This is a genomic window from Desulforegulaceae bacterium (assembly GCA_034006035.1).
Lineage (GTDB): Bacteria > Desulfobacterota > Desulfobacteria > Desulfobacterales > JACKCP01 > JACKCP01.
This window is the reverse complement of the sequence record JAVETN010000005.1, coordinates 115343-173013: the sequence shown is the minus strand read 5'-3', so window position 1 is coordinate 173013 and position 57671 is coordinate 115343. Positions and strand designations below refer to the sequence as shown.

The window sequence follows — 57671 nt, the reverse complement described above, 5'->3', positions numbered from 1 at the left end:
ATTTTGATGTGGACGCACTTACTAAAAAATGTGCAGAAGAGATCAAAGCTAATTTACAGGTTGGTAAAGCCAGGTTTATTTATCGTAAGTCAAAGATTGATATTGATCGTGGTAGTGTTCATGTTGAAAATAATTCTGGAGTTGCAAGTGTTTATGACTCTAAGTCTTTTGAACTCCCTGACCTTATTACCTATCTCCAAAATGAAACTAACCTGACCCGCCGAACGATTGTTAAGATCATTAATGACAGTGGCCGTTTAGAGTCATTCAAAAACAACCCGCAAAAATTCATCGAACAGGTTTCAACCATTATCCAGCGGCAAATGCGTCTTTTTATTGTCGATGGCATCAAATATCACAAGATTGGCGACAATCAGTTTTATGGCCAGGAACTTTTCAGTGATAACGAGCTGTTTGGTTATCTACAAAAAAACATGGTCGAAAGCCAGAAGTCGGTCTTTGACCATGTGGTGTACGATTCCGATATAGAGCTGAAGTTTGCCACCGCCTTTGAACGAAGCAACGACATAAAGCTATATGCCAAGCTTCCGGACTGGTTCAAAATTGACACTCCCCTGGGAACCTATAATCCGGACTGGGCCGTTTTGATTAAGATAGATGGCAAAGAAAAACTCTATTTTGTAGTAGAAACCAAAAGTACCTTATTCACCGATGCTCTTCGTCCCTCTGAAAAAGCCAAAATCGCATGCGGTAAAGAACACTTCAAAGCACTAGGCAATGAGGTTGAGTTCGCTGTCACAAATAAATTTCAGGATTTTTCAGGGAAATACCTTCATGCTCTATCAGTGAAGTTGCCGGGGTGAACAAACTAGCTTTAAACCACTGGATTTAGGTTTTGTAACTATATTTGTAGCGAAACAATAATTTTGTAAGGTTTGTTAATGGATACAAACCTTGAAGATGGGGTTTATTGAGAGCTGACCCATAGAATACTATTCTTTATTTACTTTCCGCCCTCTTACTTTAAAATATTAGTTTTTATCCTGTGACAACTAAGTTGTCACTGGGAGCTTTGCCGAACAAAACTAAAATTGATACTTACTTTGTACTCCAGCAGGCTGCTATAACTTTTTTCGTCCTCCGATAAGATTAATTACTAAAACGATAACTGCAATTATCAACAGAATATGGATGAAACCTCCCAAAGTGTAACTGCTTACAAGTCCCAACAACCATAAAACTAAAAGTATCACAAAAATTGTCCACAGCATGATGTTCTCCTTTTTGTTATTTAATTACCAGCTAAACTAAAACTGTCTTTGCATGAATCTTTGAGCCAGATTTAAAACTCAACCCTTAAAATTTTTTATCCGCATTGAACTAAACAAAAAGTTCCAGTTTCCAGACAATCACTGTTTGTATTTTACTTTAACCACCATATAATTTGAGGTGATTATAAACATCCGGTCATATTTGATAATATTTGGCCTTTTCTTTCGGTTTCTAATAATAAAGTGAAATCCTCTGCAAGCATGGGATGATTAAAATGGAAGCCTTGTCCTTCATCGCAGTCCATCGCCTGAAGGAAACTTAGCTGTTCCGGTGTTTCTACACCTTCGGCAATGACTCTCTGATTAAGATTTTTACCTATTCCTATCACAGCACTGACAATGGCTGCGTTATCTTTATTTGAATTAATCTCATCAACAAAAGATCGATCTATCTTCAGGGTGTCTATTGGAAATTGTCTTATATAGGACAAACTGGAAAACCCAACACCAAAGTCATCAATGGCAAGTTTTATTCCCATATCTTTTACTGCTTTCAGCGTCAACACAGAGGATTCTGCGTTGTCCATGAGTATGCTTTCGGTGAGTTCTAATTCAAGGTAGTCAGGAGGTAGCCCGGTTTTTTCAAGGATTAAAATAATGTTTTCCAAAAAATGCTTATTTCTGAAATTGACTGCAGAAACATTTACTGCTACGGGTAAGGCCGACAGACCAGAGTCCAGCCATTTTTTTACTTGTTTACAAGCTTCAAGCATTACCCATCTATCAATAGACAAGATTAGGTGACTTTCTTCAGCTATCTGTATAAATTCATCGGGATAGACAATTCCAAGCTCAGGATTCACCCAGCGAATCAATGCCTCACTGCCTGTTATTTTACCTGAAACAAGATTTATTTTCGGTTGGTAATACAAGACAAACTCTTTTTGGATCAGGGCACGGCGAAGGCCGGTTTCAACAAACATTCGACGAACCGCTTTCTCATTCATCTCAACTTTAAAAAATTGGAAATGGTTTCGTCCGGTTTCTTTGGCATTATACATGGCTGTATCTGCATTTTGTATCAGAACATCAGGATCAACGCTGTCATCTGGATAGATGCTGATCCCTATACTTAAATTAACATACAGTTCATTCTTATCAATAATAAACGGCTCGGTAAAAGCAGTGTGTATTTTATTTGAGACCTGAACCGCAGCTTGCGGACTGCTGATTTCGGTAAGCAAAATTATAAACTCATCTCCACCGAAACGGCATATAGTATCTGTTGAACGAACACAAGTTGTCAAACGCCTTCCTACTAATTGAAGCAGCTCATCTCCTATTGAATGTCCTAAGGAATCATTAATATGTTTAAAATGATCTAGGTCCAAAAACATAAGAACAATTTGTTTACCATGCCGACGGGCTAGACCTATAGCCTGAGAAAGCTGTTCTTTTAGCATCGACCGATTGGGTAAGCCAGTAAGAAAGTCATGCTGTGCCATATGAGCCATCTCCAGAGTGGCAAGCTCCGCAGCTTCCTGCATTTTTTGAGCATTAACGGCTGAAATAAGCAGACGTTGGTTTGCTTCCTGTAAATGCACTCTTTCAGATTCTAGTAATGCCATTTTAACATGGGCTAACTCTTTTTGAGTCTTTTTAAGCTTTTTTTTAAGAATATAATTTTCATCTCGCAGAGCGACTTTCTTATTCCGAAAACCTGCAAGATTTTCTCTATTTTTCACTACGTCTTTCCCATCAGAAACACCCTGTTCATCTAAAATAACCCTTGCTTCTCGAATAACTAGAGAATCCTTTAATACTAAGGCTTGCGAGGAATTATTGCCCTTTTTTGTTCTAAAAATCTGGCTGGTAATGTTAGTTTTTAACTCCCTATTCTGCCCTTTTTTTTTGGTCATGATCTTTTTTCTTTATCATTTTTATGGCTTATTTTTGATTGTGCTGGTTGGCCGCCCAGAATTCCTTCGTAGTTGATTATCCGTTTGCCAATAACGATCCCCTTGTCTGTGATTTTATATTGACGAATTTCATTGCTGTGATTGCTAGCCCGAACTTTTACAACCGCCATGACTCTTTGCAAGCAGCTCTCCATTTCAATGTAGCGTTGAACAATAATCGCATCTGTGAGAAAAGCAGAGCCATAAGGACTGAAACGCAAATCCGTATAGCGATCTTCCAGCTCAGAGGTTAACATTAAAGTTACGCCTAGGCTGGACAAAACAGCTATCATTCGAAATAGAGACTCGCGAAAATCTTCACGAAAGCCCGGTGCTATAGCCAGCTCAAATCCGGATAGGGAGTCGATTACCACCCGGGTTGCTTTCATTTTGTGAATAAGAGCTATCAAGTTTTGGACTATTTCATCAATAGATAAATCCAGAGAACGGGTGTTGATTAAACCAATTTGCCCTGCACGAACCATATTGTCAAGGGTTTGAACCCAAGATTGACTCGGGGTTTGCTCAAAAGCAACAATAATTCCTGGTTCCTTTAGGCGAACGCCTTCTGTAAGAAAAGCGGTTGCAAGGATGGTTTTTCCAGATCCAGAAGGGCCTGCAACCAGAAGAGAATAACCCGAAGGCAATCCGCCCCCTAACATTTCGTCCAGACCCGGCACACCCATGGCTAATCTTCTCTTTATGGGTGTTTTTGAAATGGCAGTTCTATTTTCCTCGGTATCGCCTTTAACTGTCGCTGCTGGAAAGACTTCAATCCCTTTGCTGGTGATTCGGAATGTGTGCATTCCCGGAATCGTAGCCTGTCCCCGCATTTTGAGCACTTGCATCTTGCGTACCATTGAATTTCGATTGACGCTCTGACTCATGGACAATAGCCCGTCAGCAACAGTAAATATGGGATGCGGTTTTGTCTGCGAAAAATATTCCCCAATAAGAAAGGTTGTTGCCTGAAAGGCACTCAATTTTACTCCAAGTTGCTGGACAAAGAACTGTAGACTCATCGAACCGGACGGTTTAACGGTTTCCTCTATAATTGATCTGAATGAATCAACAATTATAAGCCCCGGAGAAGTGTTTTCGACTTCTTTCGAGATAGATTCCAATAAAGCTTCAAAGTTACCAGACAGATAAATCCCAACTAATTTGTTTTCACAAACAAATTTTCGCAAACAAACTAATATTCACAGCAAAGAAAAATGCTCCAATCTCTTTTTTAAACATATTGTTGATAATTATAAACGTTAGCTTTAAACAAGCAAATTGTCAACTTTTATAAATTAAATAATACTTTTATCCAGTTTTTCTGCATATTTTTTACAACAAAATAATGATAAAAAATACATACAAGAAATATATTCTGCTCTTTCCTTTCAAAAGCTACTGCTTTGAAATTTGATGTATATCCTCATGTGTCAGGCTAGTTGTCACATAAACTAAAAAAATAATATTTAGTACAGAGGGCAGAAAGCAAGTAAAAAATGAGAGTGTATGGTAAGTACTCAGATGAGTTCAAAAAAGCTATAATAAAAAAGTGTCTTTCAAACCCTGACAAATCTGTTAATTTTATAGCACGGGAAATCTGGGGGGATCCAGAGGAAGAAAAGTAATTTGGTCGAATCCATGCTCTATCAGTGAAGTTGCCGAAGTGAACAAACTGTTAAACCACTTGATTTAAGTAAAAACAATATTGCTGTTGTTTACGGACAAAATGGCTCTGGAAACAGGTGTTAAGATTAATGGGAGAAGCCACTGATAATTTTATGAAAGATGTCTATGAAGAACTGAACTTGCTGAAAGAGTGTTGCAACCATACCGAGTTCAATTGTCTGGACAGCGGAGATCCGATCACCGAAGGACTTATTTGGGAAATACATCGCAAGCTGGTTAAAGGCGTAAGAGGCGTCAAAACTGACCATTCAAAACTTTGAAGACATCTGCCCTAATGTCAATAGGCGGAGCCTGCAACGAGATCTCAAAGGAATGCTGGACAAGGAGTTGCTATCAACGGAAGGCGCTACAAACCAGCTGATCTATATTCTTCGGGTTTGAACTTGCGGCAGCTTATTACAACAACTTGCGACAAAATCACGACAGAACTTGTGACACAAAGATAATATGAGAAGGCAAAGATGTTTGCGTATATAATTTATTGCCTGATTCAGCATAGCCTGTTTTTTTAATTCCGCCTTTGAATTTACCTGCAGCTTTTATTGTTTCACAAAACTTACGGCGTGAATGTGTAAAAAAGCCTGTATATTTAATATATTTAAGTTTATCTAAAAAATTATAGTCGCCATGTCCATCTGTCTGCGCAACTCATTTGTAATTTAGGCTCGTTCCCAAGCTCCAACTTGGGAATGTAAGTATCTGAAAGAATAGAGCTTATTGGCATAGATTCATAAAGCGAGCTGATTAACCAGCAGGAACTGAAAAATTTATCACATCACCAGGACTTGCCAAAAAAGAAGACTTTTGTGAAAAAAAAGGCTGAAAAAGCCTCAGAACCGAATGGTTTAAAAAAATCTGCCCACAGAATAAAATATAAAAATCATCAATACGACTTGACCAATATTTAAGAATTTTGCAACATAAACGGATAGAGAAAACTTAGAAAGCAAATATCTTAAAGTTAGCAATTATTCATAAAGATCTCTGGTAAGGCATCTAGAACTCAATAAAATACCAAAAGGTTTAATTACTGATATAAATTAATTAAATGAATTTATAGATGACACAAAATAAGGATAAAATAATGACTAAACAAAACAAAAAATGGCTTACCATTGCTGTAATTGCTCTGGTTGCCGGTATTCTGGCTTTCATCATCTGGAAAAACTTTCTAGGAAAAGATGAACTTGAAGGTTTAATCAGTGCCAATGGCCGAATTGAGGCAGTGGAAATCGATATAGCAACCAAAACACCTGGACGGGTAATGGAAATTTTAGTTCGTGAAGGTGAGTTTGTTACAGCAGGAACGATCCTTGCCATGATGGATACAGAAATCCTTGAAGCTCAACAACGGCAGGTAAAAGCAGAGTTAGAGCAGGCAAAAATAGGAATTGAGACTGCAAGAAGTCGACTTAAGCAGCGTGAAAGTGAAAGAGCTGCTGCAATGGCCGTTGTAAGGCAGCGTGAGGCAGAGTTAGGTATTGCCAAAAAGCATGCAAACCGCTCATCAACCCTGGCCTCTAAAGGCGCAGCTTCCCAGCAGAAAGCCGATGATGACAAAGCCCGTGTTCAGGGTGCCATTGCAACAGTCTGTGCAGCCCAGGCCCGGGTTGCTTCTTCAGAAGCAGCCATCTCAACTGCCCGTTCAGAAATTGCCCAAGCCCAGTCTGCTGTTGAAGCTGTAGGAGCCGCAGTTGAAAGAATCACTGCAGATATTAAAGACTGTGCACTTAAATCTCCCCGGGATGGTCGGATTCAGTATCTCATAGCCCAGCCCGGAGAAGTTATCGGAGCCGGCGGCCGGGTGGTTAACCTGGTTGATCTCAGTGATGTTTATATGACTTTTTTTCTTCCTACAGCCATGGCAGGAAGAATTGCCCTGGGTACTGAAGTAAGACTTGTCCTTGATGCAGCCCCCCAGTATGTGGTTCCTGCAAAAATATCTTTTGTTGCTGATGTAGCTCAGTTTACTCCTAAAACTGTAGAAACCTCCAGAGAGAGAGCAAAATTAATGTTTCGTGTAAGAGCCCAGATTCCCAAAGAGCTCCTTCAAAAATATATTCTCCATGTTAAAACAGGCTTGCCAGGAATGGCTTATATACGTCTAGATCCAACTAAAGACTGGCCGGATCATCTTAAAGTCAAAGGTTCATATTAATGGATACACACAGCTTTGCAAACAACACTGAAAATTTTGATCCATTGCCTGTGGTTCGCCTGAAAAAAGTCAGCCTTTACTATGGAAAGACCCTGGCACTTGATGAACTAAGCCTTGATATTCCTGCAAGATCCATGGTTGGTCTCATTGGTCCTGACGGAGTTGGAAAATCCAGTTTAATGTCTTTGGTAGCAGGTTCCCGAGCTATACAAAAAGGCAGGGTTGAAGTGCTTGGAGGCAATATCGCCGAGGTAAAACATCGAAACAAAGTTTGTCCCATGATTGCTTATATGCCCCAGGGGCTCGGTAAAAATCTCTACCCCACCCTGTCTATTGAAGAAAACCTTCAATTTTTTGGAAGACTCTTTGGTCATAGTTCAGCTGAAAGACGCCGACGTATTGATGACCTGACAAAGGCAACCGGACTTAATCCTTTTCTTGAGCGCCCTGCTGGAAAACTTTCTGGAGGAATGAAGCAAAAACTTGGTTTATGCTGTGCTTTAATCCATGATCCTGATCTTCTTATTCTTGATGAGCCTACCACTGGAGTTGATCCTCTGGCACGAAGTCAATTTTGGGATCTAATAGAAAACATTCGTAATCAACGCAATGAAATGAGTGTAATTGTAGCTACTGCATATATGGATGAAGCTGAAAAATTTGACTGGCTGGTGGCCATGGATGACGGTAAAATTCTGGCAACAGGCTCACCACAGGAACTGCATGAAAAGACCCAGACCAAATCTCTTGAAGAAGCCTTTATTGAACTACTTCCAAAAGAAAAAAAACAAGGCCATCAAACTGTTGTGGTGCCTCCACTTGTCACTGAAAAAAATGACGAAATAGCCATTGAAGCTAAAGATCTTACCAAAAACTTTGGTAACTTCACTGCAGTTGAACATGTAAGTTTTAAAATCCGCCGTGGTGAAATTTTTGGTTTTCTAGGCTCCAACGGCTGCGGTAAATCCACCACAATGAAGATGCTTACAGGTCTTCTTCCTGCTAGCAAAGGAAGGGCCTGGCTTTTCGGTAATGAAGTAAATCCCCATGATATGAATACACGCAGGCGGGTGGGCTATATGTCTCAATCATTTTCTTTATACAGCGAACTTACTGTTCACCAAAACCTTGTACTTCATGCCCGTCTTTTTTCTTTACCTGAAAAAGATATCCCGAAACGATTAGAATATATAGCTTCCCGTTTTAATCTTAATGATGTGCTCAACACCCTGCCAAATAATCTTCCCCTGGGAATAAGACAAAGGCTTTCACTTGCTGTAGCCATGGTGCATGGGCCTGAACTTTTAATTCTTGATGAGCCAACTTCAGGAGTTGATCCCATAGCCCGGGATAAATTCTGGCAGCTTATGATTGATCTGGCTCGAAAAGATCGGGTAACAATTTTTATTTCAACTCATTTTATGAATGAGGCTGAACGATGTGATCGGATTTCCCTGATGCACGCCGGAAAAGTACTGGTCAGTGCCTCACCTGAAGAACTTTTAAAAAAACGTAATACAAAAACTTTGGAAGAAGCCTTTATCATCTATCTTAAAGAAGCAGGTGCTCAAGACGAAGAAATAAAAACAACTGTAAATGAGCCAGAAAATAAACCTGTAAATATTTCAAATACAGAGCCTAAATCTTCAAAAAAAGTAAAACACCAAAGTTTCAGCCTGACTCGAGCTTTCAGTTATGCCCTGCGTGAAACCCTTGAGCTTCAGCGTGACCCTGTACGCGGAACTTTGGCACTTCTTGGAAGCGTTATACTTATGTTTATCATAGGATACGGGATCAGTATGGATGTGGAGGACTTAAGATTTGCAGTGCTTGATCGCGATCAAACAACACTTAGCCGAAATTATACCCTGGATATTTCAGGTTCACGATATTTTATTGAACACCCTCCTCTTAAAAGCTACGACGAACTTGACAAACGAATGAGCAGTGGAGAACTTTCTCTTGCCATTGAAATCCCGCCCAATTTCGCTCGTGATCTAAAACGCGGTGTACCTGTTGAAATAGGGGTTTGGATAGACGGTGCCATGCCAACTCGTGCCGAAACAATTCAGGCCTATGTAAAAGGAATGCATTTAAGCTGGCTGACTCATAATGCTAAACAAAATCTTGGACAAGACATTTTAACTTCAGCAGGAATTGAAACCCGGTTCCGTTATAATCCCGACGTAAGAAGTCTGCCTGCCATAGTTCCGGCCGTAATTCCCCTTCTTTTACTAATGATTCCTTCTATGCTGACTGCCCTGTCAGTGGTGCGTGAAAAAGAACTGGGTTCTATTATCAATCTTTATGTCACCCCGGTTACTAAAAGTGAATTTCTGCTGGGTAAGCAACTGCCTTATGTGGTTCTGGCTATGGGAAATTTTTTCCTGATGACTTTACTTGCGGTCACTCTTTTTGATGTGCCCATAAAAGGAAGCTTTGCTACTCTGACACTGGCAGCATTTATTTTTATCTTATTTTCCACTGGTTTTGGTCTTTTGGCTTCAACTTTTACCAAAAGCCAGATTGCTGCAATGTTTGTGGCTATTATAGGAACCATGCTTCCTGCAATCCAGTTTTCAGGACTTCTCAACCCTGTTTCTTCACTTGAAGGCGCAGGAAAACTAATCGGACAAATTTATCCGGCTACTTATTTTTTTACTATAAGCCGGGGAGTGTTTAATAAGGCCTTAGCCCTGCCAGATCTTTACGGGTTGTTTGGTTATATGTTGATGTCAGTTCCGGTAATCATAGGATTGTCAATTATTTTACTTAAAAAACAGGACTCTTGATCATGAGCCGTGCAACCAATATTTATCGTTTAGGAGTTAAAGAATTATGGAGCCTTATACGTGAGCCTATGCTGCTTGTGCTGATTGTTTACAGCCTTACTGCAGCTGTTTACATTGCTGCTACTGCTATGCCTGATTCTTTGCACAAAGCTGTGATAGCAATTGTAGATGAGGATCAATCTCCACTTTCCCAAAGAATTATTTCTGCTTTTTATCCTCCACACTTTATGCCCCCTCAAGTAATAACTCTAAATGAGGTTGATCCAGGTATGGATGCCGGCGGATTCACCTTTGCCCTTAATATACCTCCGGAGTTTCAACGTGATGTACTAGGAGGACAAAGCCCTTTGATTCAGCTTAATGTGGACGCCACTCGAATGAGCCAGGCTTTTACAGGAAGCAGTTATATTCAGCAAATTATTCTTGATGAAATAAATGAATTCGTTCAAAGCTATCGTGGCACTGCAACTCCTCCAGTTAATCTGGCAATCAGAGCACGCTTTAATCCTGCCCTTACTCAATCATGGTTTGGTTCTTTAATGGAACTTATCAACTCGGTTACCATGCTCTCAGTGATCCTGGCTGGTGCCTCGCTTCTTCGGGAACGTGAGCACGGTACAATTGAACATCTGCTTGTAATGCCTGTAACTCCGGGTGAAATCATGATTTCTAAAATCTGGTCCATGGGATTGGTGGTTATACTGGCAACAATTTTTTCATTAATTTTCATAGTCCAGGGAGCTCTTAATGTACCAATTCAAGGCTCAGTGGCATTATTTTCAGTTTGTGCTGCACTTCATTTGTTTGCAACAACTTCCATGGGAATTTTCATGGCAACCTTAACCCGTTCCATGCCTCAATTTGGTTTATTAATGGTATTGATTCTTCTCCCGCTTCAGATGCTTTCAGGAGGAGCTACGCCCTACGAAAGTATGCCGGTATTCATTCAAAATATAATGCTGGCTGCTCCGACTACTCATTTTGTATCCTCAGGTCAGGCAATTCTTTTCCGTGGAGCTGGAATTGAAGTTGTATGGCCTCAGCTGATTACTCTTACAACAATTGGAGCAGTGTTTTTTTCAATTTCCCTGGCTCGTTTTCGTAAAACCATAGGAACTATGGCATAATGAAATTTTATCAGCCTGTAAAAAAATCCAATGAAAAAAGCAATGAATAAACCTAATGAACATTAACAGCTTTAATAACGGCATTCAGTCAGTTAAATTACTAATGAACCAGAAAATTATGAGAAAAATATTTCTAATTTTTTTTATTCTGTGTCCGTCTTTATCTTTTGGAATAGAAAAAGCTGATTCAGTACTGGTAATAAAATCAGAATTAAAATTATACTTAATAAAAAATGAAAATATATATAAAAGCTATCATATTTCACTTGGCAACAACCCAAAAGGACACAAAATTAAAGAAGGTGATGGAAGAACACCTGAAGGCAGATATATTCTTTATTATAAAAATATAAACAGTGCTTTTTATAAATCAATCCATATTTCATTCCCCAACAAAGAAGATAAAAAAAAAGCAAAAGAAAAAGGTTTTAATCCTGGTGGTGCAATAATGATTCACGGACAAAAAAACAGACTTGGCTGGCTGTATTTTGTTTCAAAATATTTTAATTGGACCCAGGGATGCATTGGATTATCAAATAAAAATATGGATGAAATATGGACCCTGGTTGATGTTGGCACAGCTATACTAATAAAACCATGAATAAAGAATCTGGTTGAAATGTAAAATCATGCCTTCAGAAATTTATAAATTTCTGAATTTACCTCATCAGGTTTTTCCATAGGAGATAAATGCCCAGCTCCTTCAATTACTTTAAATTGAGAGTTTTTTATATGGTCATTTAAATATTTTCCATATTTTAAAGGGGTTGAAACATCTTCAGTTGCACCAAGAATTAAGACTTTTTTATCAATTTTATCAAGGCGTCCCATTAAATCAAAATCATTGCAGGCATTAAAATCTGAAATTGCAGTATAAGGATTGTCAATGGTCGCCTTATAAGCTTCAGCTTCTATTTTAGCGACATCAAAGTTTTCAGATACTCCAAAGTTTATCATTCCTTTTCTAAAATCATCAAAAGCATTTTGGACAGAGGTAAAAACCATATCCAAAACTTTTAGTCTTGCCCCTGAATTGATTATTATTGCTGAATCAATATTTTCATATTCCCTTACAAGAAGATCCAAAACAATTGCTCCACCCATTGAAATCCCGCAGATATGAGGTTTTTCAAGTTTCATTTCCTCTATAAAATCTATGATAAAATCTGCGTATCCAGAAATATTTTTAGATGGAATTTCATCGCCAACATTACGTCCTGGAAGATCAGGAGCAAAAACATTAAATTCATTGGAAAAAAAATTAAGCTGATTAACAAAAAAATTGGAATTAATAGAAGCACCATGAATAAAAATTATAGATTTTTTATTTTCATCAAATTCTTTAGGATTTTGTAAGAAATTAAATTTTTTTATTTTTTGTTTTTCCACTAAAAGCACTCCTTTATCTTGTAAAAACAAGGTTGTTGTTATTAGAAAATTTTTTGTTAAAAGTATATCCAAGTCCCTGAAAATCTTTAAGATCATCTTTTTCTTCTATTCTATTTTTTATTATAAAATCAGCCATGGCTCCCCTGGCTTTTTTTGCATAAGTTGCAATTATTCTAAACTTATTGTCTTTTTCATCTTTAAACTCAATATTAGTAAGCTTTAATTTTAATTTTTTCTTATCAATTGAATCAGTAAACTCCTTTGAAGCAAGATCTATGATATAGTTATGATTTTCCAGGTCAATGATTGAATTTAAATAGTTTGTAATTTTGTTTTTCCAAAAATCACTTATTTTTTTAAAACCCTTAATTCCCGGGACATATCCCATTTCAAGTCTATAAGGCTCAATTTGGTCAAGTGGTTTTAAAATTCCATACATTCCTGAAAGAATAAATAAATTTTTTTGAGCAAATAAAAAATCTTCTTTTTTATAATTTTCAATATCAATAGATTTAAAAACATCCCCTGAAAATGCATAAATTGCAGGGGTTAAGTTTTTTTTGTTTTTACCATTTGAAAAGTTGTTAAACATTGAAACAGTATTTTTTGAAAGTTTTTCGCTTGTTTTCATAATTTTGGAAATTTCTCCCAAAGAAAGGGAATTCATAAATTCAAAAAGAAATTTTGTTTCTTCATTAAATAAAGGCTTGGTCAGTTCTTTTTCTAATTCTTTATTTTTTGAATTCCTCATTGTTTTTGATGTACCAATCAAGGTTAACATAAAAATCTCCTAAAACATTTCCCATTGTATATTTTTACTAAATCCTGGTCAGAATTTGTTTTTTCAATTAAAAGATAACCAGCTTAATTTCTTATATAAATTAAAACTGTTAAAATAAAAAAAACCAAACACAGGTTTAAATAAAAAGTTTTATTATATTTGATAAAGGTGTTATATAGCGTTTTGCTTTTTTTTACTTTTAATTACAGAAAGACTTTAATGACACAAAACTTTGATTTAAACATCAGGAACATAGCAATTATTGCCCATGTTGACCATGGTAAAACAACACTTGTAGACGCAATGTTCAAACAAAGCGGAATTTTTAGAGAAAACCAGGAAGTTGACGACCGGATAATGGATAGTATGGATATTGAAAGAGAAAGAGGAATTACAATATCTGCTAAAAACTGTTCTGTCCAAAGGGGAAATACAAAAATAAATATACTAGACACTCCAGGCCATGCTGATTTCGGAGGAGAAGTTGAAAGAGCACTTTCAATGGTTGACGGAGCAGTCCTTTTGGTTGATTCATCAGAAGGTCCACTTCCCCAGACAAGATTTGTATTAAAAAAAACCCTTGATGCAGGACTCAAGATAATAGTTGTAATAAATAAAATTGACAGAGACGATTCAAGGCCTGCTGAAGTTTTAGATGAAATCTACGATCTTTTCATAGATCTTGAAGCTTCAGATGATCAGCTTGATTTTCCATATTTATATGCAATAGGAAGAAACGGGGTTGCCATGACTTCCCTTGAAGAAAAAAGGATAAACCTTGACCCTCTTTTTGAGCTTATTTTAAAAGAAATACCAAAACCAAGCTACCCCAAAGACCAACCGTTTCAAATGCTTGTTTCAGATCTTGGGTATTCTGATTATCTTGGAAGACTTGCCATAGGCAGAGTTTTCAACCAAAAAATCACTGCAAAGGATCAATTCATCTGTATTAATTCCTCAAATGAAAACATTTCTTTTAATTTGTCAAAACTTCAAAGCTACAATGGAATGACTCTTGATGAAACAAAAGAGGTTGAGCCAGGTGATATAGCAGTTATTTCAGGAAGTGATTGTTTCAGGATTGGAGATACAATCTGCTTTTCATCTTCACCCAAACCTTTACCAAGAATTCATGTTGATGAACCAACAGTTTCAATGAGGTTTACAATTAATAATTCTCCCTTTGCAGGACTTGAAGGAAAAATTCTTCAATCAAGAAAAATTTATGAAAGACTTGAAAAGGAAACCTTGATTAATGTTGCTATAAAACTTGAAAGAACAAATGAAAGGGATTCCTTTACAGTAAAGGGAAGGGGCGAATTTCAGCTGGCAATTCTTATTGAAACAATGAGAAGAGAAGGATTTGAAATCTGTGTTGGAAGACCTGAAGTAATTTATAGGTATGAAAATGGAAAAAGACTAGAACCTTGTGAAAATGCCTATATTGACTGTGATGAAAACTTTACAGGAGTAGTAACTGAAAAACTCACCATCAGAAAAGGGAAACTTCTAAACCTTGTAAACAACGGCAAAGGCCGTGTAAACATGGAGTTTCTCCTTCCTTCCAGAACTCTTATCGGTTATAGGGATGAATTTTTAACTGACACCAAGGGTACTGGTATTTTAAACACCCTTTTTGCAGGTTATCAGGAATATAAAGGGGATTTTCCGACAAGATTTACAGGTTCAATTGTTTCTGATAGAAGAGGAAATGCTGTACCTTACGCACTTTATAATCTTGAGCCCAGAGGAAGACTTTTTGTTGAGCCAGGCACCCCACTTTACGAAGGAATGATAATTGGAGAGCATAATAAAGAAGGTGATATAAATGTAAACGGCTGCAAGGAAAAAAAGCTCAGCAATATGAGGGCTTCGGGAAAAGACGAAAGCACAACCTGCTCCCCTATTAAAAAAATGACCTTAGAACATTCGCTTAATTTCATTAGAGATGATGAAATGGTTGAAATCACGCCAAAAAACATTAGACTAAGAAAAACTATACTGTCTGCTCAGCAAAGACAGCTCAATAGAAATAAAAAATTCAAAGAAGAAAACCTTTGATTTTGATTTGATTTTGGAGTTAAGATTAACAAATAAAACGATAAAAATTTAAGTAAAATACAGGTTTTCAGCCTTTTACCAATTAGTGATTGGCTGAAAACTTTAATTTTATTTACACAAGTTTCAGGAGAATATTTTGGTATTAGGTAAAAAATATATTAAACGAGATAAATTTGACTTTGAAGTTGGATATATTTTAAAAAGCCCATGTATTGATTGTAATAAAAAGGACACTCTTCCCCATTGTCAAAAAGGATGTTTGGTTATAAGCAGGCTTCAAGAAAAAATTGCAGAAGGGATTTCATGTTCACAAAAATCATAGATATGATTAAGTTTTTTCATCAAACTTTGTTACTTCATTTTGGATAAAAGCAAAGGCAGTGATCCTGGCAAGCTTTTTCATATGAATTTCTATAGTTTTTTTATCTTTTCCCGGAAAATTTCTAAATGCCATCACAATCCCTGAAAGTGAAGCATAAAATCCATGGATTAGATTTCTGCTGACCACCTCTATACCTGACTTTTTAAAAACTTCTTCAATATTTGATAAAAAATTTCTCATAATCATATTGAACTTATCAAGAAGTTCAGGTGAAATTTCTGCCTTTATCATCATATAGCTCATCATTTGAAAACTAGCTTCATTTTTTATGAGAGTATCTACAAATTCAATGGCAAACTTTTCAACAGAATCAATTTGGTTTGTTGAAAGTTTTTCATTAAATTTATGAGCATGATTTTGCAGATCATAAATAAAGCTTTCCGTTAAAAGTTCTGTCTGTCCTGGAAAATATCTATACAAAGACGCAGGGGAAATGCCTGCTTCAGCTGCAATATCCCTCATTCCCAGTTGATCAAATGTTTTTTTTTCAAGCAGGCTTAGGGTTGCCTCTATTATCAACTCTCTTCTTACTTCTCTTTCTTCTTCCCTTAGCTTGTTGAATGCAGAAACACGTGTCATGGCAACCTCCTTTTATATTTAGGAACACTACATCTATACAATAACAAAGTTTTTTTGTAAAAACATTTTAAACTTTATTTTAATCAGTTTAATTTACACCTTTAGAACTTCCAAAATTTGCACAATTTAAATATCTGAAAATTTATTGATTGCCTTTTAGTTCACAAATTTTTAAAACCAGGTTTGAATATTATATCAATAAGATCTATATTGTTCTTTTTGTTAAAGTTGAACTGAAAAAAAACATGGTTATAATTTATAGATGACAGATAAATCAAAGAACCCAAATCCGGGTAAAATAGAAAAAGAAATAGGTGAGTTCTTGGACAAGAAATTTAAAGGAAGAGTACAATTGATCCCTCAATACGGAGACCCAGAAGCTATTATAAGAGGTAAAAAAGAAGGAACTAAGTCAAAAAAAACCGAGAAACCCCCTGTATTCAACCTTTTACCCATAGAAATGAAGGCATATCTTGACCAGTTTATAATAAAGCAGGATGATGCAAAGGCTGTGCTTTCAACAAAAATTTGCACACATTTTAACAGGCTATCAAAATTAAATAAAAATCCCCAAAGTTCTGAAGCCTCCCTTGGAAGAATAAAAAACAACATTCTTATGATAGGTCCCACAGGAGTTGGTAAAACATATTTGATAAAACTTATTGCAAATAAAATTGGAGTTCCTTTTGTAAAAGGAGATGCAACAAAATTTTCAGAAACAGGATATGTGGGTGGAGATGTTGAAGATCTTGTAAGAGACCTTGTAAGGGAAGCTGATGATGACATCAGTTTGGCTGAATTCGGGATTATATATATTGATGAAATAGATAAAATTGCTTCTGCAAAAAGTTTTTCAGGTGCAGATATTTCAAGAACCGGAGTTCAAAGAGCTCTTTTAAAACCAATGGAAGAAACTGAAGTTGAATTACAACCTCCCCACGATCCAGTTTCCATGATGGAAGCCCTGGCTGAATTTCAGAAAACAGGAACAAGGGAAAAAAAAGTTATTAACACAAAAAACATTCTTTTTATTGTAAGCGGAGCTTTCGGCCAGATGGAAGAAATAATCGGCAAAAGGCTTAAAAAAGACGCTATAGGTTTTAATGCAAATCCAGGCTCTGATAAATCAGACAAATATATAATGCATGAAATTATGAGCGAAGATCTTATAAACTACGGCTTTGAGTCTGAATTTGTGGGCAGACTTCCTGTGAGAACAATTCTTGAGCCCCTTTCAGAAAACGATCTTTACAATATTCTAAACAACCCCAATAATCCTGTAGTTTTAGGCAAAAAATCAGATTTTATGGCCTATGGAATAAAAATAAACTTTACTGACAATGCCCTTAAGTTGATCGCAAAAAATGCAGCAAAAGAAAAAACCGGGGCAAGAGGACTGGTAAATTCAATTGAAAACAAGCTGATGAAGTTTGAAACTAATCTTCCTTCTACAAAAATTAAAAAATTTCTTTTTAATGCTGAAATCATTAAAAATCCAGAAAAATTTCTTGAGCAGGTGAATAAACCCGATTCAATTGAATATTTTTATAACCTATACAATGAAAATATAAAAAAAGAATTAATAAAAATTGAAGATTATATTTTAAAAAATAAAAACCACCTTGAAGCTTCAGTGGGATTTTTACTTTCCGAATCCATGATTAAAACTTCAGCAAAACATTATTGCATGAATGTTGAAACTGTGGAAAATTCAATTTCCAGGATTAAAAAAGCTTTTTACGAGATAAAATCCATTGAGAACGAAAGTTTTACAGACAAAGAGCTTTATGTTGAACTTGAAGAGGAAGCGGCAGACTTTTTAATAAACGAATACCTTTTTAATCATCATAATTATCTTGATATAAAAAAATCATTTCTTGAAAATTTTTCCCTGGGACTTATCCTTGCCAGTGAAAAAACAAATAAAAAAAGTTTTATTGTAACAAAAAAAGGATTAACAGATCCTGAAGGTTATATTTCAGATATTTTAAAAAACGACTGAGAATCATACCGGCTGAAAAAATAAACAGCTCTGGTTTTTGAACAATTTATCTGCGGAGATAAAAAACTTTATCCTGCTGAAATAAAAGGAAAAAAAATGATTGGTATTTCAAAACTTTATTGCGGTTCCGTTGAACCATCAGACGCCTTAAGATACGAAAGGGATTCAAGAATACTTCCTTCACATCTTTTACAATTTTCAAAAGACAAAAAACCTGTGGTGGTTTGGAATGTAACAAGAAGATGCAATTTAAATTGTGTTCATTGTTATGCACAGGCAAAAAATGAAGAATTTAAAGATGAACTTACAACAGAACAAGGATTTAAACTTCTTGACGATTTTGCCCAATTCGGGGTTCCTGTTGTCCTTTTTTCAGGTGGTGAGCCTCTTATGAGAAAAGACCTTACAACTCTTGCTGAATATGCAATTTCCAAGGGAATGAGAGCTGTTATTTCAACAAATGGAACTCTTATAACTGAAGAAAAGGCAAAAGAACTTAAAGAAATCGGCCTTTCCTATGTTGGAATAAGCCTTGATGGAATGAAAGAGGTAAACGACAAATTCAGGGGTCTTGAAGGTGCCTATGAAATGGCATTAAAAGGAATTGAAAACTGCCAAAAAGCAGGAATAAAAGTTGGTTTAAGGTTTACCATAAACAAACACAACGTCCAGGAAATGCCAAAAATTTTTGACCTGGTCGAAGAAATGAAGATTCCCAGGATCTGCTTTTACCACCTTGTATATGCAGGCCGCGGATCTGAAATGATTGAAGAAGACCTCAGTCTTGAAGATTCAAGAAAAGCTGTTGATTTAATCATGGAAAGAACAAAAAAACTCCATGATATGGGCCAGCCTACAGAAGTACTTACAGTGGATAATCATGCAGACGGGCCCTATCTATATATGAGATTGAAAAAAGAAGACCCAAAACGTGCCAAGGAAGTTTTGGAACTTCTTGAAATGAATGAAGGAAACAGCTCTGGAAGAGGAATTGGATGTGTAAGCTGGAATGGTGATGTTCACGCAGATCAATTCTGGAGACATAAAATTTTTGGAAATATCAAAGATACTCCCTTCTCAAAAATCTGGTCTGAGCCTGAAGACGAACTTTTATTAAAACTGAAAAATAAAAAAGAATATGTCACAGGAAGATGTGCAACCTGCAAATGGCTTGACATTTGTGCAGGAAATTTCAGAGTAAGAGCTGAAGCAGCAACAGGAGATGTTTGGGCTTCAGATCCTGCATGTTATCTTACAGATGAAGAAATTTCACGAACCTAAAAGGAGAACAAAATGCTTTTCCCTGATTATAGACCAAGAAGAATGCGTGCCAATAAAAATTTGAGAAAAATGATAAGGGAAACCCAACTTTTACCTGATGACTTTATTCTCCCTCTTTTTGTTGTTGGTGGAAAAAATGTAAAAAATCCAATTTCTTCAATGCCGGGCCATTATCAGTTTTCAATAGAAAATGCTGTACAAAAGGCAAAAGAAGCAAGCGATCTTGGAATTCCTGCAATCATGGTTTTTGGAATACCAGACAAAAAAGACAGCCTTGGAACAGCAGCATACAACAAAAACGGAATAGTTCAAAAAACTGTAAAAGAAATTAAAAACAAAATTCCAAAACTTGTAGTAATAACTGATGTATGCCTTTGCCAATACACAGATCACGGGCATTGCGGTTTTATAGAAAAGGGAATAATCGATAATGATATTACAATCGATCTTTTAGGTAAAATTGCAGTTTCACACGCAAAAGCAGGGGCTGACATGGTGGCTCCCTCAGATATGATGGACGGCAGGGTTGCTGAAATAAGAGCAGCTCTTGATGAAAACGAGAAATCTAACACTTCCATCATGTCTTATGCTGTAAAATATTGCAGTGCATTTTACGGGCCTTTTAGACAGGCAGCTGAATCAGCTCCAAAATTTGGAGACAGAAAAACTTATCAAATGGATTATTCAAACTCTGATGAAGCAATAAGAGAAGCAATCATGGATGTTGAAGAAGGTGCTGATATAATAATGGTCAAGCCCGCACTTTCATATCTTGATGTTATTTACAGGGTAAAAGAAGAGATTGACCTTCCCGTTGCCGCCTATAATGTAAGCGGAGAGTATGCCATGATAAAGGCTGCAGCTGAAAAAGGCTGGGTGGATGAAAAAAACATCACCCTTGAAACTCTTACCTCCATAAAAAGAGCGGGTGCAAAAATGATACTGACCTACTCTGCAATTGATGCTGCAAAATACCTACAGGAATAATTTATGAATCATCCAGATATAAAAACCAATTCTAAAACCCCAATGATCAGGCTTGTTGCCTGGGAAACCACAAGAAGATGCAATCTTTCATGCAAACATTGCAGGGCTTCAGCAGAAGATCATGAATATCCAGGGGAACTTTCAACAAAAGATTCTAAAAAACTTTTAGATGAAATAGCTGAAGTTGGAAAACCAATAGTCATCCTTACTGGAGGAGAACCTCTTTTAAGGGATGATATTTTTGAAATAGCTGAGTATGGCAATAGCCTGGGTCTTAAAATGGTAATGGCTCCAAATGGCACCCTTGTAACTAAAGAAAATGCAAAAAAAATGTTTTCTTCGGGTATAAAAAGAATAAGCATAAGTATAGACGGTTCAAATGAAAAATCTCATGATGATTTTCGAGGAATGCCTGGAGCTTTCAAAGGATCAATGCAAGGAATTGAAAATGCAAAAAAAGCTGGAATTGAATTTCAGATAAATACAACAATAACAAAAGACAATCTGGATGAAATTCCTGATATTTTAAATCTTGCCATTGAGCTTGGTGCTGTTGCCCATCATATTTTCCTTCTTGTTCCAACTGGAAGAGGAAGATATATTGCTGAAAAAACAATAGATTCCAAAACCTATGAAAAAACATTAAACTGGTTTTATGAACAAAGAGATAAGGTTCCCTTACAATTAAAAGCCACCTGTGCTCCCCACTATTACAGAATCTTAAGACAAAGGGCAAAAAAAGAAGGAAAAGAAGTAAATTTTAAATCTTTTGGTCTTGATGCTGTAACCAGAGGTTGCTTAGGAGGAATAGGATTTTGTTTTATTTCACACATAGGCCAGGTTCAGCCCTGTGGGTTTCTTGAACTTGACTGCGGAAACATCAAAGAACAGTCTTTTTCAGAAGTTTGGAAAAATTCAGAAATATTTAAAAACTTAAGAAACTATGATTTACTTAAAGGCAAATGCGGAATCTGTTCCTACAATGATGTTTGCGGAGGCTGCCGTGCAAGAGCGTTTGAGGCAACAGGAGATTATATGGAAGACGAACCCTTTTGTCTTTATCAGCCTTCTTAGCCAAAACCCAGCAATTGAGCATGAACAAAGTTTGTTGAGTTTTTGACTAAGTACTTAATAAAAATTTAATTACTGGCCATCTGAATAAATTCATGGCCAGTAACTTTTTACTTATTTTAAATCAAGCTCAACCCTTGAGTTTGAAACTCCCCTAACCTGTTTTGGACTGGTATTGCCTGTTTCTATCACAAAAAGCCTGGACCCATTAACTCTTCCAAGACTTACAATATATTCTTTTACCCTGGCTGCTCTTTTTGATCCAAGATATCTTAAATCTTCATTGGATATTTCAATAGAAACTTTGATAAGTTCAGAAATAAGACCAATTTTTTCTTTATCCTCAAGTTCTAAGTCAAATTTTTTCTTATTCTTAAAAACAGAATAATAAACTTTGTTCAGAACTTTAAGTAATTCTTTTTCTTCAAGAATTGAACCACTGTCAAATCCAAGAGATGCTTTTTCTTTTGCTAGAAGAAGCTCAAACTCTTTCTCCTTTAAAAACTCCCTGTCTTTTTCTAAATCACAATACCCTTTAATATCAAGTCTCAAAGCCGGTCTTTCAAAAAGAATTTTCTCTACTGAATTAATACGTTCCATGGATTCTTTATCAAACTCATCTAACCCACTTAAAAACTCAATATACCTGATTTTTTCTCCGCCTCCTCCAATAGAGGCTACAAGTGAAAATGGAGAAGCAACTGCTTTTACAACTAAATTTCTAAGAGCCTGAGCAACAGCTTTTCTTACCTTGAATTTTGGGTCATCAAGACTGCCTGAAACTGGAATATCTAAATTGATCTCACCTTTTCTATCCTTTAAAAGTGAAACAGCAAGACCAACAGGAAGATTAACAGCAGTTTCACTTTTTATCCTTCGTCCAAACTCAAATTGATCAAGAAGGAGCTTGTTTCTAGATTTTATTTTTCTATTCTTTATATCATAATCAAGATTAAGACTGAGCTGACCTTTTTCAATAGCTCTTCCAATATATTTACCTGAATAAGGAGTCAAATGAGTAAGATCCAAACTCCTAAGACTTATTTGCAAATCAACCAGCAAATCATCAAGCAAAGGATTTATTTTCCCATTGGCTTTAAACGGTGCAGTTGTGTCAACTTTACCCTCTAAAAAAAGGTCTGCCCCTTCAAAAGTTTGGGTTGAAAGATTTTTTAAATGAGCTGAGTTAATTATAAAATTTGTTGAAAAATATGGAGCAAGAGTAAAGTCTGTATAATCAGCTCCAACATCTTTTAAGGTGATTTTTGAAATGTTTATGGGAAAAAGTTCTTTGCTCTCTTGAGGTTTAACCTGGCTGCCTGCCTCAACCTCTTCACCTATTTCGGAATCTTCTTTTTTTTCTGGAAAAATTTCTTCAAAGTTAAACTTTCCGTTTTTGTTTTTTAAAACTTTCTGGTTTATTCCCGATATTATAATTTCTTCAATATCAAGTTTCATTGGCAAAAGATTGAAATCAAGATTTTTAATTTCAAAGCTATCAAGTTTGAAAAAATCTTTTTTTGACTCTCTTTCAATTATATTTAAATCTTTAACCATTAAATCAGCTTGTGATGAAAGCTTTAGTTCTTCATTTTCAATTTTTAAAGCTGTTTTTGAACTTAAATCTGATTTCCCGTTTTTGATTAAAATTTTTAAATCCGAAGGGATATATCCGTTTGCATAATCAAAATAAAGATTGTTAAGGTTTGAATCAATATTTGCAAATAAAGGATCTATCCCAAACTCTCCTTTTATATCCAGAGAAGATTTCTCATTTAAAAGACAGTTCAGGGTAAAGTTTGAAGAATTGTTTTTTTTAGTAGAAAACTCTAAAACTTTTATATCCAATCCAGAAACAATATTTTTTATAGGGCCACTGGAAATACCTGAAGTAACAGCAGGAGCATCATAGTCTGTAAACGAAATTTTTCCTTTGTTTACCAAAAACTCATCAATATCAACAAGAAAAAAAGAGTCGTCCAAAGTTTGATTGGTTGTTTGATCAATATTGTTGTCTTCATCACTTAAATTTATCTGAGCATTATTTGCAGTTTCTGTGTCATTTTTGGTCTCTTTTATAAGATTTAAAGCATTTAATAATTTGTTTTTTTGTTCAAGCTCTATTTCAGGGGAATCCATAGAAATGGTTTTTATAGAATAAATGTTTTTTAAAGGATAAATTTTATTGGTTTCAATGGAAAGTTTGTTAATAGAAGCAAATTTTTTATCATTGATCTCATTTATCAAAAAATCATTAAGGTCTAACTTTGCCTGGACTTCAACCTGATCTTCATTGTCTTGTTTTTGATAATGAGCATTTAAAAAAAGATCCATACTGCCTGATTTGGGTACTAAATTCACATACTCATCAATATATGGAAGATATCCCTTTGCATAATCTATAGAGATCTTATTAAAATTTGAATCGATTTTTGCAAATAAAGGATCTATTCCAAAACTTCCCTTTATTCCCAAATCAGATTTATTGTTTAAAAGGCAGTTCAGGCTAAAATCTGATGAATTATCCTTTTTAGTGGAAAAACCTGACAACTTAATATTTAAATCAGAAATTTGATTTTTTACAGGTTCGGTTAAAACACCTGAAATAACATCAGGAGCATCATGATCTGAAAATAGAATTTTACCTTTTTTTAGCAAGAACTTATCAATATCAACAAGAAAAACAAAATCATCGCTTGTTTGTTTTTTTTCTTGACCAAGCTTCTTTGCTTCATCATCTGGTTTTACTTCGGCCTTTGTTACAGAATTTGTATTATTTCCAGTTTCTTTTACAAGATTTAAAACATTTAATACTTTATTTTTCAGTTCAAGCTCAAGTTCAGGGGAATCTATTAAAACATTTTTTATTGAGTAAATGTTTTTTAAAGGATAAATTTTATTGGTTTCAATGGAAAGTTTGTTAATAGAACCAATTTTTTTATTATTAATCTCATTTATCCAAAAATCCTTAAGATCAAATTTTATCTGGGCTTCCACCTGATCTTCATTGCCTTGTTTTTCATAATTAGCATTTAAAAAAAGATCTATACTGCCTGATTTAGGTACTAAATTAAGATGGTCTTTTATATATGGATGATAAAATGGAATAAAAACATCTGTTATTTTAAGATCTGCTTTTGACTCCAAAGTGTTTAAAAAAGGTTTGGTCTCAAGATCAAGCTTTATTTTTGCCTGATCTGCAATCGCTGAAACATAAATATTTACAGGAACTTCCTTATCTTTTTCAAACCCTGAAATAAAAGGAATTAAAAGATCCAATTTCTTTATTTCATGGGTAATGTCTAAAGACTTATCACTAAAAACAAAACTTCCATTTTCAATTTTTAAATCTGTAACTAAAAAATCAAAGTTTTTCTCTTTTTTGCTTTCTTCATCAATTTTTTCATCTGCTTCAGCTTTTTTTTCTTCAAGTTTTTCTTCTTCAACTTCAGAAATCAAATCTGAAAAATTAAACTCATTGTTTTTGTTTTTCTCAATATAAACTTCAGGCGAAAGAAGATAGAAATCTGATATTACAGGGGAAAATTTTAAAACAGATGAAATAACCCCTAAATTTGCATATACTTCTTCAAACCCTGCAAAGACATTTTCTTTATCCTTGGTATAAACTTTAAAATTTTTAATCTTAAAAGAAAAAGCAAAGGGATTAAACCTTATTTGGCCTATTTCTACATCTCTTTTTAATACTTCACTTAGCTTTCCAGGAGCTATATATTTAGCTGCAATAGGAATAATTAAAAATCCCAATACAGAATAAAATATAAAAAGACCTGCGAAAACAAGACCTATTTTATTTTTTTTACTCATAATTTTCCTTTCAAAAATTAAACTATTATTTGTCTACTAAAGAATTAAAAACATCAGCTTTTAACTTTTATGTTTAGCTAAAAACTCTAAAGTTTTGGTCTTTAGTTACCTTATTCATCAGCACTCAACATTTTAGTAAAGAAACAACACTTAAAACTTTCATTCTTTAATCAAGCAAATTTCCAGTTTTAAGACAATGACTATTTATAAATTTTAAAAAGAAACTATCCAATTAGGACAATCCAAATATTTTCTTACTAAATCCAGATATTTTTTTTCAGATTCTCTTAAAAAAACTGTCAGCCAACCAGGATTGTGATATAAAAAGAGCAAGGTTGGAGAGTAAATGCAAACAATTAAAAAATCAAAAAGATCAATAAGTGCAATAGGTGCTGAGGGCGGACTCCTGGTTTTTTCCCTTTTCCCCTTTTTGCCCGTACTTAAAAAAGACTCCCTTATTCAGTCTTTAATATGGTCTTTACCTGCTTTTATTTCATTTAGTTTATGCATTTTATGTGCATCAACTTTAACAACCCATCCAAAGCTTGCAAAAAAAATCGGCTTTTTTTCAGCTCTTTTATGTTTTTTGTCATTTTATGAAAATTTAATCAAAAACCACTTTGCCTTTCTTTTTGCTTTAATATCTTTAATAAGCATTTGTTTTATTTTAAAAGATTATAAATTAGAATCTGGAAAACTATCTGATATAACAACCCATGAACAAAGATGCTTTAAAAGGATTTTATGGGGATCTTTTTCTTTTACTGCTCTTTTTTTAATTTGTCTTCTTCCTTTTGAAAAAAATCTTTTATTTTCATCTGCAGCTGTCCATTTATCAATTTTTGTAAATCAAATTATTTTTTTAAGATTTGCCAGGTCTAAAAACAATAAAATCCTGAAATATCTTTATATTATATATGGAATTTTAACTTTAATTTTCATAGTTTTTTCATTTATAAAATTATGTTTTTTAATTCCTTTTTTTATAGCTTTATTGAATTTGTTAATTCTTTCCAGAGAAAAAAAGTTTTATTCAAAAATGAATTGGCTTGAAGTTATTTTGGATCATCCTGCACGAATACTAACTTCTGGATTCCTCTTTCTTTGCACCCTGGGAGCTTTTCTGCTTTTTCTTCCTATAAGTTCATCTGGAATAAAAATAAGCTTTATTGACGCAGCATTTACTTCAGTAAGTGCTGTTTGTGTAACTGGGCTTATTGTTCTTGATACTTCTTTGGACTTCTCAATTATAGGACAATTTTTCATTCTTTTACTTATTCAGCTTGGCGGACTTGGAATTATGACAATAACTGCTGCTGCACTTTACACAGTTGGCCAAAGATTAAGTTTAAAACATGAAAAAATAATAGCATCAACTGCTAACACAGATCATAAAACACTTTTTTCAAGCCTTAAACAGATTGTATTATTTACTTTTATTGTTGAAGCATTGGGAGCTGTTATTCTTTCAACTCTTTTTACTTTAAATGGGGAGTCTTTTACTTCAGGTGTTTTTAAAGGAATTTTTACTGCTGTTTCAGCTTTTTGCAATGCTGGCTTTGCACTTCAATCAGACAATCTTTTAGGTTACAACACAAATCCACTTATACTCCAAACAATTGCAACCCTTATTATTTTAGGAGGAATTGCACCTGCAACAACATTTTTGATTCCAAAATGGATTAAAGGACAAAAAATTCCTTTATCCGCTTACATACCTCTTACAACAACACTTATTTTACTTAGCTTGGGAACTATTTGCGTTTTGCTTTTTGAATGGAACGGGTTTTTATCTGAATTTAATTTTTTCAACAAACTAAGCAATGCCTGGTTTCAGTCTGCAACACTTAGAACTGCGGGGTTTAACTCGGTTGATTTAAACTCAGTTTCTCAACCAATGCTTATAACAATGATTGCTCTCATGTTTATAGGCGGAAGCCCTGGAAGTACTGCAGGAGGGGTAAAAACAACGGCATTTGCACTTGTTTTTATTACCTTTATTGAAAATATTAAAGGTAAAAAAAACATTGTGGTAAAATCACGAACAATTCCCCAGGAAAGTATAAATAAAGCAATAACAGCAATTGTTGCAGGATTAATGCTTTGGTTTTTTATTGTAATTATGCTTGAAATAACTCAAACAATCAGCCCATCTCAAATACTGTTTGAAGCCGCCTCTGCCCTTGGAACAGTTGGTCTTTCAATAGGAGCAACCGCTTTGCTTGATGAAATTGGTAAGGTAATTATAATGACAACAATGTTTATTGGAAGAATAGGCTCTGTTACTCTTTTCATGTTTTTAAGAGAAGAAGCAAGATCAGGATTTGCAAAATGGCCAGAGGAAAAAATAAATATCACTTAATTATTTACTAAAATCATAGATTTATATCTGTAGACGAGTCAAGTTTAACAAAAAAATGGAAATTTCCAGGGTTAAACTTTAAATCTGACTCCCAAATAAAAAACTAATTCCCCAGTTATTTAAACAGGAGAAAAAATGGCTCAACAAATTATAATAATAGGCCTTGGTCAATTTGGAATGTCACTTGCCAGAACACTTTCAGAAAGAAAAGCTGAAGTACTTGCAGTTGATCCTAAAAAGAACCGTGTTGAAGAAGCAGCAAGTTTTGTAACAGAAGCTGTTATAATGGATGCCTCTGATGAAACAGAACTTTCAAGCCTTAATCCTTCAAAAAGAGATGCTGTTATATGTGCAATAGGAGATGATTCAAGAGAGTCTTCTATTATTTGCACTGCTCTTTTAAGGCAAATGGGAGTTCCATATATTGTTTCAAGGGCAAATGACAGGGTCCATGAAAGAATTTTACGACTTGTAGGAGCCCATGAAATTATAAATCCTGAAATGGAGTTTGGCAAAAAATTTGCCAATAAACTTTTATACAGAAAAGAAATAGCCAATTCCCCTCTTGGAGACGAATTAAATCTTACTGAAATCAGAGCCCAGCCATATATGATTGGTAAAACTCTTGCAGAACTGGAACTTCCAAAAAAATTCGGAGCAATTGTTGTGGGTTTTAGAAAAAAAATATCAGGAAATATTGTACTTCCAAATCCAAATCTTCCTTTAAATGAAAATGACACCTTAGTTATTGCAGTAAATGAAGATTTAATACCACAACTTATCAAAGGGAAATAAGATGAAAACCTCAAACTCCTTAAGAGCAGGAATCTGGATTCTTATCATATCAAACCTTCTTATGGCTTTTGGTTCAATCTGGGTTTTAGTAAGAATGTCTCCTGCCATTGAACATATAATTGCAAGAAACGAACGCTCTCTTTATGCCTGCGAAATTATGCTGGCATCCATTGCAGCAAATCCAGAAAACACTTCCGACAAAAAACTTTTAGAAGATTTTACATCAGCCATTGATTCTGCAAAAGCTAATCTTACAGAACAAGGAGAAGCAGAAGAACTTGAAAATATAATAAAAAAACACAAAGATGCCTTTAGTGGAAATATGTTGAAAAAAAAAGAAACAATCAACCATATTTTAAAGCTCTCAGAAATCAACAGACATGCAATGATTAAGGCTGATTTAAAAGCAAAACAATATGGATATGCCGGAGCCTGGGCAATTGTTTTTATGGCAGGTTTTGTTTATTTTGCAGGACTTATTTTCAAAAGAAGCATTATAAAAAACCTTTTAGTTCCCATTGATGAAATTCACAAAGTAATTATTGCCAACCTTAAAAATGACAAAATGAGGAGATGTTCAGGAACAGCTCTTCCAAGGGATATTGAACTGATTTATTCTGATTTAAACAAATATATAGATAAAAATCAGGGTGAAAGGACTTTATTCTAATAGATTTTTTTAATTAATTATTCTAAAATCCTTTTTTATCTATACCACAAACACAAAACTTTAAAATTATTAAGCTTAATCTTTGTAAAATTAAAAAACCCTGATTTACTTCTTGAATTAAATTTAAAATTTTATTTAAAAGTATAAACCTCAATTTTCTTTCATTAATTAAATAAAAAAAAATGGAAAAAAATGGCAAGATTTTTAAAAAACAAAAAAGCATCAACAGGCAAAGCCCCGGGAGAAGCTGTTTTTATAGGTGATAAAAAAGTAAATTCTGTTACCTATGAAATTTTCAATTATAACAAAGACTTCTCTGATGAATCAAACCCAGATGAAATTGATGAGAGTTTAAAATTTCAAGATGAAGACTCAATAACCTGGCTTAATATCACAGGACTGCACAACCCAGACAAACTTAAAAAAATTGCTCAAAAATTTAATATCCACCCTCTTGTAATGGAAGATATTGCAAATACAGGTCAGCGTCCTAAAATTGAAGAATATGAGGATTCAGTTTTTATTGTTATTAAAATGATTAATTATAATGAGGAAAACGGAAAAGTATTTAATGAACAGGTAAGTCTTATTTTAAAAGAAAATCTGCTCATTACTTTTCAGGAAAGAGAAGGAGATGTTTTTGAGCCGGTAAGGGAGAGAATAAGAAATAAAAGGGGAAGAATAAGAAGTTTGAAATCCGATTATCTTTGCTATGCCCTTCTTGATTCACTTCTGGACAACTATCTTATTATCATTGAAAAAATAGGCGGAAAAATTGAAACCCTTGAGCTAGAAATCCTTGAATCTCCTGACGATGAAACTTTGACAAAAATAAACACTTTCAAAAGAGAAATAAGTTATTTAAGAAAAACAATAAGACCTGTAAAAGAGTTGGTTCAAAGACTTTCAATCATGGATTCTGAACTCATAATAGAATCTACAATCCCCTTTCTTAAAGATCTTTTCGATCTTTCAACCCAGGCTCTTGAAGTTGTTGAAACTTACAGAGAAATTCTTTCAGACCAGCATGCTATCTACAATACCTGGATAAATAACAGACTAAATGAAATAATTAAATTTCTTACCTTGTTTTCTGCTGTTTTTATTCCTTTATCTTTTCTTTCAGGAGTTTATGGAACAAACTTCGAATATTTTCCTGAGCTTAAATACAAATATTCCTATTTTATTTTTTGGGGAGTTCTTATTGTAACAGCCTTATTTATAATAAGATTTTTTAAAAATAAAAAATGGCTCTAAAAAAATTTACAAATTTTAATTTATTATTTGACAAATTCGAACAATTGTTCCAAACTAGCGTTCGATTTGTAAATAATAAGGGAAAAAAATGGATATAGTTGAAATAAACGACACTAAAAGAAAAATTATGGAAGCTGCAGGAGAAATTTTTGCTCAAAAAGGCTTCAATTCTACAACTATCAGAGAAATCTGTAATAGTGCCGGCACCCACGTTGGTTCGGTAAACTACCATTTCAAGGATAAAAAAAATCTTTACGAGGAAGTACTCCAACATACACATATCTCAGCTTTGAAAAAATACCCTCCAGATTTGGGACTTAAAAAAAACTCATCACCTGAAGACAAACTCAGGGCCTATATAAATTCAATGCTTTTAAGAATCCTTGATGATGGTTTCCCTGCCTGGCATGGTAAATTAATGGCTCAGGAGTTTGCAAATCCTACAAATGTTGTTCACAAAATCATTGAAAAATCTATCAAACCTTCCCAGCAATATCTTGCATCAATAGTAAGAGAAATTCTGGGAATTGAAAAAGAAAACAAAAATGAAATAGCGGTTTTTTTATGCACAATCAGTATTGTTGGTCAATGCCTTCAGTTTTTCAAGGGAAAGGAAGTGATTGAAGGGCTTTGTCCCAAAGATTTCAACACAAAAGATATTGAAATGCTTACAAATCAAATCACTTTATTCTCCCTTGGAGGAATTCAGGAAGTAAAAAAAGAGATTAACAAAAAAAACAATTAACTTCAGTTCAAATTTCGGAGGATTTTAATGAAGCCTGAAAAAAAGATGAGTAATTTTTTAACCTGTGCTTTCAGTGTTATTCTGATTTCAGCAGCTCTGGTTATTACCGGGTGTTCAAAACCCGAAGATCAACAAGGTCAACCCCAAGGCTATGGTCAGATTCCAAAAGTAACCTATGTAACAATCAAGCCTCAGTCTGTAGAGCTTACAACTGAGCTTCCGGCAAGAACATCGGCTTACCTTGTTTCGGAAATCAAACCCCAGGTTAACGGAATTATTCAAAAAAGATTTTTTGAAGAAGGAGCAGATGTAGAAGAAGGTCAGATTTTATATAAAATTGATGACGCTCCTTTCAAGGCTGCTCTTAAGGCAGCAAAAGCTACTCTTGACAAAGCAAAAGCAAGCCTTCCTCCGATTAAATCAATGGAAGCCAGATACAAAAGACTTTTAAGTGGTAAAGCCATAAGCCAGCAGCAATATGACGATGTAAAGTCCGAACTTGATCAAGTTCTTGCTCAAATAAGGTATCTTGAAGCAGAAGTTGACAGGGCCGAAATTAATCTTGGATACACAGATGTTAAAGCTCCAATTTCAGGAAGAATCGGAAAATCCCTTGTTACTGTTGGTGCTCTTGTTACAGGATATCAGCCTACACCCTTAACAACAATTCACAAATTTGATCCAATTTATGTTGATGCTGCCCAGTCAACCTCAGATATGCTAAGGCTTAGGGAAAACCTAGAGTCTAAAGCAATTCAAAAAAATGAGGATGAAAATAAAGTAAATATTATTCTTGAAAATGGTAAATCCCATGCAATTGAAGGCAAATTTAAATTTAGGGATGTAATAGTTGATCCAAACACAGGTTCAAGCTTGCTTAGAATTGTTGTGCCAAATCCTTCAAGAATACTTCTTCCAGGTATGTATGTTAGAGCTGTTCTTCAAGAAGGTATTGCAGAAAATGCCATTCTTGCTCCCCAGGAAGGTGTTGCAAGAACACCTAAAGGAGAACCATTTTCTTATATAGTAAGTGAAAAAGGGGAAATTGAGTTAAGAATGCTTACAATAAACCGGGCAATCAACAACAAATGGCTTATAATTGATGGCCTTTCAGATGGTGACAAAGTTGTTGTGGAAGGTCGTTCAAAAATAAGAGCAGGAGCCATTGTTGAGGGTAGTGAATTTAAACCCCAATAATTCCTGAAATAAAAGGATTTTTGTTTTTTGCATTCTTTTTTATTTAAACCTTAAATAGAAGTGAGAATAAAAATCCTAAGACATGAGTTTAAAGGAGATATATAAACATGCTCTCTAAATTTTTCCTTGAAAGACCTGTGTTTGCATGGGTTATTTCAATAGTAATAATGCTTCTGGGCGGGCTGGCAATCTACAATCTTCCCATTGCCCAGTATCCGCCAATTGCACCACCGTCAATTTCAATCAGTACTTTTTATCCTGGTGCTTCTGCTGAAACCGTTGAAAACAGTGTTGTTCAAATCATTGAGCAGAAAATGACGGGATTTGACAACTTGCTCTATATGACATCTGACAGTGAATCATCTGGTACAGCAAGAATTGAACTTACCTTTACTCCGGGAACAGATCCAGACCTTGCCTGGTCTCAGGTTCAAAACAAGCTTCAGCTTGCAATGGCAAGTCTTCCTGAAGTGATTCAAAAACAGGGAATCATGGTTAGTAAATCAACTGCCAACTATTTAATGCTTGTAGGTATTATTTCAGAAGACGGAAGCATGGACGGCCATGACTTAAGAGATTATGCCCAGTCAAGCATTGAAAACGTTCTTGCAAGAGTCCCTGGTGTTGGTGAAGTTGAAAGTTTTGGTCCCCAGTATGCCATGAGGATCTGGCTTGATCCAGATAAACTTATAAGTTACAAAATGACAATTAACGATGTTATTGCTGCTTTAAGGTCTTATAACGTAGAAATTTCAGCTGGACAATTTGGTGCTGCTCCCAGCGTTGAAGGCCAAAGACTTAACGCTTCAATAATAGTGCAAAACCTTTTAAGAACACCTGAAGAATTTGCCAATATTCCTCTTAGAGTTAATGAAGACGGTTCCATTGTAAAAATAAAAGATGTGGGAAGAACTGAGCTTGGTACAGAACGCTACGGAATTACTTCATTTTACAATGGAATGCCTTCAGCTGCAATGGCAATAAGACAGGCAGCCGGGGCAAACGCCCTTGATACTGCTGACAATATAAGAAAAAAAATGGATGAACTTTCCCAATATTTTCCCGAAGGGATGAAAGTAAACTACCCATATGACTCTACTCCATTTGTAAGAGTTGCAATAACCGGGGTTGTTCAGACCCTTTTTGAAGCTATTTTTCTTGTTTTTGTAGTAATGTATCTTTTCATGGGAAACTTAAGAGCCACTATTATTCCCACTATGGCTGTTCCAGTTGTTATACTTGGAACATTTGCAGTTCTTGGCTTTTTTGGCTTTTCAATAAACATGCTCACAATGTTTGCCATGGTTTTAGCCATAGGCCTTCTTGTTGATGATGCCATTGTTGTTGTTGAAAACGTTGAAAGAATTATGACTGAAGAAGGTCTTCCACCAAAAGAAGCAACAGCAAAATCAATGGATGAAATCACAAGTGCACTTATAGGAATTGGTCTTGTACTTTCAGCTGTTTTTGGACCAATGGCTTTTTTTGGAGGTTCCACAGGGGTTATTTACAGGCAATTTTCTATTACAATTATCACTGCCATGCTTTTATCAGTTGTGGTAGCCCTTATTCTTACTCCTGTATTATGTGCTTCATTTTTAAAACCGCTTAAACCCGGCCACGAGCCTTCAGATAATTCGTTTTACCTTTTCCGACCTTTTTTTAGAGCATTTGATAAAGGGTTTTTCTGGACAAGGGATGTTTATACCATGTTTGTTGGAAGAACATTAAGAAAAAGATTTAGATACCTTTTTATCTATGTTCTTATTGTTGCCGGCCTTTTTTATCTTTTTCAGAAAATGCCAACAGCATATCTTCCTGACGAAGATCAGGGAACACTTTTTATTCAGGTTCAGCTTCCTTCAGGTTCAGCTCTTGAACAAACCGACGAAATAATGGAAGAAATAGCAGACTATATTCAAAAAGAAGAATCTGAATCAATTGACTCAGTACTTACACTTACAGGTGTAAGTTTTGCTGGTACCGCTCAAAGCATGGGTATGTGCTTTGTTCAGCTTAAAGACTGGGATTTAAGACAAAGCCCTGAACTTAAAGTAGATGCAATTGCAAACAGATGTATGGCAAGATTTTCCCAGATAAAAAATGCCCATGTTTTTGTTTTTGCCCCACCTGCTGTAGCAGAGCTTGGAATATCAACAGGATTTGATTTCATGCTTCAGGACAGAGGAGGAATAGGTCATGCAAGGCTCATGGAAGAAAGAAATAAACTCCTTGGGATGGTGGCACAAGATGAAAGGCTTACAAGAGTCAGACCAAACGGAATGGAAGACGTTGCTCAGTATAGAATTGATATAGACTGGGAACAGGCAGGGGTTCTTGGAGTCCCAATAGATGCAATACATTCAACAATAGCAACTGCATTTGGAAGTGCTTATGTAAACGACTTTATCCAGGGAGGCAGAGTAAAAAGGGTTTATATTCAGGCCGACCATGAGCATAGAATGCTCCCTGAAGATATTGATAATTTATATGTAAGAAACAATAAAGGAACAATGACTCCATTTACTGCATTTTCAAAAGGATACTGGTCAAGCGGGTCACCAAAACTTGAAAGATTTAATGCTTTTTCTTCAATAAACATACTTGGAGAAGCCGCCGAAGGAATAAGCACAGGAGAAGCAATGCAGGCAATGGAAGAACTAACTTCCAAACTTGACCCTGGTATTGGCTTTGACTGGCACGGTATTTCATATCAGGAAAAAATGGCAACAACACAAACAGGGATCCTTTATACCTTTTCAATGATTGTTATTTTTCTATGCCTTGCAGCTCTTTATGAAAGCTGGTCAGTTCCCGTATCAATCATGCTTATACTTCCACTTGGAGTAGTGGGCGGAGTTATTGCCTCAATGACACGGGGTCTTCCAAATGACGTTTATTTTCAAATAGGCCTTCTTACAGTTCTTGGTCTTACAACCAAAAACGCAATTCTTATTGTTCAGTTTGCCATGCTTAGAAGAAAAGAGGGAAAACGCCTTGTAGAGGCAACCCTTGAAGCTGCTAAACTCAGGTTAAGACCTATTATCATGACTTCCCTTGCTTTTGGATTTGGTGTTCTTCCCCTTGCCATTGCTTCAGGTGCCGGTGCTGGTGCCCAAAATGCAATTGGTACAGGAGTTTTAGGAGGGATGGTAACTTCTACTACAATTGCTCTTATATTTATTCCTCTTTTCTATGTAATTATAGTTAGAATTTTTGAAAGGAAAAAAACTGTAAGTTTAAAAGAGCAATTAAAATAATTAGTTTGTGAAAAGACTAAAATTCAAACCCCGGAACTTTTAGTTTCGGGGTTTTTATTTTCAAAAATAAAATTTAATATCTGACCGCCCTTTTTAAACAAAAAAAGCTTTGTATATTTCCCAAAACCTGCTGTCTTGACTGTTTTCATACTTTATGAATATATTCATTTTTCAATTAATTATAATACAATGTGTCAGTAAACAAAATAAACAAACTTAACCCCGACCAATACAATTGCTTGGTCAAAGACTGAGGTTTGCAATATCTTCAAACTAAAAACAGGTATCTATTTTTATGGTTAAAGAAAAAAGCCCCAATAAATCCATTGCTCCTTTTGTAAAATGGGTGGGCGGAAAAAGACAATTAATTAAAGATTTAGAAATCCATTTCCCTTCTGAAATTTCTACTTACTATGAACCTTTTGTGGGCGGAGGAGCTGTATTGTTTCATCTTCAACCCAAAAAAGCAGTGATCAATGATACTAATAAAGAACTAATAAACTTATATAAGACCATAAAAAACAATCCTGACAAACTTATTAAGGATTTAAAAAAACATGAGAACACTCCTGAATATTTTTATAAAATCAGGAGTTTAGACAGAGACAAAAATATCTACTCAAAGCTTTCAAAAGTGGAAAAAGCTTCAAGAATTGTTTATTTAAATAAAACCTGTTTTAATGGTTTATATCGGGTAAACAGCTCAGGAGAATTTAACACACCATTTGGAAAATATAAAAATCCAAATATTGTTAATGAAACAACAATAAAAGCAGTAAGTAATTATTTGTCTACAAACTTGATTGAAATTTTAAATATTGATTTTGAAAAATCCCTTTTAGAGTCTAAAGAAGGCGATTTTGTATATTTAGACCCTCCCTATGACCCTGTTTCTAATAGTGCTAATTTTACAGGATACACCAAATCAGGCTTTGGAAAAGATGAGCAATTGAGATTGAAAAATATTTGCGATAATTTAAATAAAAAAGGAGTGAAATTTTTATTATCAAACTCTTTTACAAATTTTATTCAAGACTTATATTCTGATTATAAATTTTCAATTATAAATGCCAAAAGATCTATAAATTCTAATGCTAAAAAACGAGGGGCAATAAAAGAAGTCCTTGTGAAAAACTACGATTAAGCCTAATTGTTATTTTTTAAAAAAATTTGCTTGTCTTTTAAATTTAATATTTTTTTAGTGCAATCAATTGATTTGCACTCATTTATTTTAATTATTTTAATAGCTTAGCTTTCAGAAGATCAGAAGACAAAATCCAGTTTTCGTTGCAAACCTGTTTTTATTTGCTTTTTTGTTAATAAAGCCCAGCCACAACAATCAGAGCAATTAAAATAGCAAGGATTTGACTTTCCTAGATTAAAATATAAATGAAACTTATTGATTTTTACTCTTTAATAAGAGATGTTTATTTTAAAGTTTTATTCATTATCAAAGTCATAAATAAAATCTATGCACTTTAAAATCAGAAAAAGCACCAATGGAAGAAAAAAAAACTGCCCTGCCCAAAGACTATGAAGGAAGACTTTTATTTCAAGATATTTCTCTTGACCTGAAAAAAAGTCTTTGTTCATATATAAACCGTCTTCAATCAATAAACGAGCTTCTTGTTCCTGCAATTTTGTATATTTCAGCCTGGAAAGATGGAAAAAATGAAATTTGGTATGAATATGCAGGAGATAATTTTAAAGATCTTTTTTCTTCGGATATAAAAAATTTATCCTCAGTATTTAAAAACTCAGTAAAAGCAAGAAAAACTTATGTACAAAAAGAATCTAATCTCACAATTCAAACCCAGGACAAACCTCTTCTTCTTAAAAAAATTTTAAAACTAAGAAATGAAACTGAAAATTCCGGATTTAATGAGGCTGTATATAAAATAGAATATAGAAACAATATCTTCTGGCTAAAAGATCAGGCTAGAGTAATTCCTTTTACTAAAGATAAAGTTACAATTTCAATAGGCAATCTCACCAATGTCACCAAGGAAATGGAAGCAGACGAAGCAAGAAAAAAAGCAGAAATTATTCTTAAAAACAAGGAAGAAATTCTTACTTCCCTTTTTAACAACTCATACGATTCTGTAATCTTAACAGACATTGAGGGAAACATTATTGATTGCAATGAGGTTGCTGAAAGAACTTTCAATTATACTAAAAACGAGCTGATAAACAAAAAATATTATTCTTTTATTCTTCCCCAAGAAAGAAAAACATCAATAAATAAAATAAAAGAAGTAATGGGCAAAAAAAATATCAGAACAGAACTCACTCTTTTGACAAAAGATAAAAAAACCTTGGAAGTTGAGGTTAGCATAGTAAGAATAGACAGCAATCCTTTAGTTATTCAATCATTTATAAGAAAGAATTCAGAAAAAATTGCTCTTGAGAAGGAAAAAATTGCTACCAGCAAATTCAAACTTGTTTCCACTATGGCCACAGGTATTTCCCATGATATCAACAATATTTTGTCAATAATCCACGGAAATCTTTCACTTGCAGCCATGGAAGCTTCTAAAAATAACAATGAAAATATTTTAAAAATAATTGAAAGAATTAACAAAGCTTCTTCCCACCTGGAACTTATAACAAAAAAATTTTTCAGCTTTTCAGATACATCTTTAATTATAAAAAATTCTATTGAAATTAAATCTTTTTTTAATAAGTACGTTGATAAATACAAAGATTTAACTCTGACAATTAAAATCGCAGATAATCTTAAATATTTTCGTATAAACCCCTTGATTTTTGAACCTGCAATTGATGCTATAATTGAGAATTCTTCAGAAGCAATAGCAAACTCAAAGCATAAGGAAATTAAAATAAAGATTTCGGATTTAACAATAAAAGAAGATTCAGATTTAAAAGAAAAACTTTTTAAAGAAGAAAACTATATTAAAATTGAAATCATTGACTCAGGAAAAGGAATCAAACCTGACAATATCAGCAGAATGTTTGACCCGTATTTTTCAACCAAGCCTTTGTCATCAAAAAAGGGAACCGGGCTTGGACTTTCCAATGTTTATACAGCAATCAAACAGCACGAGGGGTATATTGAGGTTGAGTCAAAGGAAAATATTATGACAAAATTTATCGTTTATATCCCAGAGTAAAATCAAAAATCAGATAAAATTAAACTTAGTTTTAAAGTGAAAAAACACTAGATTTAAAAATCTTATTTTATTATCCTAAAAACACTTAGCTCCTAGCTTAAAAACTCTCTATAAAACAATAGAAAATCATGGTAAAAACTAAACAATTTACTTAATAAGCAAATTTGTTATATAGGTTTCTTAAATGTAAATTAACCAGGCTAAGCTTTTATTTTTTCACAGATTCAAAAAAATAAAAGTTTAGCATATCAAATGTAAATTTATAATACTTAAATTTGAAAGAACTTTATGAGTATTCTTAATGCCATAGGTAACACGCCTATAGTGGAGTTAACAAATATCTGGAGTACTGAAAAGACAGGAATAAAAATTCTTGTAAAACTTGAAGGTTCAAATCCAGGAGGCTCTGTAAAAGACAGGCCTGCATTCTATATGATACAAAAAGCTTATGAAAGCGGACTTCTTACAAAAGAAAAAACCATACTTGAACCCACCTCAGGAAATACAGGAATCGGGATGGCTATGGTTGCAAGAGCAATGGGTTTTTCCATAAAACTAATCATGCCGGCCTGTGTCAGCACTGAAAGAAGATCCATTCTGATTGCAATGGGAGCAGAACTTGAGCTTACCCCTGGAAGTGAAAAAACAGACGGGGCAATAGCAAGAGCCAATCATATTCTTGAATCCTACCCAGACAAGTATTATATGCCCAATCAATTTAAAAATGAAGCAAACTATATGGCTCATTTTTATTCAACAGGGCCTGAAATCAATGAACAGACAAAAGGTGAAGCTGATCTTTTTGTAGCTGGAATGGGAACTACAGGAACATTGATGGGATGTTCAAAATATTTTAAAGACAACAATTTAAAAACAAAAGTACTTGGGATTGAACCCCAAATAGGTCACAGAATCCAGGGCCTTAAAAATATGGAAGAAGCAATTGTTCCAGAAATATATAATCCCTCTTTGCTTGATCATAAAATTTTTTGTAGTGACAGGGATGCATTTAATACAGTAAGGGAGCTTGCTCTTTGTGAAGGAATTTTTTGCGGAATAAGTAGCGGTGCCGCACTTTGGGGTGCAATGGAAGCAGCAAAAGATATGGCAAAAGGCTCAACAATTGTTGTTCTTCTTCCTGACCGGGGAGACAGATACCTATCAACAGAAGTGTTTAGAAGTGTTTGTGCTAAATGCCCTCCATGATTTTGCTTACAATCTATAAAACCAAAGATTAACGTTTTAGCAGACAAAACACTGTTTTTGTGCTAAAAAATCAATCAAAGGTAATTGATTATTTTAAAAAACAAAAACAATTAAAGTTGGAGTTTTTCAGGAACAGAATATTATGAAAGAAATTTTAAAATTATCCCAGGAAATTAATAGTTTTTTTGAAACAAAAGATAAAAACCAAAAGGTTTTTTTTAATCATATTTTTTTAAATTATTGTTCAAAATATGCTGTTAATAAAGATTTCGGAGGAATTGGCGGAGAATTTCAGGATATCTACAAATTCACCAAAGCTCTTACCAAAGAAACTGCCAACCTTGGAATTTCACTTTCAATTCTTATAAACATGCTTATTTTAAAAATTATTTCCATTTATGGAAATGATGAGCAAAAAGAAAAGTATCTTAAAAGTTCAATTGAAAAAGGGCTTGTTTTTTCATTTGCTGTTTCAGAACCCAAAGCAGGCCCCCACCCTAAGTACCTAAAATCATCAGCAGTAAAAAACAACAGCCTATATGTTCTCAACGGAGAAAAAACTTTTACCACCAATGCCCCTATTTGTGATTACTCAATAGTTATTGCTATAACTTCTGTTGATGAAAGAAAAAACTACTCTGCCTTTTTTGTTCCCTCAGACAATACAAATGTATTGATTGAACCAATTGAAAATCTCCCTTTTTTCAAAGATTGCCCCCATGGCTCAATTAAGTTCACAAACTTTGAAACAAATGAAAAAGAAATTTTGGGTAAAATTGACAAAGCCTATGATGAAATAGTAATGTCTTTTAGAAAATATGAAGATATTTTAATGGCAGGACCAATTTTAGGCGTCTTTGAATATCTTATACATTCTGTTCTCAAAAAAAATAAAGATATTGACAACAAAGATTTTTTATATGAATCAGGAGCAATTATTGCCTCAGTTAAAACACTTGATTTCCTCTGTGAAAAAGCATGTATAGAGCTTGAAAACAATAAAAACACAACTGAATTCATTCATCTGTTTTTAAGAGATCATTTTAAATCTTTAATTGAAAGGCTTAATAACCTAGCTTTAAAATTTGAACTTGACTTTGAAAATACAGAAAAAGAAATTTTGGAAGACCTTTCAAGTTCAGGCAAAATTGCTTTTAAATCTGCCTGGACAAAACTTGTAAAACTTGCCGAAAGCGAGAGTTTATAATGTTTAGTGCCAAGATCAACGAAGAAAAAAACAGGCTTTATCTCTACCTGGGGGGGATGGCCGAAAAACAAGATTGCAGCCTGGCCATAGATCAAACAGAATATTATGTTCGTTATTTAAAACAAGGCTTTACCTGCATTTCTGACTTAAGAGGATTTAAATTCAGCGATTGTGATCATTATTTTATGCAATCAATTCAGGAAACCTTGTGGGATGCCGGAGTAAGACTGGCGGTAAGGGTTATTGAAAACAACGGACTCAAAATCTTTTGCTATGAAAAAAAGAGCATTGTCTGGCCTGGATACCAAATTGAAACTGCATTCAGTGTAAGGGAAGCTGAAAGAATTCTTTCAAGAATCGGATTATAATCCCAATGTTTTCGGGAATTCTCCCTGTTATCCTGACTTTTTTCACAGGGATGGTTTTAAAACAATTAAAAATAGTTTCCTCAAAAGATGCGGATTTTATTTTAAAGCTTATATTTTATGCAGGAATTCCAGCACTTGTTCTAAGCTCATTTCACAATTCAATTATTGAAAAAGAGTTAATTTTTCTTCCCTTTACAGCGGTATTTGTGCTTTGCTTTTCAGGTCTTCTAACTCTTTTATTTTCATTTTTATTAAAACCTGAAACAAAAACAAAAGGGTCGGCAGTCTGTGGAGCCATGATAATGAACACAGGGTTTTGCCTGCCATTTATTGAAGCTTTTTACGGGCCTTCCGCAATTATTCCTGCACTTATTTTTGATATTGGAAATGCTTTTTTTGTTTTCACATTTACATATTTTATAGCGGGAAGATTTTCCGCCAGTGAAAAAATCAAACCAAAAGACTTTCTTAATTTTTTAAAAAATCCTCCACTTATTTCAATAATAATTGTTTCTGCCTTAAATTTATTTAATATTGAACTTGGAAAACCGATTTTAAACTATTTCCAGTTTATTTCCCAAATGGTACTTCCGCTGATAATGATTGCCATAGGGGTTAAATTTAATTTAAGAGGAAAATTTTCTTTATTTTTATTTTCAACCATATTTTCCAGAATGGCTGGAGGTTTTGCAGCCGCTTATTTAATATTGTCTTTTTTTGAAATAGATCCTTTAATAAAAGCTTGTATTTTAATATGTGCATCTTCACCCATTGGATATAATACAATAACTTTTTCAGTTTTAAAGGATTTAGACAACGAATTTGCAGCCTCAGCAGTTTCATTATCAGCCTTTGGAGGACTTTTAATTCTTCCTTTGATTTTTTATTTAATCGGGTAAAACTATGATTATTGAAAAAAAAGATAATTTAATAATGGATAAAATCCATTTATATAAAAAAAAGATGAATGAAATAGACACTAAAATAACTCTTTATCTCTCTGACAAGAAAAAATACCCCCATCCAGGACAAGAATCCTTTGTGGAAGAAGTAAGAAAATTTGAAAACTCAGTCCATTCATATCCCAATAAAGAAGTCCAGTATTTTCTTGATAATCTTATGGAGTCATTGAGAATTCATGAAAAAATTTGGAGACAAAAATTTTTAAACTTTGAAAACAAAAGAAAAAAAATTTTTAGTGACCAAGAAATAAAAGATATCTACAATTTCTATACCGCAAAAAACAATAAAAAAAATATAGATTTTAATCATTTCAAAGAAAGATTTTCAAAGGCTATTAAAATTCAATCTGAAAAGCTTAAATCAAATGAAACTTTAAAGATCAAATATCTAGATACCGGAGAAATCCGGATTAAAAAGGAAAAAATTGAACATTTCTGATTTCATACCTTCAACTCCTGAAGAAGTGCAAAAAAGGGGCTGGGACAACCTGAATGTAATAATTGTAACAGGAGATGCCCACTTAGATTCCCCATTTATCGGCTCTACAATTATTGGAAGAGTTCTTTTATCAAAAGGATTTAAAGTAGGGATCATTTCTCAACCAGAAACAAATAATGATAAAGATATAAAAAGGCTTGGCCAGCCAAATCTTTTTTGGGGAGTAACAGCAGGAGCCATGGATTCAATGGTTTCAAACTACACTGCATCAGGTAAAAAAAGAAATAAAGATGATCTAACTCCCGGGGGAATAAACAATAAACGCCCTGACCTTGCCACAATAAAATACACAAACCTTATTCAAAGATATTTTAAAAACTCTGCCCCCATTGTCCTTGGAGGAATTGAAGCAAGTTTAAGAAGAATAAGTCATTTTGATTTTATTTCAAAAAAATTAAGGCGCTCTGTTCTTTTTGATTCAAAGGCAGATTATCTTTTATTTGGAATGGGTGAAAAATCAACCATTGAACTTGCAAACCACCTTAAAAACAAAACCTCTCCCCATAATATAAGGGGTCTGGCATATATATCAAAAACAATACCAAAAAATTATGAAACCATTCCTTCCTACGAAGAAGTGTCAAAGTCTAAAGATAAATTCAGGGAAATGTTTTTAAAATTTTATGAAAACAAAGATCCCATCTCAGCCAAAGGAATGGTTCAAAAACACAATGACAGATACCTTGTTTTAAATCCTCCGGCTCTAAATCTTACCCAAAAAGAACTTGATGAGGTTTATGAACTTCCATTTACAAGAAAAGTTCACCCCTTTGATTTAAAAAAAGGTGGGGTCAGTGCTGTTGAAACAATAAACCACTCGATTACAACCCATAGAGGCTGTTATGGGGAATGCAATTTTTGTGCAATTGCTGTTCATCAAGGAACGACTATTGTCTCAAGAAGCGAAGAATCAATTTTAAAAGAAGTGGAAAACATAACCAAAATGAAGACATTTAAAGGTTATATTACAGACCTTGGAGGCCCCACTGCCAATATGTATGGATTTGAATGTCAAAAAAAACTAAAGCTGGGTTCCTGCCTAGATAAAAGCTGCCTTTTTCCTTCAGTTTGCCCAAGCCTGAAACCCAGCCATAAAAGACAAATTGATCTTATCCAAAGAGCTGAAAATATAAAAAATGTAAAAAAAGTCTTTATTTCTTCAGGAATCAGGTATGACATGATTTTAAAAGATAAAAACTACGGTGAAAAATATTTAAAAAAAATAATTGATAAAAACATTTCAGGTCAGCTTAAAATTGCACCAGAGCACTGCGATGACAAGGTTTTATCTCTTATGGGGAAACCTTCTTCAGAGGTTTTGAAAAAATTTAAGTCAGTTTTCGACCATCTTTCAAAAAACAAAAAAATTTTTCTTAGTTATTATTTTATTGCAGCCCACCCTGGATGCTCAAAAAAAGAGATGATAAACTTAAAAAAATTCTGTATAAATATACTAAGGCATAACCCAAGACAAATACAAATTTTTACTCCAACACCGTCAACAATATCAACAATGATGTATTATACTAAAAAAGATATTGATAATAATGAAATTTATGTTGAGCAAAATTTAAGAGGAAAAGAAAACCAAAAACAAATAATAATAAGATGAAATAAGTTGATTTACAATTGACTGAGAAGATAATTTGTTACAACAATTGGTATTTAATTTAACAATTTATAAAAATAAGGCTGAAGAAAATGGTAAAATTACTTTTTAAGCTGATTCCTTTAGTAATCCTTTTATCCCACCCTTTCTTATCCTATGCTTCAGAAACCAGGGTTGATCTGAACAGCAGGGTTGAAATTGGTAAAGAACATTTCTCAACAGGAAATTTTGAAAACTCTTATCAAATTTTTAAAGATCTTTTTTTAAAAAACCCCGGGAATGAAACAATAAACTTTTATCTTGGAAGATCTGCTTTTGAGACCAAAAAATATGAAGAAGCTGTTTTTGCTTATCAAAGAATGCTTATTTCTCAACCCAATCTTTCAAGGGTCAAGCTTGAAATGGCAAGATCTTATATGGCTCTTGGCTCCTATCAGGAAGCAAAAAGAATTTTTAATGAAGTTTTAAACGAAAACCCTCCTGAAGATGTTAAGGAAAATATCCGCCTTTTTATAAAAGCAATTGATTCAAGAGAGAAAAAACATATTTTTTCAGGATCTGTTGAAGTTGGATATGGATATGATGACAACCCAAGGGCAACCTCTTCGGATAAGACAATTGAAATTCCTGTTTTTAACAACCTTCCAATGAATGTTGGGGGAAAAGGTTCAGATTATTTTTTTACTACCTCTGCTGAATTTGCCTATATATAACACAGACAATCAAGTTTTAAATCATATGAGAACAGATTTTTTCTATCAAAAAAACATTTATGATACGGAAGATGAACAAGATTTTAATTATATAAATCTTGGATTTACACCCAACTTTAGAATTTCTTCAGATCTATCCCTTGATATATCTTTTATTGCCCAGCATATAAGCATTGACAACGATTCTTATTTAAATACAGCAGGAACAAGACTTACTCTTAAAAAAACAATCTCAGACTCAAGCCGATTGAATTTTGGAATTTCACATACAAAAAATTTCTATGAAGATGACTATGACTCAAAAGATGGCTCAAATTCAGGGCTTGGAGTTTCATGGACAAAAGGAATTCAAAACTTTCTTATCACTCCTTTTCTTGGTTATTCCAAAGAAAACGCAGACTCTGATATTTACTCATTTAAAAGATATTCTGGAGGAATGGGTTTATTCTGGCTTCCTTTTTCCAAATTATCTTTTTCCGGATTTTATAGATTCCAAAAGTCTGATTATGAGGACGAAGAGCCTTTATTCCTTAAAAGAAGAGAAGACAAAGTCCATTTTTTATCAGGAGATGCAAAATGGATGGTTTATCAAAATCAGGAAAAAACAATATCCACCTATCTTGGAATTTCACACCTTTTCATAAACAATAATTCAAACGCTGACATTTATGATTATAAGAAAAACAAAACCACAGCTTATGTAAAACTAAGCTTTTAAATGAGGGCTGAAAAATGAGAAAATCAATTGTTTTTATAAAAAGTCTAATTTTATTTATTCTGATAATGCCTCTTTTTTCCAATGTTTATGCCTCTGTTGGGAAAATTGCAGCTTTAAGAGGGAAAGCTGTTTCTTTTAACAATCAAGCTTCAAACCAGCTCACAATAAATAGTGAAATTTTTTTAAATGATAGGGTTGAAACAGAAAAAAACTCAAGGCTTCAAATACTTTTTAAGGATGAAACAATTGCAAGTATGGGACCTGAAAGTATTATGATTGTAAAAAACTTTAAATGGGAAAATGATGAGCAAAGATTTGAAGCAGAAGCAAAAGAAGGTCTTTTCCATATAATGGGTGGTAAAATTGTAAATACAGCTCCTAAAAATTTTAAAATCAAAACCCCTGTTGCAAGCATTGGAATCAGAGGGTCAATCTTTGCTTTCAAAGTTGAGAAAAACAATTTAAATATTGTTTTTCTTGGTGGAAAAGGAATTGACATCACAACTTCCTTTGGAAGTACAGCTCTTGTAAAACCTGGTTTTGGAACAAATATTTCAGGTGATACAAAACAAATTGAAACTCCAAGAAAATTTACAGAAAAAGAAATAGCTGAGTTTAAATACACTGCTGAGGCTTCAGAAATTACTGCTCCCTTAAGCAAACAAAGCCTTGATATTTATCAACCAATAGAAACTAAAACCCCCCAATTAGCTATAGACGACAGAAATTTAGTTTCCCAGCCAAATCAAATTGGCTTTACAGAAATTGCTTCGGATAAAAATCAAAAAAATACAGCTGATAAATTTATTGAAGAACAACCAGGCGAAATAAAAAAATTAAATGGATTTGTTGCTGGTATAATTGAAAGTCAAATGGACAATGAAGTTTATTTCGAAGAAGTTGCAGAAGAATTATCAATTGATTTTGATGAAAAAAACAATACAATTTCTGGAAACATAGATAATCCTTCAATAACAGACACAAAGTTTAATTTTGAGGGTAAAAATGAATATCTCACCTGGGGTAATTGGAAAGCTTCGTATAATCATGAAGGTTACGGAGAAGAAACCCACACGCCCAATCCTGCTAAAGGTTTTTTCATAGCTGGCCAGCCTACAGAAAATATTGAAACTGTAATGGGTGAGCTTAAAAACAAGGGTACAACTCTTAATTATGAAGGCACTACAAATACAATTTTAATTAAAAACTTCAATGAAAAAAAAGATTTGCGAAACGGAAGGTTTTCAATGGATGTTTATCCAGACACTCTTGAGATCAAGGCTGAAATAAAACCTACAAATGACTTGACTTTTAAGTATGAAGGACAAATTAAAGAATCAAGAATAAATGCAAGCGAAATCCTTGACACCTCTTCTAACAATTCTTTCCATGGGAACCTAAACGGCAGTTTCTTTGGTCCCAATGCAGAAGCAGTGGGAGGTAATTTTAATGCTGAACACAGTACGGGCAGATACATCGGTACTTTCCAAGGAAAAAGATAAGCATAAATGAGCCGTAAAATCAATTTTCAAAAATCAATCCCTGCTTTAGCAGGGATTGTTGTTATAATTTCATCTGTTCTAGTGTTTCATTTTTACGCCTCAACAACAAATTCCATATTTAAAACCCTTGATTTTGAAATAACCAACCTAATGTTCAGAATAAGAGGAGAGCTTCCCCCATCTAAACAAATTGCAATTATTGATTTAGATGAAAAAAGCTTAAAAGAAATCGGCCAATGGCCCTGGTCAAGAAATATCCTAGCCGGTCTTATAGAAAAAATAGATTCAAAAGAAGCCAAGGTTATAGGCCTTGATATTTTTTTTCCTGAAAAAGACAGAACCTCACCTGCAACTATTCTTGAAAAGTTTGAGATAAAAGATTTAAACAAAAACAATCTCCCAGACTATGACCAAATTCTTGGAGCCCAGATTGCCCAGTCAAATCTTGTAATGGGTTATATGTTTGATTTTAAAAAAACCAATAGAAACAACGGTTTCCCTTTTTCATCAGCATCAATAAAAATTGATTTAGAAAATGTAAAATTCAGTGAGCTCAATATAAATCAGGCAAAAAATCTTATATTAAACATCCCTGAATTATCAACTTCTGTAACAGAAGGATTTATAAATGTTTTTCCTGAATCATCAGGGGCAGTAAAAAAAGTGCCTCTTTTTATAATGTACAACAACCTGCCCTACCCTTCTCTAGCACTTGAACTTTACAGGCTTTCCAAAGATTCTGACTCATTTGTTATCAAGCCCTCAAACCAAAAATCAGGATCAAAACACGCAATTCTTGGATTATATTCAGGCAATGACTTTATAAAAACAGATATTGATGCCCAAATGTTTATAAATTTCAAAGGAAAACCCTTTTCTTATAATTATTTTTCAGCTTCAGATATTTTAAATGACAAACCCAATATAAATCTTAAAAATAAAATTGTACTTATAGGAACTTCTGCAGCAGGACTTCTTGATCTTAAAGCAACTCCTTTTTCAGGAACATGCCCAGGAGTTGAAATCCATGCAAATATAATTGACAATCTTTTAAACAAAGATTTTATGAATTTTGATAAATTTACTGAAACTGCTGTTTCCTATATGATTTTGGTACCCTTGGGAATTTTTACAACAATTCTTCTTCTTTTTTCAGGGCCTATTTCAGCAGCAATTATTACAATTATAAATATCTGTGGAATTTTTCTTCTAAATTATTTTTTCCTCTTTAAAAACAATTTAATAGCAGGATTTTCTTTTCCTGTTTCTTCCCTTGGAACCCTTTCCATGGCAGTTATAATTTCCAATTATTTTTTCAGGGAAAAGGAAAAAAAATTCATTCAAACTGCATTTTCACATTATGTTTCTCCAGAAATTGTAAATCAACTTATAAAACATCCTGACAAACTTTCCCTTTCAGGAGAAACTAAAACAATTTCTATTATGTTTGGAGATATAAGAAGTTTTACTACAATATCTGAAAAGCTTGCCCCCCATGAATTGGGTCAGCTTTTAAATCTGTATTTTTCAAAAATAAGCGAAATAATACAAAGCAACAAAGGAGTGGTGGACAAATTTATTGGAGATGCTGTAATGGCTTTTTGGGGAGCTCCCCTTGAAAATGAAAACCATGGAATGGACAGTGTTGTTTCAGCAATGAAAATACTTAAAGGAGTTGAAATACTTAACAAGGAATGGGAAAAGAAAAACTTTCCATTTATAAAACTTGGAATAGGAATAAATTCTGGTGAAGCAAGAATAGGTAATTTTGGAAGTAATGACAGGTTTGACTATACTGCAATTGGTGACAATGTAAATCTTGCCTCAAGGGTTGAAGGTCTTACAAAATTTTATTCAGCAAATATTCTTATTACTGAAAATACAAACAATCTTGTTAAAGATGAAATTCTTACAAGAAAAACAGATTGGGTTAAGGTTAAGGGAAAAACCAAACCAGTTGAAATTTATGAACCAATTTCTATTTTACCCTTTGACCCTGAAACTGAAGATAAGGTAAAAACTTTTAATTTGGCTTTAAAAAATTACCATAATGGCAATTTTACTAAAGCAGAAGAAATTATAAAAAAATTAAAACACAAAGACAGTTTTTTTATTTATGAACTATATCTTGAAAGAATAGAAAAACTAAAAAATACTCCCTTAAACACCTGGGATGGAGTATTTGAGTTTCAAACAAAATAGCCTGGCAAAACTTGCCTTTACATACGGCAAAAGTAAAATCATTTAATTCAGACTATACAAAATGTTTTTACAAACAACTAAGGTAAAAAAATGAAGAAAGATCAAATAATTAAATTTAAGGATGTAAGTTATTCCTATTTACCCAACTCAACTCCAATACTTGAAAACATTAATTTTGAAATTTTTAAAAAAGAAATTGTATGTATTGTAGGACCTAATGGAGGGGGAAAAACCACTTTACTTAAACTTATTTCAGGCATTTTAAAACCTGATAAAGGAAAAATAGAAATTTTTGGTTCATCTCCCGGAGAAAACGGAGAAAAAATTGGCTATATGCCCCAAAGCGTTCATTATGACAATTCTTTTCCAATTTCAGTTAAAAATGTTGTTTTAATGGGGATTTTGGGCAAAAAAAACCTTACCTCAATCTTTGGCTGGTATTCAAAAAACGATAAAATAAAATGCAAAAAAGCCCTTGCCAAGGTAAAAATGGAAAATTTAATAGAAAAACCTTTTTATGCTCTTTCAGGTGGACAAAAACAAAGAGTTCTCATTGCAAGAGCTCTTATTTCAGACCCTGAAATTCTTGTCCTTGATGAGCCAACTGCAAATGTAGACTATGAAACAGAAGATAATTTTATTTCCCTTTTAAAAGATTTAAATGAAAAAAAGAATAAAACAATAGTAATGGTTTCCCATGATATGGGCTTTGTGTCTGAAATTGTAACCTCAGTATTTTGCATAAACAAAACCCTTGTTATTCATCCTACAAACAAACTTTCCGGCAAGACAATTCAAGAAACATACAATTCTTCCTCAATTCAGCTCATAAGACATGACCATAGATGTTCAGACAAAGGACATATAAGATGAATTTTCTGGTAGAAGTTTTTAGTGACCCAACCCTTGTTTTTTTAAAATATTCACTTCTTGCAGGAATTTTTTCATCTTTTGCCTTTGGAATAACAGGAAGCTATATTGTGGTAAAAAGAATAAGCTATATGGCAGGTGCAATTTCACATTCAGTACTTGGAGGGATAGGATTTGCCCTTTTTATTTCAGCAAAATTCAATATCCCCTGGATTACCCCCTATTCAGGAGCTGTTGCAGCTTCAATTTTTTCAGCAGTGTTAATCTGGTTTGCTGAAAAGTATTCAAAGGAAAGGCTTGATTCTCTTCTTGGTGCGGTATGGGCAACAGGAATGGCTGGAGGGATTATATTTATTGCTCTTACTCCAGGATATATTGATCCTATGTCCTATCTTTTCGGGAATATATTAATGGTAACAAAAACTGATTTAATTGTAATTGCTCTATTTTCATCTTTAATTTGTTTTACAGCATTTTTATTTCAAAACAAACTTATAGCAGCATCTTTTGATGAAGAATTTCTAAAAATAAGGGGTGTGAGAACAGATATTTACAATCTCATGCTTTTAATAATGACTGCCCTTACAATTGTTCTCATGATAAGAATAGTGGGAATTATAATGATAATAGCAATGCTTACCCTTCCCCCTGCTTCAGCATCAAGACTTTCAAAAAACTTCTTTTCAATGAGTATTTTAAGTATTGTTTTATCAGCATTTTTTGTAATTTCAGGAATAGGGATAAGTTTTAAATACGACCTTCCAGGAGGGCCTGCAATAATTCTTACTGCCGGAGTTTTTTATTTTTCTATTTTATTTTTAACCTCAAAAAACTTTATTATTCAATATTTAGGAAATTTATTTAAAAATAAAGATTAATTATTTTGACACTTCCCTTTTTATTTGCCAATAGAGTTTATTAAGTAAGAATTATATAAAATCCTAGTTTTATTTTATTTATTATAAAAATCTAAATTTTAGCTTTTAGCATATTTGAAGATTAATTCTTAAATTCACTGAAAATAAAGTCAGTTTTTTATTAATTGTCAGCATGAATCAGTGCCGAAGGAGAAAAACAAATTGAATACACTTGAAAGATGGACAACAGAAAAGTCTGCTGATCTTTTCGGTATAGACAATTGGGGTGCAAAATACTTTGGAATAAACGCAAAGGGTGAGGTTGTAATAACTCCTCTTGAAGATAAAAGCGTTGCAGTCAGTATTCCCGAAGTTATTCAGGGAATAATCCAAAGAGGTTTTGATATGCCTGTGCTTTTAAGAATTCAAAACATTCTTGATGCCCAGCTCAAATATCTTCACAAAAGTTTTAAAAAAGCAATTGACGAGCTTGGATACAAAGGCTGTTATAGAGGGGTTTATCCAATAAAAGTAAACCAGCAAAAACAGGTTTTAAAAGAAATTACAAACTTTGGAATTGAAAATCACCACGGCCTTGAAGCTGGATCAAAAGCTGAGCTTATAGCAGCTCTTGCATATATGAAGTCAAAGGAAGCTTGTCTTATCTGCAATGGTTATAAAGATGAAGAATTTATTGATCTTGCCCTTTACGCCAGACAAATGGGATTTAAATGCTTTATTGTAATTGAAATGCCCGGCGAACTTGACATTATAATAAAACGCTCCAAAGAACTTGGAATAAAGCCTCTTTTAGGGGTAAGAATAAAACTTTCTTCAAAAGCCGGAGGACATTGGACAGAATCAGGAGGGGACAGAAGCATATTTGGACTGAATATAAGCCAGGTGGTCCAGACAATAGATGTTTTAAAAGAAGAAAACATGCTTGATACAATTCAGCTTCTTCACTATCATCTTGGATCCCAAATCCCCAATATCAGGGATATAAGAAATTCTGTAATGGAAGCCTGCAGAATTTATACAGGCCTGGTTGATGAAGGTGCAAATATGAAATATTTTGACCTGGGTGGAGGTCTTGCAGTTGACTATGACGGCTCCCATACAAACTTTTCAAACAGCAGAAACTATACCATTGAGGAATATTGTGCCGATATAATTGAAAGTGTGATGAATGTAATGGATGAAAAAGGAGTTGAGCATCCAATAATTATAACAGAATCAGGAAGGGCAACTGTTGCCTACTACTCTGTTCTTTTATTTAACATTCTTGACACCACAACTTTTGACCCTCAACCTTTTCTTGATGAACTTGATCAAAACAAACCTGAAGTTATTGACAACCTTATTGAGGTTTTGCATTCAATTTCACTTAAAAATATCCAGGAGTGCTTTAACGACGCAATTTATTATAGAGACGAACTAAGAATAAAATTCAAGCACGGAGATATTAATCTAAGGGAAAGAGCCATTGGAGAAACAATTTTTTGGCATATAATTTCAACTATTGTCAAAAATTCAAAAAAACTTAAGCATATTCCAAAAGAACTTCAAGATCTTGATTCTGCTCTGGCTGATATTTATTATGGAAATTTCTCAGTCTTTCAATCAATTCCAGATTCATGGGCAATAGATCATCTTTTCCCCATAATGCCCCTTCAAAGACTTGATGAAGAACCCAAAAGATATGCCACAGTTGCAGACATAACCTGTGATTGTGACGGTAAAATTGATAAATTTATTGATATCCATGGAATAAAAAGATCCATTCTTCTCCATGAACTGGACTTTTCAAAACCTTATTATCTTGGAGTTTTCCTTGTGGGCGCCTATCAGGAAACCCTTGGGGATCTTCACAATCTTTTTGGAGATACCAATGTTGTAAGCATAAGAGTAAACGAGGATGGAAGCTATGATTTCACCAAAGAAATCGAAGGGGATACAGTCCAAAGCGTTCTAGCCACAGTTGGATATAACTCAAAAAGTCTTTTGGGAAGATTTAGAGAAAGTGCTGAAGAGTCAGTTAAACTTGGACAAATCAGCGTCAAGGAAAGATTTAATATTGTAAAAGCCTATGAAAGAGGTTTAAGAGGCTATACATATTATGAATATTAATTAAATTTATTCATCTTAAAAATACAACCTGAATTTTAAGTTTTAATACAATTTATACTCAAGAAATTTACAATGATTAAATTCATCTAAAACAAGGAGACCTCTTCAATGTCAAAAGTTCTTATAATCGGTGCCGGAGGCGTTGGAAACGTTGTTGCAAAAAAATGTGCAATGCTTCCCGAAGTGTTTTCTGATATTTGTCTAGCCAGCAGAACAAAGTCTAAATGCGATGAAATTGCAAAAAAAACAAAAACTCCAATCAAAACAGCCCAGGTTGACGCTGATGATTCAAAGCAGGTTGCAGATCTGATAAGATCTTTTAAGCCTGAACTTGTAATAAATGTCGCCCTGCCCTACCAGGACCTTCCCATAATGGACGCCTGCCTTGAAACAGGAACCGACTACCTTGATACAGCAAACTACGAGCCAAAGGATGAGGCAAAATTCTGCTATAAATGGCAATGGGACTATCATGAAAGATTTAAGGAAAAAGGAATAATGGCTCTTCTTGGAAGTGGATTTGATCCAGGAGTTACCAATGTTTTTACAGCTTATGTAAACAAACACCTTTTAGATGAAATTGAAATCCTTGATATAATTGACTGTAACGCTGGAGACCATGGCCATCCTTTTGCCACAAACTTCAACCCTGAAATAAATATAAGAGAAGTCACTGCTAAAGGGAAATTTTATAAAGACGGTAACTGGGTTGAAACCCCTCCTCTTTCAGAATCAAAAACTTTTGATTTTCCTGGAAACATAGGAGAGAAAAAAATATACCTGATGTATCACGAAGAGCTTGAGTCCCTTGTAAAACATATTCCGTCAATAAAAGAAGCAAGGTTTTGGATGACATTTTCAGATAATTATTTAAACCACCTTGAAGTTTTGCAAAATGTTGGAATGACTTCAATTGAGCCTGTAAAATACAATGGAGTTGAAATTGTACCATTGCAGTTTTTAAAAGCTGTTTTACCAGATCCCGGAAGCCTTGGAAAAACAACAAAAGGTAAAACCTGCATAGGCTGTCTTATAAAAGGGAAAAAAGACGGAAAAAACAAAACCGTTTATATTTACAATATCTGCGATCACGAAGAGTGTTTCAAAGAAGTTGAATCCCAGGCAATTTCATATACTACAGGGGTTCCTGCAATGATAGGAGCCAAAATGATTTTAGAAAAAAAATGGAGAGGAAAAGGAGTATTTAACATGGAACAAATGGATCCTGATCCTTTTATGGAAGATTTGAACAAATACGGGTTACCATGGAAATATGATATATGTTAAATTTTGACCCTGAAAAATTAAAAACTCCGGCCTTTGTTGTAGACAAAGGCCTTTTAATAAAAAATCTTGAAATTCTTAAAAAAGTTAAACAAGAAACAGGAGCAAAAATTCTTCTTGCCTTAAAAAGCTTTGCCATGTTTTCCTTTGCTCCTTTAATTTCAAAATATTTAAACGGAACCTGTGCAAGTTCCCCAAACGAAGCAAGGCTTGGACATGAAGAATTTAAAGGCGAGGTGCATTCCTATGCTGCTGGTTTTTCTGAATCTGATATTTTAAAAATTTCAAAATACAGTGACCATTTAATTTTTAATTCTTTTGCCCAAAAAAACAAATTTATTGATAAAGCAAAACAAATTAATAAAGACCTTTCCTTTGGAATTAGAGTAAACCCTGAAAAATCTGTGGGCTCTGTACCAATTTATGATCCTTCAGCTCCTGGCTCAAGGCTTGGAGTAAGAATTGAAAATTTTGAAGAAAATAATTTAGAAGGTATAGACGGTCTTCATTTTCATTGTCTTTGCGAACAAAATGTTCACCCTTTTATTACTGTATTAAATGCTTTTGAAGAAAAATTTGGCAAATATTTTGATAAAATGAAATGGGTAAATTTTGGGGGAGGACATCATATTACAAGAAATGATTATGATATTAATCTTCTTTGCAAGACAATAATTGATTTTAAAAAAAAATATAACCTTGAAATTTATCTTGAACCAGGCGAGGCAGTTGCCTTGAATACAGGCTTTATGGTTTCAACTGTTTTGGATGTAATTAAGGGAAGTGATATGAAAATTGCTGTTCTTGATACTTCAGCAGCTGCTCATATGCCTGATATAATGGAAATGCCCTATAGACCTTTTGCCATAGATTCTGATTTTAATAGCATAAAAAAGCACTCATATAGACTGGCAGGGCTTTCATGTCTAGCTGGAGATGTTATTGGAGAATACAGTTTTGATTATCAGCTCAAGCCGGGTTCAAAAGTGATATTTACCGACATGGCCCATTATACAATGGTAAAGACAAACACATTTAACGGAATAGGTTTGCCTGATATTAATATTTATGACCCAGAAACAAAAAGCATTCAGCTTATAAAAGAATTTGGATATGAAGACTTTAAATCAAGACTATCATAAAGCAAGTTATCCTTGTTTTCTTGAAGATGAAATAGGCAAAGTTTCACCTGAAAATGCGTTTTTCCATATTATTCCTGTTCCCTATGAAAAAACCGTGTCATACGGAGGAGGAACAAAAAACGGCCCTTTAAAAATACTTGAAGCATCTTCACAGCTTGAAGTGTTTGACGGATACTCCAATCCCTCAGCCAAAGGTATTTATACCCATTCCCCTTTGTTTGCAGATAACCACAAAGATCTTTTTAAACTTATGGATCAAGCCATATCCAAAACTCTTAAACTTTTTAAAATCCCTGTAATTCTTGGAGGAGAACACACTGTTTCAGTAGGAGCGTTCAATTCTTTTATGAAAAACGGCAAAAAACCCGGAATAGTTCAAATAGATGCCCATGCAGATCTTCGCGACACTTATGAAGAAAGTAAATTCAGTCATGCCTGTGTAATGAAAAGAGCCTTAGATTTTGGACTTGATATCTTTCAGCTTGGAGTAAGAAGCCTTTCGCCCTATGAAGTTGAACTTAGAAAAGAAAAAAACATAAAATATCTTGATGCAAAAGAACTAAACAAAAATATCCCTGATATAATTCTTCCAAAAAAGTTCCCTGAAGAAATTTACCTTACAATTGATGTAGACGGTCTTGATCCATCCATAATGCCTTCAACAGGAACTCCTGAACCAGGCGGGCTTATGTGGTATGAAACCCTTGAAATCATAAAAAAAATTTCAAAAGAAAAAAAAATAATCGGATTTGATATTGTTGAGCTGTCTCCTATTCAAAACCTTCACTTTCCTGAATTTACCTGTGCAAGACTTATCTATCAAATCATGGGGATGATTTAGCCTGGATTAATTAATTTAAAAACTTATTAAAAAACACTCAGAAACCATCAAAACTAAAGCTCCTCTCTTAAAAAAAATAAAATAATTGTTTTTTTAAAATAATGACTTTTTTAATTTAATTTGCTAACCAATGGAATAATTTATTATTATATTTACTTTTTGGATTTGCCTTTCACTGGAACAAACCTTTTAATTTAGCGATTGGTAAAAACCATTCAACAGCTAAAAAGCTGGTAAACGACCTTTATTTTTTCAATTGGATTTGCATACATGGTAATTTTCTTTTCTGCTTTAATCATTTTATCAATTTTATCAACTAAAATAAGTGCCAAGTACGGAATTCCCCTTCTTATTATATTCATAATAATCGGTATTGTTGTTGGAAGTGATGTATTAAATCTGTTTTATTTTGATGATGCTGTTCTAACAAAAAGAATAGCAGATATTTTACTGGTTTTTATAATTTTTGGAGGAGGGTTCCAAGTATCAAAAAACAGCTTTAAATCAGTGGCTGGACCAGCTCTTACCCTTGCAACTTTAGGAGTTGGATTAACTGCACTTGTTTTGGGTCTATTTATTCACTTTGCATTTAAAATTAATTTTATACATTCAATGATGATCGCATCAATTATTTCCTCAACAGATGCTGCAGCCGTACTTATGCTTACCAAGCAAAACCCCATCAAGTCCCGTATTTCAACAACATTAAATGTGGAATCTGCGGCAAACGACCCCATGGCAATTTTGTTAACAATGACATTTATTCAAATAATGATCGGAGAAATTCAATCCCCAACTATCGCAGCTTTACACCTGATCTGGCAATT

At 33.9% G+C, this 57671-nt stretch carries 46 protein-coding genes (2 of these 46 running past the window's edge); 39 read left to right on the top strand and 7 right to left on the bottom strand.

The window, feature by feature from the left end; all coding sequences use genetic code 11:
* A protein-coding gene (locus RBR53_05975; GenBank protein ID MDY0132200.1) for a hypothetical protein crosses the window boundary here: on the top strand, window positions 1-824 show its 3' portion. The gene continues 169 nt to the left of window position 1, outside the view; 824 of the gene's 993 nt are visible here — the last part of the coding sequence; the start codon falls outside the window, past its left edge; the stop codon is at window positions 822-824.
* A gap of 258 nt (window positions 825-1082) precedes the next feature.
* On the opposite strand, the gene RBR53_05970 is transcribed toward RBR53_05975, so the two are convergent.
* The 3 genes from RBR53_05970 to RBR53_05960 form a co-directional block, all read right to left on the bottom strand.
* Window positions 1083-1232 carry a lmo0937 family membrane protein gene (locus tag RBR53_05970; GenBank protein ID MDY0132199.1) on the bottom strand — a complete coding sequence of 50 codons (150 nt, stop codon included), beginning with the start codon at window positions 1230-1232 and terminating at the stop codon, window positions 1083-1085.
* Window positions 1233-1414: 182 nt separating this feature from the next.
* A complete protein-coding gene (locus RBR53_05965; protein MDY0132198.1) occupies window positions 1415-3151 on the bottom strand; it encodes an EAL domain-containing protein in 1737 nt (578 codons plus the stop codon).
* Window positions 3148-4380, bottom strand: a complete 1233-nt coding sequence (locus tag RBR53_05960; GenBank protein MDY0132197.1) for an ATPase domain-containing protein — start codon at window positions 4378-4380, stop codon at window positions 3148-3150. The genes RBR53_05965 and RBR53_05960 overlap by 4 nt, the downstream gene beginning before the upstream one ends.
* A gap of 309 nt (window positions 4381-4689) precedes the next feature.
* Between RBR53_05960 and RBR53_05955 the strand changes: the two genes are divergently transcribed.
* From RBR53_05955 to RBR53_05930, 6 genes are all read left to right on the top strand, one after another.
* Window positions 4690-4818: a hypothetical protein gene (locus RBR53_05955; GenBank protein MDY0132196.1), complete on the top strand. Its 129-nt coding sequence runs from the start codon at window positions 4690-4692 to the stop codon at window positions 4816-4818.
* Window positions 4819-4947: 129 nt separating this feature from the next.
* Window positions 4948-5139, top strand: a complete 192-nt coding sequence (locus tag RBR53_05950) for a hypothetical protein (GenBank protein ID MDY0132195.1) — start codon at window positions 4948-4950, stop codon at window positions 5137-5139.
* A gap of 824 nt (window positions 5140-5963) precedes the next feature.
* Complete coding sequence (locus RBR53_05945) at window positions 5964-7037, top strand: HlyD family efflux transporter periplasmic adaptor subunit (protein MDY0132194.1); 1074 nt, start codon at window positions 5964-5966, stop codon at window positions 7035-7037.
* Window positions 7037-9829, top strand: a complete 2793-nt coding sequence (gene rbbA, locus RBR53_05940; GenBank protein ID MDY0132193.1) for a ribosome-associated ATPase/putative transporter RbbA — start codon at window positions 7037-7039, stop codon at window positions 9827-9829. Before RBR53_05945 ends, rbbA begins: the two co-directional genes overlap by 1 nt.
* A gap of 2 nt (window positions 9830-9831) precedes the next feature.
* On the top strand, window positions 9832-10956 hold the full coding sequence (locus tag RBR53_05935) for an ABC transporter permease (GenBank protein MDY0132192.1): 1125 nt from the start codon (window positions 9832-9834) through the stop codon (window positions 10954-10956).
* A gap of 103 nt (window positions 10957-11059) precedes the next feature.
* The gene (locus RBR53_05930) at window positions 11060-11557 is read left to right on the top strand and encodes a L,D-transpeptidase family protein (GenBank protein MDY0132191.1); all 498 of its coding nucleotides are present in this window, start codon (window positions 11060-11062) and stop codon (window positions 11555-11557) included.
* A 26-nt stretch (window positions 11558-11583) separates the two neighbouring features.
* Here the strand turns inward: RBR53_05930 and RBR53_05925 are convergent, their stop codons facing one another.
* Together RBR53_05925 and RBR53_05920 are read right to left on the bottom strand one after the other, a co-directional pair.
* Window positions 11584-12345: an alpha/beta hydrolase gene (locus RBR53_05925; GenBank protein MDY0132190.1), complete on the bottom strand. Its 762-nt coding sequence runs from the start codon at window positions 12343-12345 to the stop codon at window positions 11584-11586.
* Between the two features lie 13 nt (window positions 12346-12358).
* On the bottom strand, window positions 12359-13126 hold the full coding sequence (locus tag RBR53_05920) for a YaaA family protein (GenBank protein ID MDY0132189.1): 768 nt from the start codon (window positions 13124-13126) through the stop codon (window positions 12359-12361).
* Window positions 13127-13345: 219 nt separating this feature from the next.
* On the opposite strand from RBR53_05920, the gene typA reads away from it, so the two are divergent.
* Both typA and RBR53_05910 read left to right on the top strand, forming a co-directional pair.
* Window positions 13346-15187 (top strand): translational GTPase TypA, encoded by a 1842-nt coding sequence (gene typA / locus RBR53_05915; GenBank protein ID MDY0132188.1) that lies wholly within the window; start codon window positions 13346-13348, stop codon window positions 15185-15187.
* Window positions 15188-15323: 136 nt separating this feature from the next.
* Window positions 15324-15509 carry a hypothetical protein gene (locus RBR53_05910; protein MDY0132187.1) on the top strand — a complete coding sequence of 62 codons (186 nt, stop codon included), beginning with the start codon at window positions 15324-15326 and terminating at the stop codon, window positions 15507-15509.
* A 6-nt stretch (window positions 15510-15515) separates the two neighbouring features.
* Here RBR53_05910 and RBR53_05905 read toward each other — a convergent pair whose 3' ends face one another.
* A complete protein-coding gene (locus tag RBR53_05905; GenBank protein MDY0132186.1) occupies window positions 15516-16148 on the bottom strand; it encodes a TetR/AcrR family transcriptional regulator in 633 nt (210 codons plus the stop codon).
* Window positions 16149-16410: 262 nt separating this feature from the next.
* Between RBR53_05905 and RBR53_05900 the strand changes: the two genes are divergently transcribed.
* The 4 genes from RBR53_05900 (at window position 16411) to ahbD (ending at window position 21492) form a co-directional block, all read left to right on the top strand.
* Window positions 16411-18150 carry an AAA family ATPase gene (locus RBR53_05900; GenBank protein ID MDY0132185.1) on the top strand — a complete coding sequence of 580 codons (1740 nt, stop codon included), beginning with the start codon at window positions 16411-16413 and terminating at the stop codon, window positions 18148-18150.
* 96 nt (window positions 18151-18246) lie between these two features.
* The gene (gene ahbC, locus RBR53_05895; GenBank protein ID MDY0132184.1) at window positions 18247-19431 is read left to right on the top strand and encodes a 12,18-didecarboxysiroheme deacetylase; all 1185 of its coding nucleotides are present in this window, start codon (window positions 18247-18249) and stop codon (window positions 19429-19431) included.
* Between the two features lie 12 nt (window positions 19432-19443).
* Window positions 19444-20418, top strand: coding sequence for a porphobilinogen synthase (gene hemB / locus RBR53_05890; GenBank protein ID MDY0132183.1), 975 nt, complete (start codon window positions 19444-19446; stop codon window positions 20416-20418).
* 3 nt (window positions 20419-20421) lie between these two features.
* Window positions 20422-21492, top strand: coding sequence for a heme b synthase (ahbD, locus tag RBR53_05885; GenBank protein MDY0132182.1), 1071 nt, complete (start codon window positions 20422-20424; stop codon window positions 21490-21492).
* Window positions 21493-21603: 111 nt separating this feature from the next.
* On the opposite strand, the gene RBR53_05880 is transcribed toward ahbD, so the two are convergent.
* Window positions 21604-25317: a DUF748 domain-containing protein gene (locus RBR53_05880; GenBank protein MDY0132181.1), complete on the bottom strand. Its 3714-nt coding sequence runs from the start codon at window positions 25315-25317 to the stop codon at window positions 21604-21606.
* A gap of 346 nt (window positions 25318-25663) precedes the next feature.
* Between RBR53_05880 and RBR53_05875 the strand changes: the two genes are divergently transcribed.
* The 26 genes from RBR53_05875 to RBR53_05750 all read left to right on the top strand — a co-directional run.
* Window positions 25664-27679, top strand: coding sequence for a potassium transporter TrkG (locus RBR53_05875; protein MDY0132180.1), 2016 nt, complete (start codon window positions 25664-25666; stop codon window positions 27677-27679).
* Window positions 27680-27814: 135 nt separating this feature from the next.
* Window positions 27815-28474, top strand: coding sequence for a TrkA family potassium uptake protein (locus tag RBR53_05870; protein ID MDY0132179.1), 660 nt, complete (start codon window positions 27815-27817; stop codon window positions 28472-28474).
* Window position 28475: 1 nt separating this feature from the next.
* The gene (locus RBR53_05865; GenBank protein MDY0132178.1) at window positions 28476-29144 is read left to right on the top strand and encodes a hypothetical protein; all 669 of its coding nucleotides are present in this window, start codon (window positions 28476-28478) and stop codon (window positions 29142-29144) included.
* A 192-nt stretch (window positions 29145-29336) separates the two neighbouring features.
* The gene (gene corA / locus RBR53_05860) at window positions 29337-30401 is read left to right on the top strand and encodes a magnesium/cobalt transporter CorA (protein ID MDY0132177.1); all 1065 of its coding nucleotides are present in this window, start codon (window positions 29337-29339) and stop codon (window positions 30399-30401) included.
* A gap of 88 nt (window positions 30402-30489) precedes the next feature.
* A complete protein-coding gene (locus tag RBR53_05855; GenBank protein ID MDY0132176.1) occupies window positions 30490-31146 on the top strand; it encodes a CerR family C-terminal domain-containing protein in 657 nt (218 codons plus the stop codon).
* Between the two features lie 27 nt (window positions 31147-31173).
* The gene (locus RBR53_05850; protein MDY0132175.1) at window positions 31174-32343 is read left to right on the top strand and encodes an efflux RND transporter periplasmic adaptor subunit; all 1170 of its coding nucleotides are present in this window, start codon (window positions 31174-31176) and stop codon (window positions 32341-32343) included.
* 107 nt (window positions 32344-32450) lie between these two features.
* Complete coding sequence (locus tag RBR53_05845; GenBank protein MDY0132174.1) at window positions 32451-35603, top strand: efflux RND transporter permease subunit; 3153 nt, start codon at window positions 32451-32453, stop codon at window positions 35601-35603.
* Window positions 35604-35898: 295 nt separating this feature from the next.
* Window positions 35899-36747: a DNA adenine methylase gene (locus RBR53_05840; GenBank protein ID MDY0132173.1), complete on the top strand. Its 849-nt coding sequence runs from the start codon at window positions 35899-35901 to the stop codon at window positions 36745-36747.
* Between the two features lie 355 nt (window positions 36748-37102).
* Window positions 37103-38734: an ATP-binding protein gene (locus RBR53_05835; GenBank protein ID MDY0132172.1), complete on the top strand. Its 1632-nt coding sequence runs from the start codon at window positions 37103-37105 to the stop codon at window positions 38732-38734.
* A 288-nt stretch (window positions 38735-39022) separates the two neighbouring features.
* Window positions 39023-39940 carry a cysteine synthase family protein gene (locus tag RBR53_05830; protein MDY0132171.1) on the top strand — a complete coding sequence of 306 codons (918 nt, stop codon included), beginning with the start codon at window positions 39023-39025 and terminating at the stop codon, window positions 39938-39940.
* Window positions 39941-40082: 142 nt separating this feature from the next.
* Complete coding sequence (locus RBR53_05825; protein MDY0132170.1) at window positions 40083-41147, top strand: acyl-CoA dehydrogenase family protein; 1065 nt, start codon at window positions 40083-40085, stop codon at window positions 41145-41147.
* The gene (locus tag RBR53_05820; GenBank protein MDY0132169.1) at window positions 41147-41515 is read left to right on the top strand and encodes a hypothetical protein; all 369 of its coding nucleotides are present in this window, start codon (window positions 41147-41149) and stop codon (window positions 41513-41515) included. Before RBR53_05825 ends, RBR53_05820 begins: the two co-directional genes overlap by 1 nt.
* A gap of 5 nt (window positions 41516-41520) precedes the next feature.
* Window positions 41521-42414: a hypothetical protein gene (locus RBR53_05815; protein ID MDY0132168.1), complete on the top strand. Its 894-nt coding sequence runs from the start codon at window positions 41521-41523 to the stop codon at window positions 42412-42414.
* A gap of 4 nt (window positions 42415-42418) precedes the next feature.
* On the top strand, window positions 42419-42916 hold the full coding sequence (locus tag RBR53_05810; GenBank protein MDY0132167.1) for a hypothetical protein: 498 nt from the start codon (window positions 42419-42421) through the stop codon (window positions 42914-42916).
* The gene (locus tag RBR53_05805) at window positions 42903-44588 is read left to right on the top strand and encodes a YgiQ family radical SAM protein (GenBank protein ID MDY0132166.1); all 1686 of its coding nucleotides are present in this window, start codon (window positions 42903-42905) and stop codon (window positions 44586-44588) included. Before RBR53_05810 ends, RBR53_05805 begins: the two co-directional genes overlap by 14 nt.
* A gap of 89 nt (window positions 44589-44677) precedes the next feature.
* A complete protein-coding gene (locus tag RBR53_05800) occupies window positions 44678-45298 on the top strand; it encodes a tetratricopeptide repeat protein (protein ID MDY0132165.1) in 621 nt (206 codons plus the stop codon).
* Window positions 45299-45323: 25 nt separating this feature from the next.
* Window positions 45324-46016 carry a DUF2860 family protein gene (locus RBR53_05795; protein MDY0132164.1) on the top strand — a complete coding sequence of 231 codons (693 nt, stop codon included), beginning with the start codon at window positions 45324-45326 and terminating at the stop codon, window positions 46014-46016.
* Window positions 46017-46030: 14 nt separating this feature from the next.
* Entirely contained in the window at window positions 46031-47518 is a 1488-nt protein-coding gene (locus RBR53_05790) for a FecR domain-containing protein (GenBank protein ID MDY0132163.1), read from the top strand.
* Window positions 47519-47524: 6 nt separating this feature from the next.
* Window positions 47525-49720 carry an adenylate/guanylate cyclase domain-containing protein gene (locus RBR53_05785; protein ID MDY0132162.1) on the top strand — a complete coding sequence of 732 codons (2196 nt, stop codon included), beginning with the start codon at window positions 47525-47527 and terminating at the stop codon, window positions 49718-49720.
* 90 nt (window positions 49721-49810) lie between these two features.
* Entirely contained in the window at window positions 49811-50593 is a 783-nt protein-coding gene (locus RBR53_05780; GenBank protein ID MDY0132161.1) for a metal ABC transporter ATP-binding protein, read from the top strand.
* A complete protein-coding gene (locus tag RBR53_05775; protein ID MDY0132160.1) occupies window positions 50590-51468 on the top strand; it encodes a metal ABC transporter permease in 879 nt (292 codons plus the stop codon). Before RBR53_05780 ends, RBR53_05775 begins: the two co-directional genes overlap by 4 nt.
* Before the next feature lie 201 nt (window positions 51469-51669).
* Window positions 51670-53577, top strand: coding sequence for a biosynthetic arginine decarboxylase (gene speA, locus RBR53_05770; protein ID MDY0132159.1), 1908 nt, complete (start codon window positions 51670-51672; stop codon window positions 53575-53577).
* 108 nt (window positions 53578-53685) lie between these two features.
* Window positions 53686-54864 carry a saccharopine dehydrogenase family protein gene (locus RBR53_05765; protein MDY0132158.1) on the top strand — a complete coding sequence of 393 codons (1179 nt, stop codon included), beginning with the start codon at window positions 53686-53688 and terminating at the stop codon, window positions 54862-54864.
* A complete protein-coding gene (gene nspC, locus RBR53_05760; GenBank protein ID MDY0132157.1) occupies window positions 54858-56003 on the top strand; it encodes a carboxynorspermidine decarboxylase in 1146 nt (381 codons plus the stop codon). Before RBR53_05765 ends, nspC begins: the two co-directional genes overlap by 7 nt.
* Window positions 55975-56844 (top strand): agmatinase, encoded by an 870-nt coding sequence (gene speB, locus RBR53_05755; GenBank protein MDY0132156.1) that lies wholly within the window; start codon window positions 55975-55977, stop codon window positions 56842-56844. The genes nspC and speB overlap by 29 nt, the downstream gene beginning before the upstream one ends.
* A 270-nt stretch (window positions 56845-57114) precedes the next feature.
* Window positions 57115-57671: the 5' portion of a potassium/proton antiporter gene (locus RBR53_05750; protein ID MDY0132155.1), read on the top strand. Its footprint extends 895 nt past the window's final position; only the first 557 of its 1452 coding nucleotides appear in the window; it begins with the start codon at window positions 57115-57117; the stop codon falls past the right edge of the window.

Coding starts and splice junctions, on each gene's coding strand:
- RBR53_05970 (MDY0132199.1), bottom strand. CDS start 1,232: ATGCTGTGGACAATTTTTGTGATACTTTTAGTTTTATGGTTGTTGGGA.
- RBR53_05965 (MDY0132198.1), bottom strand. CDS start 3,151: ATGACCAAAAAAAAAGGGCAGAATAGGGAGTTAAAAACTAACATTACC.
- RBR53_05955 (MDY0132196.1), top strand. CDS start 4,690: ATGAGAGTGTATGGTAAGTACTCAGATGAGTTCAAAAAAGCTATAATA.
- RBR53_05950 (MDY0132195.1), top strand. CDS start 4,948: ATGGGAGAAGCCACTGATAATTTTATGAAAGATGTCTATGAAGAACTG.
- RBR53_05945 (MDY0132194.1), top strand. CDS start 5,964: ATGACTAAACAAAACAAAAAATGGCTTACCATTGCTGTAATTGCTCTG.
- rbbA (MDY0132193.1), top strand. CDS start 7,037: ATGGATACACACAGCTTTGCAAACAACACTGAAAATTTTGATCCATTG.
- RBR53_05935 (MDY0132192.1), top strand. CDS start 9,832: ATGAGCCGTGCAACCAATATTTATCGTTTAGGAGTTAAAGAATTATGG.
- RBR53_05930 (MDY0132191.1), top strand. CDS start 11,060: ATGAACCAGAAAATTATGAGAAAAATATTTCTAATTTTTTTTATTCTG.
- RBR53_05920 (MDY0132189.1), bottom strand. CDS start 13,126: ATGTTAACCTTGATTGGTACATCAAAAACAATGAGGAATTCAAAAAAT.
- typA (MDY0132188.1), top strand. CDS start 13,346: ATGACACAAAACTTTGATTTAAACATCAGGAACATAGCAATTATTGCC.
- RBR53_05905 (MDY0132186.1), bottom strand. CDS start 16,148: ATGACACGTGTTTCTGCATTCAACAAGCTAAGGGAAGAAGAAAGAGAA.
- RBR53_05900 (MDY0132185.1), top strand. CDS start 16,411: ATGACAGATAAATCAAAGAACCCAAATCCGGGTAAAATAGAAAAAGAA.
- ahbC (MDY0132184.1), top strand. CDS start 18,247: ATGATTGGTATTTCAAAACTTTATTGCGGTTCCGTTGAACCATCAGAC.
- hemB (MDY0132183.1), top strand. CDS start 19,444: ATGCTTTTCCCTGATTATAGACCAAGAAGAATGCGTGCCAATAAAAAT.
- ahbD (MDY0132182.1), top strand. CDS start 20,422: ATGAATCATCCAGATATAAAAACCAATTCTAAAACCCCAATGATCAGG.
- RBR53_05880 (MDY0132181.1), bottom strand. CDS start 25,317: ATGAGTAAAAAAAATAAAATAGGTCTTGTTTTCGCAGGTCTTTTTATA.
- RBR53_05875 (MDY0132180.1), top strand. CDS start 25,664: ATGCAAACAATTAAAAAATCAAAAAGATCAATAAGTGCAATAGGTGCT.
- RBR53_05870 (MDY0132179.1), top strand. CDS start 27,815: ATGGCTCAACAAATTATAATAATAGGCCTTGGTCAATTTGGAATGTCA.
- RBR53_05865 (MDY0132178.1), top strand. CDS start 28,476: ATGAAAACCTCAAACTCCTTAAGAGCAGGAATCTGGATTCTTATCATA.
- corA (MDY0132177.1), top strand. CDS start 29,337: ATGGCAAGATTTTTAAAAAACAAAAAAGCATCAACAGGCAAAGCCCCG.
- RBR53_05855 (MDY0132176.1), top strand. CDS start 30,490: ATGGATATAGTTGAAATAAACGACACTAAAAGAAAAATTATGGAAGCT.
- RBR53_05850 (MDY0132175.1), top strand. CDS start 31,174: ATGAAGCCTGAAAAAAAGATGAGTAATTTTTTAACCTGTGCTTTCAGT.
- RBR53_05845 (MDY0132174.1), top strand. CDS start 32,451: ATGCTCTCTAAATTTTTCCTTGAAAGACCTGTGTTTGCATGGGTTATT.
- RBR53_05840 (MDY0132173.1), top strand. CDS start 35,899: ATGGTTAAAGAAAAAAGCCCCAATAAATCCATTGCTCCTTTTGTAAAA.
- RBR53_05835 (MDY0132172.1), top strand. CDS start 37,103: ATGGAAGAAAAAAAAACTGCCCTGCCCAAAGACTATGAAGGAAGACTT.
- RBR53_05830 (MDY0132171.1), top strand. CDS start 39,023: ATGAGTATTCTTAATGCCATAGGTAACACGCCTATAGTGGAGTTAACA.
- RBR53_05825 (MDY0132170.1), top strand. CDS start 40,083: ATGAAAGAAATTTTAAAATTATCCCAGGAAATTAATAGTTTTTTTGAA.
- RBR53_05820 (MDY0132169.1), top strand. CDS start 41,147: ATGTTTAGTGCCAAGATCAACGAAGAAAAAAACAGGCTTTATCTCTAC.
- RBR53_05815 (MDY0132168.1), top strand. CDS start 41,521: ATGTTTTCGGGAATTCTCCCTGTTATCCTGACTTTTTTCACAGGGATG.
- RBR53_05810 (MDY0132167.1), top strand. CDS start 42,419: ATGATTATTGAAAAAAAAGATAATTTAATAATGGATAAAATCCATTTA.
- RBR53_05800 (MDY0132165.1), top strand. CDS start 44,678: ATGGTAAAATTACTTTTTAAGCTGATTCCTTTAGTAATCCTTTTATCC.
- RBR53_05795 (MDY0132164.1), top strand. CDS start 45,324: ATGAGAACAGATTTTTTCTATCAAAAAAACATTTATGATACGGAAGAT.
- RBR53_05790 (MDY0132163.1), top strand. CDS start 46,031: ATGAGAAAATCAATTGTTTTTATAAAAAGTCTAATTTTATTTATTCTG.
- RBR53_05785 (MDY0132162.1), top strand. CDS start 47,525: ATGAGCCGTAAAATCAATTTTCAAAAATCAATCCCTGCTTTAGCAGGG.
- RBR53_05780 (MDY0132161.1), top strand. CDS start 49,811: ATGAAGAAAGATCAAATAATTAAATTTAAGGATGTAAGTTATTCCTAT.
- RBR53_05775 (MDY0132160.1), top strand. CDS start 50,590: ATGAATTTTCTGGTAGAAGTTTTTAGTGACCCAACCCTTGTTTTTTTA.
- RBR53_05765 (MDY0132158.1), top strand. CDS start 53,686: ATGTCAAAAGTTCTTATAATCGGTGCCGGAGGCGTTGGAAACGTTGTT.
- nspC (MDY0132157.1), top strand. CDS start 54,858: ATGTTAAATTTTGACCCTGAAAAATTAAAAACTCCGGCCTTTGTTGTA.
- speB (MDY0132156.1), top strand. CDS start 55,975: ATGAAGACTTTAAATCAAGACTATCATAAAGCAAGTTATCCTTGTTTT.